Genomic DNA, 52,751 nt, shown 5'->3' with positions numbered 1-52,751 from the left:
AATGAAGAGATGGATCTTATTCAACAATTGATTACTTCTGTATCTGAGGATAAATTAACAACCGAAGAACTTGTTGAATTATTTGATTATAGAGAGAAGAATAAGAGTTAATCTACACTAGTTCTCATTCATTAGGGTGAAAATGAAAAATAGTAGTCCGTTTCTTATTATATGAATGGTCTGCTATTTTTTTGAGGCATAGCAAAACTAAATTGGGTATTGCAATAGAGAGAAGTTTTAAAGTAGTAGTTGTAATACTCTGATATATGGAGCGGAATAAGTGAAAATAAAGATGAAAAGATACCAAATAATTGAATTAATGATTTTTAATAATTTTAAATCAAAACAAATAATGATAAATTATTAATTATTAATCATTATTTGTTTTGATTTAATTTTTAAGCAATTGTATATTTGCTGATAAAAAGGCAATAATAATCATAAGAAAAAGGATAAGGTAAATACCTTATCCTGAGATTTTGGTTAACTAAGGGAGCATATTAATCGGTTCCCTTAGATTCTGCAGAGTTAGATGTTGATACACATCCGTTGATCGAGTGTCGGTATGACCCATAATTTCTGCTAGTGCTTTTTGAGAGATACCACGTTCTGTTAAAAATGTAGCTGCTGTATGACGTAAAAGATGAGGTGTAACTCGCTTTTCAATACCTGCTGTTGCGGTTATTTCATGTAACTTCTTTCGTACAATATCACTGGTGATATGCTCTGTAATATTCTTAGGTGAATGAAAGAGAAAAGACGAAGAGTGTGCTGGATGTTCATTTAAAAATTTTGATAAAATAACAAACAATTTATCATTTATAGGAAGAAACTGATTTCTTCCACCTTTGATATAAGGTAGAAAGATTTTTCTTTCCTCTAAGTTCACATTCTCTTTTTTTAATTCAACAATGGCTGTAATTCTGCTTAAAGTATTGTAAATGGTCGCGATGATTGTGTAATAGTAAGTAGACATTTCTTGAGCAGTATTTAATAAAATAGTAAGCTCATCTTCGGTTAGGATTTTAGGTAATGGTGATTTTACACGTTCATGCTCTATCTTTGTAGGTATATTTTCCTTGTAGCCTTGAGATGATACTAGAAAGCGTGCGAATGATTTTAAAGTTGAAAGGTGTCGATTAGCAGTACTTTGCTTTAATTTTCTATCTAAAACTAGATATCCCAAATAGTCTTCTACATCGCTTTGTGTTAATTGTTCAAATAGAAATTTACCATCATATTCTGTGTATATAAATTGCTTAAATGATTTTAAATCTTTTTTATAAGCAGTAATCGTTGATTCAGGCTTTCCTTTACTTTTTAAATATCGTAGGAATTTAATTTCAAGAGCGGGTAAATCAAAGTTTTCGCTATATAGCATGACAGTATAATGTCCCTTCTAGCCTATTTGAAGTACACTTCATAGGAGTCATTTTCAAAAGTAGACTTGTTGAAGTGTATATTTTTAGTCTTCAATATGTTCTTAACATTACTAACGAATGGCGATGGCTTAAAGATATGTACTGTATTTATTGGACCGCTCGAATAAATATTACCTAGATTTCCATAAGAACGTGTTGTTATTTTAAAACCTGAAATTAAGTTCATATACTCATTAATATGTTCTTTATCTTGCTGGCGCGTTGTTATTAGCAAATAATCCTTTGTGATTTCTAATGCAAAAAATAATCCTGTGTTACTAAGTTGTAGATGGCCAACTACTGAAATATCCTCCAATTCTTCATTACTTTTACCTTCATAACCAATAGGTTTGGTTTCTTTGATCCATTTATTTGAAGTATCTACAAAGTACTTTTTAAACTCTTTGTGAGTAACCTTTTGTACTTTATTACTTATGGAAGATTCTGCGAAGTCATGGATGTGCTCTATTACCTCTCGTTGAATATCATCTGAATACTTAGTGAGATTCAATAAAGGAGTTATTAATTCTGGACGCTCACTTAATTGATTTAGTAGTTTTGTAAGCATCGGATTATCCTGTGTTTGTTCTTCGGATTCCTTATGGATAACAGAGTTATCAATTTCATTACTAGAGCTTGTTTGTGGTTGATCATCTTTTATCTTTTTGACTTCAAGATCCTTTGTCTTTTCTTTTATGGGGTTATCACCTTTCTTCGCTACTTTTTTTGTTTTACTCCTATTAACTAGTTTCTGTAGCTCAGAAAAATTAAGTTCTTCATATTTACTTTCTAGAGCTCTTAGGGAAAGTTCACGTGGTAATCGTCTTCCTTGTTTTAAGTGATTAATCATAGCACCTGAAACGTGCATGATTTCTCCAAGTTCCTTTTGTGTTAACCCTCTTTCCAGCATAAAATCAGTAATAAATTCTGCGAATGTATTGTATTGATTAACATTCATATTTAGATTTTTCCTCCTTAAATTAAGTTATTAATTATGATTAACAATTTTCTGAAAGTTAATACAGTTGATGTGTAATTTAAGGAAAGATTTAGATAACTAATTTATGAAGCTTTGTGTGGATATTAATTGAAGGTAAAATATTATTGTGAAATGGAATTTCCTTAAAAAGATATATCAAACTAAAGAGTGAAACCCAAGAACGTTGATAAAGCAACATTCTTGGGTTCTTCTCTTTCCATATAGTCTCTTTGGATATGAATAATTAGCATTTGGTATAGTAAGTTTAAAGGAATAATTGTCCGGTGATATTCTGATTATTCTAGGAGTTTCTTGGTTTATAAATATCTGTATCATACATATATTTTTCTTCAAACATTAAATAATGAGTTAAGAGAGTGTGTTGTATATTGTCTCTAGAGTTTATGATTATTTTAGTTTCTTCTAATATATCTTCCCATGTAATTAAATGAATGCTCTTATGTATTGTAGGGCTTATTACATTTTTGATTAGATAATCATATTCTTTGTGAAGTTTCGTGTGATCGCGGGGGCTGATGATTATAAACAAATCATTTTTGGAAGTATCTAAATATGCGATATTCCTGAGTAGTTGGTAATTTTTCATTAGTTCTTCATACATATTTATTTCCTGTCTCATCTTTCCGACTAACATATCTTTGTAGATGTTTTGGTATTTGGTTAAGTATTTCTCCGATTGCCAATCTGATTTTTTTACTTTACCAAAAGCTTCCTCAGTGTATTTAATTTCAAAGTATATCCTTTTTCCTGACTGTAATTGAACATAAAAGTCAAAGTTAGTGCCTTCCAATTCGGAAAGTACTTTTTCGAACTCATAAGATACAACATACTCCCCACTTAATTTAAGTGCTTGTAAAAGTATGCTTTCCTGTTTTTCTACAATCATCGGAAAGAAGAAGTTCATACAAAGAGCTTGTGAAGAATTTAAATGATGAAAATCTCTATGAAGGCTTATATTGTTATCTTTAATGTGTTTTAATAAATCAGCTCTGTATGTATCTAAGAAGTTCAATTCGTATTTGTTGATAGGTAAAATATGAGGATATTGCTTTCCATTTGCTTTCCATATGCCATTTTCGAGCACATTTACTTTGTTTACTTTGTAATTAGATAAACGTTCTTTTATTTCATCTTTAAATGCCATTCTAATTTCTCCATTCGAAAAGTTATTTCCCTACTTTTACCAAAAACCGGTATTTAACAATAACATTATCATATGTATGGATTTATGCGTTATTTATTTTTGGAGTAATCATGACATAAATGCAAGGTTATTCGATTAAAAAAGGTACATGAGGAATATATAGTGATTATTCAGCATTATTAACTAGTTAATTCTTAATGGAGGGAATAAAAATGCTTCTAGATCCTGAAGGAAAAGAGTTATTCATGGAGCTTTGTGGACGCTTAAAAAATTTAAAGCTAATCGCTGATAGAAAACCGAAAAAAGTAAAGTGGGAAGAAAGTATTGGTTTCTATTTTCAAAGGGAAATTAATGAGTTCGCTAATAGGAAAATAAATCAAGTTGCTACTGTTCATTTTGCTGGAGATAAATATAAGGTTGGAGAGAATGATGTAAATGGTGTAATTTTGAGACTATATTGTGTTCCTTTTCAAGCCTTTGGTTTAGAAACTATCTTAGAGAAGTATGCTGTAATATTTTGCACGAAAGAGGAAGGAAGAGTCGATTCACCATATTTTGATTTTATCTTTGAGGAGCCTTATTCATGCAGTAATGCTGATATTAATTCCATTTTTAATGATTTAAATGAGGGATTTCGCAATAGTAAGTTTGGTGCAGTTTACGAGAGACTAGAAAGAGAAATTTTACCTAAAAGTATAAAAGGTATACCAAGAAAACTACGTGATTAAATACTTTGATTCAAAATACAACTTCTAGTTTAAACAATAATTTCAATGAAATAGTGCATATATTGGTTTTAATTGCACATTATAATTATTGACAATGACGAATTAGTTAAGTGAGTAAATTTCTTGAGAAGTGCGATTAACGCTACTCAAGTTCAAATTAAATTTAACCAAGCTGTAAAAACTTCAACAGTAATTTCTAATACTACTACGGGAGCACTAAACGGTACTAATATTGCATTTACTTCTCTTGATGGTAAAGAAATTACGGAAAGTAATGCTACAGCTAAATTGAGTGATGATGGAAAAACTCTTGTTGTAACAGCTGGACTAGACTCTAGTTCTATACAAGAGCTTTTTGCAGGTCGTTATCAAGTTGTAATTAAAAATGTTCAAAATACAGAATCTAAAAAAATCGCTGATTATGATGAAGTAGTTAACTTAGGAAAAGATACTACTGCACCAACAGTAGCTTCTGTAGAAAAACAAACATCTAAAGTAAATAAAGTTACGTTTTCTGAGCCAATTGGTACACTAGGTAACTTTACATTTAAATTAGCTAATGGTACAGTGGTTCCTTCTAGTGATGTGACAGTTTCAGCACTTTCTACTGATAAGAAGTCTGTTACGTTAACAGTATCAGCTACAAAATATGCTGGAAAGACTATTACTGCTACATTATTAGGAACTAAGGATTTTGCTGGTAACTTATTAAATCCAAATCCTACTACTTTCAATTTCCAAGTTGGTGATAAAGATGGAGTAGCACCAACGGTTACATCTTTGAAAGCAATTAGTGATAGTGTTCTTGAGGTTGAGTTTTCTGAAGAAGTTCAGAATTTCGAAACTTCAGTAAGTGCTGATGCAGATAATCGCTTCAAAGTAACAGGTGGTGCTCCTGTCACAGCAACAAAAATTGAACAAAATTCAAATGATAAGAAAAAGTACACAGTAACCTTATCTGGAAGTGCAATCAGTTCAGGAAATTCAGTACTTGCTGATGTTAAAATTAATAAAACTATTACACTTGCTTCTACAGGAACAAGCACTGTAACTGATTTATCTGGCGAAGATATGGAAGCAGATTATACTCAAATTCTTTCAATTAAAAAGGACGTTACTGCTCCAACATTAGAATCTTCACAAGTAGTTGAAGTAGCAGGAGTAAAATATTTAGAACTTAAGTTTAATGAGAAGTTAAGTACGACTACTAGTGGAACTCCTGCTTTACCAACAGCAGTAGCATCTTCTGCATCTGCTTATAAAGATTATGTTACTGTATCTGATAAGAACTTTGCATTTGGTACAGCAGCTGGTGATGTTGCGTTAACAACAGATGGTAAAGGCGTTCAAATTAAATTAGCAAATGCTAAATTTGATTCTTCAGCATTAATTGAAGGAACTAAATATAAATTTAAGGTTAATGCTACAGATGTTGCTAGTAATACAACTACAGAACCAATTGAAGTTGTATTCACTTACCAAGCTGATGTAAGCGCTGATGAGCCAAAATTAACTAATTCTGGTGGTATTGTAGCTAATGATAATAACACAGTTACTCTTAAATTTGATAGAGAACTTGATGGTGCAAGTGCAACTAATGTTGCTAACTATAGCATTGCAGGTGTTGAAGTTAAATCTGCTACATTGAAACCAGTAAGTTCTGGAACACAGGAAGTAGTTTTAAAATTAGGTGAAAATACTTTAACTGGTGAAAGAGCTATTAGTATTTCTGGTGTTAAGAGTAAAGCTGGAATAGAAATGAAAGCTTATAATGATTCGGTTAATTTAACTGAGAATGTAAAACCATATGTAGTATCTGCCAAAGTAACAGGTACAAAAACAATTGAAGTAACATTCTCTGAAGAAATTACTGCTGCTGGTATAGCAGATAAAGATGATTTCGTTATTAAAATTGGCAATGCAACTACTGGAGTTGCTTACGGTACTACTGCTAATGCACTTTCAGCTGATAATAAAGTTGTTACAATTACATTGGATAGTGCATTAACAGAAGCTCAAATAGCAGAAACTCTTACACTTGAGGCTAAAGTTGGAGCAACTTCTGCAATTGAAGATAATGCTACAAACATTGTGAAAGTTGGTTCTGTAACAATTGCTAAATAATTTTTGTTAATGTTTCGTATGTAAAAGCTTTGTTGAGAGAAATCTCATCAGAGCTTTTTCTGTATAAAAAACGTTATGCCATTCAAGCCACTAGTAGTACTATGTTTACTCCTCTATTTAATCTTCGCTTTTTTTCTTTTTAAATTAAAATGCATAAAATTTTCATTTCTGAAAAATAATCTTAGCATACCTCTTTCACATTTGAGAGGTATGCTTTTTTAACTATGTGATTAGTTAAATAGTTAGTTATAAAGTTTAGTTAAAGCGAGGTGAAATAGTTAAAGTTTGAGAGTTTAACTTCCATTGGTAAGTTAAACAAGAAAGGAGAGAAATTAGCTGTTTAAAGAATCTGTTGTTGATTACTCTTATCAAACAGATATGCAAATGAGTTTAGCGAATAAAGGTCAAATGAGATGTTGGCCTTATACGCATTTTAACCTTCCAGTTGAGAATGCTTTGGACTTCTCAAGCAAAATAGTAATTGGATACATTAAGTCATTTAAATCTAAGGAGATTGGTGATTTATCTGATTTAGTAGTTGATTTTTGTGAAAATAATCAACTACATCTAGCGAAGATATTTTATGAAACAAGTATTTGTTTAACTAAAGAAGCGCTGGTATTTAAAGCAATGGTCAAACTTCTTCGGCTGAAGGAAATGAAAGTTGATTGCATTATTGTACCTAGTTTAAATCATTTTTCGAAAGATAAATTGCATTTAGTAAATGTTTTTTATCAAATACCTAAAGACGTTTCAGTAGTAGCTTTGGATTCAGTAGGTACTACATTTGTTAATTAAAAATATCTTTGATTGCTTTTATATTGAAATTGGTTAAATGTAAAATCTTAGTTCTGTATTAACCTTAGATTTTACTAAATTACTTGTTGGCTAAAATTCAACTTATCGTTTTTTAACTAGATTAACTAGCTTACCGTTTTGTTATTGTCGAACAGAAAATGGTTCTTCAGTTAATTAGTTTAAAAATGATTCGGATTCATTAGTTGAATTGAAATGGGAAAACATAGTTATAACTAGAAGTCGATTATCAAAATTGAACATCCTCAACCTTCACAGAAATACAGCAGTTAGGAGGTTTATTTGATTATGAAATGAAAGAAAAGAGAAAGAACTAGACGTGGTATTTCTTATTGTCGAAAGTCAATCAAACCAAAAGGTATAGAAGATGAACTGGATAGTATTCTTTATCAAGAAAAGGTTATCGCTGAATACTGCGAATATGACAACATAAAGCTAATGACATTGGTTATTCAGGAAGAACGCAGTTACGCCCTGAATTAGTTGAAATGTTAGAGTTTCTGGAGACTAGTGGTATTTTAGTGGATGTCATACTTTTATATACATTGATCGATTAAGATGGTTGCATTATTAGTAGTTTATTTTACAAGACTTATAACTATAGCATTTATAATTCTTGTTGTGAAATATGTTTTCTTATAATCCGCTTTTGTACTTAGTATAAAGGGGATTTTTTTAGTGATTTAGATTTTAATAAAGAATTCATCAATTTAATGGTTCTGTTTTAAATCCGCTTAATAGTGAATGGTGGTTTTAAGAAGAGGGAACTATAAAAAAAATGTTTGTGGTATTTACATTAATTACCTATTGATGCATTGCGTTACTAGTTGTATATTAATTAAGGTTATTTAAGCGGAATTGGATTGTTTTTAAGCGGGATAGATTTGGTTGCTAAGCGGAATTGGGTTGGGTTTCGAGCGGAATCAATTTGATTACCGAGCGGAATTGAGCGGTTTGAAAGGAGATGAAAACTTATGAAAAACGCGTATTACTTTTTAAATGATGATGTCGTTGCTGTATGTGTAGGGAATGAAAACAATATACATAATTCATTTGTTATAGATGCAGAGGATTTAGATAAGATCGATAATTTCACACAAAATTTCTGGTCCTATTATAATAGAAAAAATAATCCCGGAATACTTTGTAAAAATGGGTCTAGAGAGTTTAAATTATCGAGACTTTTAATGAACGTTATTGATAAAAAAGAAAGAGGTAAGTTTGTTAAACATGTAAATGGCAATATTTTTGATTTGAGGAAAAAAAATCTTGTTTTAGTTCCTAATCGTAAGAATGATTTGGAAGAGGAGAATGATTTTATAGAATGTTTAGTCCCAATGAAAGAACTAATAACACTTTATTTAGAAAAAGAAAGTGTTAAAGAAAATGAAAAAGAGATCCTAGAGGCTAGTCTAGAATCTCAAAAATCTACTACCGTAACAATCGATAATATAGAGACATTTAGGAAGATGTCTATTACTATTGGTAGTACAAACTTGGTTTCTGAACCATTAATGGATTCGGAAATTGAAAAAGTAAACGAGTTGTTTAAAATTCTAAATACCAAGTTCCTGGTTAAATCATAAAAATTTATTATTAATTTGTCAAATTCGCTCTTAAATAACTAATTAATTTGAATCTATATAAAGGCAGCTCGGTAGTATCTTTTATTATGATATTATCGGGTTGTTTTATTTATTATATTTATAATAAAATTCATTCCAAATTTAAATGTTTTAATGCATATTTGTTTTGATTTATTTTAACTCTATCATTAACTCCAGCAATAGTAGTTTCAAATTGACGGTGAGTAATAGTAGTAGAGGGTCCTATAACAATTAGAAAAATTACCTTGTTAATCATCATTGTTAAACAGATATAAAAACAAAATGTGCTTATTAACATTTTTGTATAAAAAAGGTTAATGCGGTTTAAATAGTTAGAAAATTATGTATAATTATATCGGGTCTAATTTCCTTTTGTTTGGAATTAAAGGGAAGAATAATAGGTTATTAGTCCAATAATTTAATAGAGAAGTGAGGAATGGATGAGTGATTAGAGGATTAAGATTAGCGTTAGCATTTTTGTTGGTGTTCTCTCTTGTAACACCTTCATTAGCTAATGCGGAACAAAGAACGGCTCCAGATGGTTTTTATGATGTAACATCTCTATCGTATAAGTCGGTAGGTGAGTTTCAAGCATCGTCCAACAAAGCTAGTTTTTTCATAGGAAATTGGTATTTATTAATTGGTGGTCAAGTTATTAAAGCTAGTGATGTTGTAACGTTAACAGATGCTCAATTAGCCAGTCGTATTATGACATTAGCACAATTTGAAGCATCGAAACAGGTAAGTATATCTTCAACAGGTGAGATTAAGAAAGTAGATGGGAATTCATCTCCGAGTGTAATTGAGCATGCAGGTACATATGGTGGTACTCAAGATGCTCCACATGTATATGATGGAGATGTAACGGTGAAAGCGGCAGATGTAACACTAAAGAATGCTATTATTAAAGGTGATTTAACGATTGCTTCTTCAGTTGGGGAAGGAAATGTTCACTTTGATAATATAAAAGTAGAAGGTCAAACCTATGTAAAAGGTGGAGGAGAGAATAGTATTCATTTCAATGACTCTACTTTAGTAACCATTATTGTAAATAAAAATAATGGTTCAGTTCGAGTAGTAGCTCAGGGACAAACAAGAGTGGACGAAGTGAAAATAGAGTCTCCTACTATTCTTTTTGAAGAGAATTTAACAGGTGATTTTGATGGGTTTACAAATGTATTTTTATCAGAAGCATTACAGAACACATCTGGTAATGTGACATTAGAGGGACGTTTTGATACAGTCAATTCAATTGCGACAAACGTGAGAATTAATCTTCCAGCGAATTCTAGTATTGATTCGTTAGCACTATCTGCTATTGCTTCTGTTCTAGGAGAAGGTGCAATTCGTCTTCTTGAAGCTTCTGGAAGTTCAGCAGGGTCATCAATTGAAACGAAACCACAAAATGTTGTTCTAGACATTAATGGGCGTGATATAACTGTTGGTGGGGAGAGTATTACAGAAGGATACACAGGTACTTCTTCAACAACGCTACAATCTATAGCAGTAAGCCCGTCATATATAGCGGTTCATCTAGAAGATCCTCTAACGAATTTAACAGCAAATGATTTTGATGTTAAAGCAACAATTGATGGTGAAATTATTCAACTAGATGATTTACAGTACGTTCCGACGTATAGAATGTTCTTTTTTAAACCTATTAAAATTACAAGTAGTAATATTGGTAAAACTGTGACGGTTACTGTAACACCTAAGCCAGTTTCTATCGATGGAACAAATGTAACCCGTGTTATAGGTCATAGTGTTCAAGGATCGTTTAAGGTGGCAACAGGATTTAGTGGAAGAATTACAGATATTTATGGTAAAGGCATTTCAAATTTACGCTTAAGCTTTACAAGTAATTCAGATCAAGCTGATGCTGTTACTGACGCAAATGGTTATTATTTCGTTTATACTGCTCCAGGTGTATATAATGGTACGATAAAAGGTAGTGGATACGTTGATACACCAATTACTACAGCAGTTGCAAGCTCTACTTTTGAAACACAACAAAATGGAACAATAATTCGAGCGGCAGCTAGTTCTGAGTGGAAAATCATGCTTGAGTGGAATGGCTTAGAGAGTGATGTAGATTCCCACTTTACAGGTCCAGGGAATAATGGAGACGGGTTCCATGTGTATTATGCGAATCGTGATTATTCAGAAGGGAATATTGAGTTAGTTGATTTGGACTGGGATGATGTGGATTATTATGGTCCAGAAACTACTACTGTTCGTCAATGGAAAGATGGAAGATATGTGTTTTATGTACACAGATTTTCTCGTGATACAGCCTTATCAAATTCAGAAGCAACGGTAAAAATATTCAAGGGTAATGCCACGCATCCTGAATTTACATTCAAAGTTCCTCAAAATTCTGGTGATCGTACTATTTGGGGAGTATTTGAATTAGAAGTATCAAATGGCGGCGAACAATTTGATTTGAAAACACTTGATATGTTTGGATCAAAAGCGATGTGGTTTACTAAACCAAAAGAGTCAGTAGAGTATTATATTGAATTTATGAATTCATTGCTAGTAAATCCAGCTACTTCACTTAACGCAAGAGCAAAACTTCCAGCGATAATTGCAGAGGCAGAAGCAGCTCGTTCATTAACAAAGACTACAGATATTGTTGAGTCATTGCAGAAAGTTTTTGATCAATTGACTGAGTTGGGGTATTTTTATAGAGATGATTATGAATGGGGTTATCTGGATACTAATAGAGATTATTATAGTGAATTAAATTAATTAGTCATAGTATGTTGATGCGCAGATGAGAATGAATGAAGATCATTTTCATCTGCGTTTTTTTATTCAGTTACCCAGTAAATCGCTCCTAAATCTTGTATCATTAGCGAGTTTGTTAAGTAGACTGTGATTAAATCACGACCTAACGATTCTTGCGTATAAGTGTATTGAGCTATACCTTCTGCATTGGTTAGTATTTCAACTATTATATCTTTATTAGAGCTCCCAGTGGGTGCATCGATGTTGAATGTTATAGGTATACCAGCTGTTTTTTGACCAATATCAGCTTTTAGTGTTATCGACTTTCCTACTTGGGCTTGAACTGGATGTAGTAATGTTATGGATGTAGGTGCTGAAGGTATAGTTTTGAATTTACCGATTATCGTATTATTAAGTCTAACGATGTATTCTCTTCCATCCTGTTGTAAAGCTGTTGTAAGGATAACGGTTTTATTATCAGTGTTTTTCGTGCTTGTTTGTACTACATTAAGACCTTCGATAGCAAAGTATAAGGATGATAGGCTATTTATTGTTTCAGAAAACGTTACCTCTACGGTTGTTTTATTGAGAGATTTTATATTGATTACTTTAGATGCTAATGTCGTATTGGCGATTACTGATAGATCAATGTTATTGATAGTTTCAAAACTATATAAAGGTATAATAGAGCGATTAATTGTAGCATCAGTTGAGAATAACAAGTGTTTCGCTTGTAATACATTAGTACCTACTAAGACATAAGTATCATTATGAAGAAGTAATGATATTTTTTCTTGTGTAGATAGTAGTTGAAACAAATTCATACTCGTATATTTCTTAGTTGAAATGTTGTAGAAGCCAGGTGGAGTATCTGCGCTTGAAGCCTGGACTTGTATTTGAGGTGCAACGGCTACCGCTGCAATTGTTACAGTGGCTGCGGTGAATAATAATTCTTTTTTCATTTCAATAGATTTCCCTTCATATATACTAATAATAAAATACCATAAAATAGATATTTTGTATTGTATTTACATATTGTGTGCCTGTATATAACAGTTCTAATTATTGCTAACTAGATTAGTTAGGAGTAGTTTAGGAGATTTATATTCTAATTGCTAAATAACTAAGAATGTAAATTTTATTATTTTGACCTATAGCTAATTTATTTCTGGTGTATTTTACATATAATGTTTATTTTTAAAGGTTGAAGTAGGGAGGTTAAATAATGAAGAAAAAGTGCTAGCCATTCACGAAATCGTATAGATTGAGTATGGTAGTGCTTTTTTATTATGTAGTAAGTTGTATAGAGTGTTTGTGATATATCGAAAATTATTGATGAATTTTGAATAATAAATGAATAACATTCGAATGCATAGGAACTTTAGGGATAAATGGCTAAACTTTTGGTAATCGAGGACGATAAAAGACAATATATGGGCTTTTTGTAGTACTTCATAATGTTAAAGATAAGGAGGATATAACAATGAAAAAGAAAAAATACATAATGTCTTTAGCTCTTGCATGTGTTCTAACCTCTTCTACTATTTTAAGTGGAACTGGTATTTTTCATTCAGAAGCAATCGCTGCAACAAGCGGAGACTATGAAGCACCAAAACTAGTAACACCAATCGGAATTGTTGGTGACTCAAGAGATTACACTATTAAAGGAGCATTAGATAGAGAGGCAATAGTTAGGGTAGTTATTTATAATAATAATAATATAACTAATGGTATAGAACTTACGTCGACTGAAACACCAAGTAAAGAATTTGAAGTTAAAATTCCAAAACAGAAAGCAAATACAAAAATAACTTTCGAATTTATTGGTACGGATGAGGATAAAAGTACCTCTTGTGAAATAGTCACTGTTCAAGATACTACACCTCCAGAAATCAAAAGAATCGATCAAATATCTGATACTTCCAAATATGCTACAGGAAATGTTAGTGAACCAGGGGTTATGACGGCTACTTATGGTAACAAAACAATAGGAACAGTTATGATAACAGAGGCAAATAGAATTTCGGATAATAAATACGAATTTAGTTTAGAATTAGATTCTTTTTATAAAAAAGGGGATGTATTAGCCTTTCAAATGAAAGATAATGCTACACCTTCTTTAGAAAGTAAAGTTGTAAATGTAACCGTCAAGAGTGATGGAGATGAACCTTCTTTAGTTACTACACCTATAGTTACAAATAATTCGACGATAGTGGAAGGAAAAGTTAACAAAATAGCTTATGTACAGTTATTTGTTGATGAAAAACCATTAAATGCTAACCCGTTTTTAACAGATAAGGATGGGAATTTTAAAATGCCTATTGCTAAACAACCAAGCGGGACGGATATTAAAATTGTTATTAAGGATGCAGCAGGAAACTTTAATACGGATGAAATTATAGTAACAGTAACAGATGTAATAGCCCCTATTATTACTAAAGTTGATGAAATTTATGACACTACTTCAATTATTACTGGTGAGTCGGATAAAGAAATAGAATCTGTAAATGTAGAAATGTATAACTCAACCTCTAATGAGTGGAAAGTAGTAACTACAACTTTCACAAATGAATTAAAGGATGACATTTATAAGTTGGCTATTACTTTAGGGGGAAAATTACCAATAGGTACAAAAATAAAAATAGTTGCAGAGGATAGTAGTAGCAACAAAAGTAAAGAATATATAGCTATTGTTAAGGATGATCTTAGAGCACCGAAGTTAGAAACTACACTTAGTTTAGTAGAAGGTCAAACGGTGATAAATGGTAAATTGAATAAGAAAGGAACAATAGAAGCGGTAATTGATAAGGAGACTATTCTTGATTCAGGTATTTCTGAACCATTGCCTACTAAAAAAGATGGTTCATTTTCGATAAATGTAAAATCACTGATTGCTAATAAGAAAGTAACTTTTATTTTTAAAGATACAAAAAGACCTACTCCTAACCAAACGAAGCTGGTTGTCACTGTAAATTCTAAAGCAGATAATGAACCACCAGTGGTTGTGGTGAAGGACATTTTTAATTCAAGTAAAGTTATTAGTGGGACTGTCAATAAGCCGGGGGTTGTAACAGCTACATTAGGCAATCGAGTGCTTGGTAAAGTCACAGTAAAGGAATCTGCTCGTGATAAAAATGGTTTATATCCTTTTACAGTTTCATTGAAAAATGTTTTGAACCAAAATGATATTGTTACTATTCAAGCAGTAGATAATTTGAAACCTCAGCAAGAGAGTGAGGTTGTGCATGTTACAGTTAAAAAAGACACAACACAACCTACATTAGAAGTAACACCAAAAATTACGGATCAAACAACTAGTATAGTAGGAAAAAGTAGTAAAGAAGCTACTGTTCAATTGTACGCAAATGATAAACCACTACTAAAGAATTCTGCGAAAACAGATGCATTAGGAAATTTTAAATTTACTATTAAAAAACAAACTATTGGAACAAAAATTAGTTTTGAATTAATAGATTTAGTTGGTAATAAAACGAAAAGTGATGATGTAATAGTTAAAGATGGTGTACCTCCTGTTATTAAAAAAGTTAATGCTGTTTATGACACATCTACAGTTATTGAAGGTGAGCTAAGTGAAGCTGGAGAAGTTACTATGGATATTGGTCAATCAAAAGTAACAAAAACAACTGATAAAAATAGAAAATTTACATTCTCACTAGAGAAACTATTGCCGAAGGATACCCCAATAACCCTTACCGCTATGGATAGTGCTGGAAATGTAACGAAAAAAGCGACAGTTATTAAAGTAAAAGCTGATACTACTCCTCCGAAATTATTGGAACCAAAAACAATAGTTATTGATGATACGGGAGATAGTGAAGTTACTGGAAAAATAGATGAAGCAGGTACAGTAGATGTGCTTGTGAATGGTGAATCTATTTTACAAGATAAAAAGCCCGTAAAGATTGGAAATAAAGGTTTGTTTACTGTAAAAGTACCAAAACAACCAGCTAATACAAAGCTTATTTTCCTTTTTAAAGATAAGAGTGCAAAAGGGAATGTATCTAAGAAAACAGTTGTGGTGAAAGATGCTACGCCACCAGTATTAGAAGAGCCAACCCTCACTAAATCAGCAGATGAAAAGTATTATATTGTTAGTGGGAAAGTAAATGAGAAAGCTTCCATTAAAGCTACAGATGAAAATGGAAAATCCTTAGGTAGTGCGACTGCTAAATTAGATAATGATGGAAAATACCAATATTCTATCAAAATTAGTATACCTAAAAGTCCAAAACCACCGATAACAAAAATCACCATTACAGCTAAGGACTCTGTTAAAACAAATGCTCCAGCTGTAAAGACCATTAATGTAAATTAAATGTTTTACATAACACACCTGTATCTGAAATTTTTGCAGGTGTGTTTTTTAATAGTACATTGTACAGTATCAAGAATTTATGCCGATAAAAATAAGAGGAAGAAAGATGGTCTTGAGAAGGATTTGTTTTTGTTACTTAGGACATTTTCTGAAAATATGAATAAAAGTCCTTATTAACTATTAGGAAGTGAAGGGAGAGAAATTTTGAATGGCTAAACAATCTAAAAGAGTATATAAATTCATGGCATCATCTGTTAGTGCTACTCTAGTAGCAACTGCGGTTGCACCAATCGGAGCAATGGCTGCATTCACAGATGTCGGTCCTTCATATAAAGAAGCGGTTAATTATCTAGCTGAGAGAGGAATACAAGGTTTTTCACCTAAAACATTTGGTGTTTATAAAGATATAAAGCGTGTTGATGCAGCTGTGATGTTTGCAAAAGCTTTAAATTTAAATCCTTATGGAGCTCCACCATCTGGATTTACGGATGTACCTGCGAGAGCAATACCGTATGTAAATGTACTTAAAGCAGTTGGAATTATAAAAGGGGTATCGCCAACTCAGTTTAATTCGCACAGTCTAATTTCGCGTGGAGAAATGGCTTTAATGATTCAAAGAGCATATAATTTGAAAGGTTCGGCTAATATGCCATTTACGGATGTTCCAAGTTACTTTAGTAGTGCCGTTTCAGCTTTATATGACTATCAGATTACTTATGGAGTTTCTTCTACATTGTTTGGAACTAGCCATCCAGTGAAACGTGGGGATTTTGCTAATTTTTTATATAGAGCTAGTAAGGTAGGTAAGTATGATCCTAATAATCCATATGAACCTGATAAACCAACTAAATTTGGAATAGCTAATGCCAAATATATATCAAGAACGGAAGTTGAAGTAACCTTCTCGACAATGATTGATTCTGTAAAGGTGTATAACTTTGTTATTGATGGTGCGAAGGTATCCAGTGTAAAACTAGCAAATGATAAGAGAACTGTTACATTAAAGGTGGATAGTTTAGATTTTGATGAAACTTATACGGTAAAAGCAGAAGGAATTTCAGTTAATAAAGAATTACAACCAGCTACCTCTGCAACATTTGAGTCTGAACCAACTCCTCCAGCATTGGCAATATCAACGGCTAAGTTTGTAAGTTTAACAGAAGTAGAAGTTACCCTTTCTAAGGCAGTTGATAGTGTTAAGACAGAACACTTTAAAATAGATGGAGTCAAAATTAAGAGTGTTAAATTAGGTCCTGACAAGAGAAAGGTTACATTAACTGTAGATAAGCTTGAATATGGTAAGAACTATGAAATTAGTGGAGAAGGTATTACGATTGATAAAGAGATACAACCACCATTTTCAGCAACCTTCTCAAGTCCGGCAGCTCCTCCAGGACCAAAAATTACTGAAATTAAATATGTAAGTTTAACAGAAATTGAAGTGAATTTTTCGAAGGCGCTTGATAGTGTTAAAGCGGATAATTTTATAATAGCTGGGGTTAAAGTAAAAGGTGCGAAATTAAGTGCGGATAAGAAAAAGGTTATTTTAACGCTTGATACGTTAGCCCATAGTAAGATTTATGAAATAAAAGTAGAAGGTATTACAGTTAATAAAGAAGTGCAGACTATCACTCCATCCTTTTTCACAACGCCAGCTGCCCCAGCGGGAGCAATGATAACAGGTGTGAAGTTTGAGACATTAACATCAATTGAAGTCTCATTTGCTAATCCAATTGATAGTGTGAAACCAACAAATTTTAGCATTGATGGCGTAACAATCAAGAGTGCGAAATTAAGTAGTGACAAAAAGAAAGTGACGTTAACACTTGATGTATTACAACATAGTAAGACCTATACTGTGAAAGCTAATGGGCTTACTATAAATAAAGTGAAACAAGGGGCTTCTTCTTATACATTTACAACACCAGCTGTTCCACCAGGAGCGACTATTTTAAAAGTGAACCCATTAAATATACAAGAAGTAGAAGTGACATTTACAAAAGAGATTGATGCTGTGAAAGTAACGAATTTTAGCATCGAGGGATTGAAAATTAAATCAGCTAAACTGAAAGAAGATAAGCGTACTGTTTCTTTAGTAATTGAAGGAATGAATTATGATACTTCATATTTGATAAAGGCAGAAGGAATCACAGTAAATAAAGTTAAACAACCGTTATCATCTGATAGCTTTACAAGTATAAAGCCACCAGCTAATGCCAAATTAACAATTGCTGAAGCAACGATGGTTAGATCGAATGAAGTGGAACTGAGATTCAATAAGTCAGTGGATTCCGTTAAACCAACTAATTTTTATATTGAAAAAATGGGAGCTGATGGGAATGAAGAAATACCAGTTAAGGCTGCCAAAGTACAAAGTGATAAGAGAAAAGTAACTATTACTACAACAGACCCATTAGAATATGGTAAAAAAAATTATAAAATTAAGGCTTTAGGGATTACGGCTAATAAAGTATTGCAATCAACAGCAGAGACGGATTTTTCATCACCGATGAACCCTGATGGTGGTTTTTTGGATATTAAAGGTGTTAAATTTTTAGGGCAAACTACCCTTGAAGTTACATTATCTACTGAAGTTGATAGTGTGAAGGCAACGAACTTTAGGGTGGAAGGAAAGAAAGTAACGGCAGCTAAATTAGCCAAAGATAAACGAACAGTGACACTTACAGTAACAACTTTAGACTTCGATACAGAATATAATCTGATAGTAGAAGATGTTAAAGTGAATAAAGACACTCATCCACCTGCTTCTAAGTCGTTCAAAACTCTTCCTATGAATGAGGTTTGGGGAATTAAGACAAGTGTAAGTGAATATGTTACAAAGCCTGATAAATCTACAGAAAGACAAATTACATTCCAATTAATAAATAAAATTACTAAAACGGTGGAAACAAAGGTAAGTGGATTTGTAATAGAGCTTTCGACAAGTGAGGGGCAATTTGATAAACGTCAAATAACGCTTACTAAGGGGACAGCTAGTGCAATATTAAAGGTACCTCCGGTTTCGGAAGATAAGGTGGCAAGGGTAACAGCTAAAGTTGTAGATACACCTTTAGCATATGATTTCTTGGAGAATTATTCTGAAGTCATGGATGTTCCTTTATATAGTACGTTTAATGGTTCATTTAATATTATTGGAGTAGTTGGTGTCAAAGATGCTCTTGTAGAGAAAGATAATGATGGAAACATTATTGAAGTATATGACAAAATCATTGTCACTTTTTCAAAAAGCTATAAGTATGAACTTGCTAATAATTTGGCCAACTTCAAGTTAAATAATAAACCTTTTGTGAAGGCGACGGAAGATTCTCCTGAGGGCAGTTATATTGCAGGTGCTAAGTTAGATTTTAAGGATAATGATAATAATTTAGATAACGGATTGGAAATTATTGAAATTTATTTAAAAACTAAAGGCGTTAGTGAAGATTTAAAGTTGAAAAAAGGCGAGAATTTATTGGTGATTAACGACAGTCTGTTATCAAATGATAATGTTATTTTATCTGGTGATACAATCAAGTATTTTTCTACGGAATTTGATATATCGAATAAGTTAAATGAAGTAGGTGTACACACTTTCCAAGATCCTTTATATGTTTATACAACTGGTCAGTTCGTAACATATGGTCCTTCAACAGGTGGTTTGAGTGAAATTGAAGGAGAAAGAGTATATATTAGAAACCCAAAAAATGAAGATAACCCTGAAAATGAAAAACTTAAACGGATTGATCTAAGAAATCTTGTATTCTATAAAGGTTTGACTGTAGAAGCGAAAGCAGAAACTTTTAATATAAATGAACAAGTAAGTGTTTATAATACGTTAGTTTTTGATAAATCTACTGTTAATTTTACAAGTACTATAAATAATAAGAGTAAGTTGAATGATGTTGAAATAAAAGATGCTAAAGAGGGGGTAACATTTAGTAATATAGCAAATGGCTCTGTTGAAAATATGATCATTAACACGGAAGCTCCGGTCACATTAGAAGGCAACTTTAAAAATGTGAAAATTATTAACAAGAAAGCGCATGTTATAATAAGAGGAACTGTAGATAATTTAGAAAATAATGTTAGTAATTCGGTGGTTGAAGTCAATGGAACTGTTAGTAATATTAATGTGAATAAGAATACTGAATTAGATGGAAGAGGAAGCATTGATAATGTAAATATTAATGCCAAGGCAGTGGTAACGGTTCATACTAAAATTAAGAACTTTATTACTAATGCTGAATCTACAATTAAAATTGATGCAGTTGGGCGTATTAATGAATTAATTGCAAATGAACCAACTACATTAATGGGGATTAGAGGTTCTTATGGAACCATTGATGTAATTAAAGAAAAAGTTCTTGGATATGTAATAGATGTAGATGATAAGTTTATTGATGCGGTATTAGTTGATTCAACAACACCATAAATTAAAAACCAAAAGAGTTATAGCTCATGTTACTAAATTGCTATAGCTCTTTTGGTTTTATTCTGTTAATACCTTATCCTTATACCATCACCTGACAAATATCATTCGTAAATTGAACAGGGGTCTGAGTTGGTAAACCTACAATCAATAATGCTTGATTGTACAGTATAGGTGTATACAGTTTAACTTTTTCCTTATCCTCTTGTGTAAAGGCAGTTTTAATTGATTGGAATACACTATGGTCCATATTGATTTCCAATACTTTATTCGCTTTTACTTGCTGGTTATTCGGCATCGCATTTAACACTTTTTCCATTTCAATTGAAACGTTACCTTCTGCAGTTAAACAGACTGGATATGATTTCAAACGGTTTGGTGCTTTTACAGCACCAACTTCATCATCTAGCACTTCTTTCATGAAGATAAATAGTTCTTTGTCTTCTACCTTTTGGGTATCTTCAATACCAAGATTTCCACACTTGAAACGGATTTAATGTCTTTTTCATCGTATTTCATTAACATTTTTACTACAAACTCATGAATGCCTTCTGATATATACAGATTTTTGGTATCTACTAATAATATTCTAGAATAATTCATTTTAATTATTAAATATACAATATGTAAAATATCATGATAAAATAACAAGTGGCTTTATTTTGAAAAAAGCCAATATTATTAGTTTGTATTCGATATTTAGAAAGGTGAAGTTATGAAGGGAAGTACAAGAATAATTGTCCCGTTATTAATAGTTTTAGCTGCATTCATTCTTAGAATTACTATTTTAATAAAGTATGGTTTGGATTATACGCTTGATAGTGACGATGTTGGGTACGTTGGTAGTGCACAAAGGTTACTAGAAAGTGGTATGCTCACGTATCATTTTGAAGATATTCCAACTGTTCATTTGATGCCAGGTGAACCTTTTATGTTAGCAGTGATTTTTAAAATATTTGGTCTGGAATATGGCATATGGGCAGCGAGAGTTGTACATATTGTAATAGGTTGTATGACTATAGTCGTTGCTATGAAACTGGCAGCTCATTGGGTTGGAGAAAGATGGAGTTGGATTGTCGGTATTTTGGCAGCAGTATTTCCTCCTTTTATTCAAGTAGATAATTTATTACTTACAGAAGGACCGTATACTTTAGCGACGTTAATGCTGATTTACGGGACGATTAAACTGGCGGAGAAGCAAAATAATCGTTGGTTCTTTTTTGTGATGATTACATATTTTGTTGCGTTGTATTTCCGTGTGAATATTGCGTTATATCCATTGGTCTTATTTCTATATCTCTTAATTAAGAAATATCCATGGAAAGTGTTTAAAAGGCAAATCATTATTAGTATTGTAGCTTTGCTTGTTGTTATGGGGCCATGGTGGATTCGCAATTATATGGTTTTTGATAAATTTATACCGATGACTGGCGGCTCAGGTGATCCGTTGCTGCTAGGTACTTTCCAAGGAGAAGGCTATCCAGGTGGTAGTTATCAAACATCGGTTGCTGAAGCAGAGTCTAGGTCTGAAGAGACAGATATACTTGGAAGAATGCATGAGCGAAAAGTAGAAGCGCAAGAGCGTATGAAGGAATGGTGGGAAACAAATCCTCAAAGTATGCTCAAAAGCTACTTATATTTAAAGCCAATCGAATATATGAAGGGAATCTTCTATTGGAAGCCTGTTTTTGATATTCCTCTCGACACGGTGGTGAAATGTTATCAAGTAATATTGATAACAGGTATTGCTGGATGGTTAAGTGTGGGACTCATAAAGAAATACCGTGCTGAAATGATTTTAATAATGGGGTATGTTTTTATCAATGTCGCTTTGAATAGCTATTATTTTGCGTATCCGCGATATAACTATCCGTTAGTTATTCTTTGGATGATTGGTGCTGTCTTTCTTATATATTGGCTCAAGAAACTGCTGTTATCTAGAAGGGTGAGTGAATAGGATGGAAAGAGAAGTTCTACTAATCATACCTGCTTATAATGAAGAAGAAGCAATTGAAGAAACGTTAGAACAAGTACTTGCTTATCAAAAGCAGGAGCCCTTTTTTGATGTAATAGTTATAAATGATGGCTCTACTGATCGTACGGAAGAAATACTAGAACAGTATAGTCGTAGAATTCATGTTGTTAATCTTCCTCATAATCTTGGGATTGGAGGGGCGGTTCAAACGGGCTATCAATATGCTGAACAGCATCGTTATGAGTGCGCGGTTCAATTTGATGCGGATGGCCAACATGTAATTAGCGAACTGAAGAAAATGTATGAAGTAATGAAATCGAGTCATGCCGATATGATTATTGGTTCTCGTTTTAAAGAGAAGACATATTACAAAGGAACTGTGGCGAGAAGAGTAGGAATTGGATTTTTCACGTACTTTATTTATTTGTTTACACATGTGAAAATTATGGATCCAACAAGCGGTTTTCGTATTAAAAGTCGTCGCGTCATTGAACACTTTGCAAAGGATTACCCGAGTGATTACCCTGAACCGGAAGTAATTGTAACAGGCTGTCGGAAAGGCTGGAATATTCAAGAGATTAGTGTTGAGATGAGACCAAGACAAGGGGGGTTTTCATCCATTCATTCCTGGAAAACCATATATTATATGATGAAAGTAAGCTTTTCTGTGCTCAAAGAATGGCGTAAATAAGGAGGATGATTACATGAATATATATATCCTTTCCATCATTATTATGTTTTTTGTTTACGTGATTATTTGGAAGAGTGTAAAACGTGGAAGATTAGGAGTTAGGGATTCAATATTATGGATTCTTCTAAGTCTTGGAATGGGATTATTAGTATGGCAATATAAATGGCTAGATTGGATTGCGGACAAGTTTCATGTAGGTTACGCCCCGTCATTGCTATTCTTATTAGCAATTATATTATGCCTCATGTTTATTCTAGACTTAACGATGCGTTTAAATAAATTACAAAAAGAACATGTGATATTAGTGCAAAAAATCGCATTAATGGAAAGTGAATGGAAGGAGAAAGAATGATGCTTCCATATGTATTATTATTTATGAATATTTTGCTGCTGGTAGGCGGACAATGGTGCTGGAAGCTAGCACTAGAGGGGAAAGTAATCAGTGGCTTACAGGATATATTGGGATTATTATTAAATCCGATGTTTATTAGCGGTATTGGGATGTACGGTATTGGAACGATTATTTATGTACTTGTACTAAGTAAACTGCCTTTAAGTGTTGCTTATCCGCTACAAAGCATTGCCTATGTATTAGGAATGTTCTTGGCTTGGATGGTTTTTAAGGAGAATATTACATCATATCAGTGGATTGGTATTGTATTGATTGTATGTGGTGCGATTTTTATCGCGAAAGGTGCACCGATACAATAAAGTATTATAGAAAAAGCGAAGATAGAGAGTGATTCACTCTTTATCTTCGCTTTTATTTTTTACACCATTACCTGACAAATATCATTTGTAAATTGAACAGGATCTTGGATTGGTAATCCTTCAATCAATAATGCTTGGTTGTACAGTAGGTGTGTATACAATTTAACTTTTTCTTTATCATCTTGTGCATAAGCTGACTTAATAGATTGGAATACACTATGGTCCATATTAATTTCCAATACTTTATTCGCTTTTACTTGTTGATTGTTTGGCATCGCATTTAACACTTTTTCCATTTCAATTGAAACGTCACCTTCTGCCGTTAAGCAAACTGGGTGTGATTTCAAACGGTTCGATGCTTTAACAGCCCCAACTTTACCATCTAGCACGTCTTTCATGAAGGCAAATAGCTCTTTGTCTTCTTCTTTTTCTTCTGTTTTGTTTGTATCTTCAATGCCAAGATCTCCGCTTGAAACGGATTTGAATTCTTTTTCATCATATGTCATGAGCATTTTCACTACAAATTCATCAATATCTTCTGTTAAGTATAAGATTTCGTAGCCTTTGTCCGATACTAATTCTGTTTGTGGAAGCTTTTCGATACGCTCAACAGATTCGCCTGTCGCATAGTAAATATACTTTTGATCTTCAGGCATACGAGATACATATTCTTGTAATGTAACGTGCTTCTTCTCTTTAGAAGAATAGAACATAATTAAGTCTTTTAGTACGTCTTTTTCTTGACCGAAGTTATCATACGCACCAAACTTTAATTGACGACCGAAAGATTTGTAGAAAGCTTCATATTGCTCGCGGTCATTTTTCAGCATGCTTTCTAGTTCTTTTTTGATTTTCGTTTTAATGTTTTTCGCGATGAATTTTAACTGCTTGTCCTGTTGCAGGATTTCACGCGAAATATTTAAGGATAGGTCTTCTGAGTCGACCATTCCTTTAACGAAGCTGAAGTAGTCTGGTAGTAAGTCTGCGCATTTTTCCATGATTAGTACGCCATTTGAGTAGAGCTCTAAGCCTTTTTCGAATTCTTTTGAGTAATAATCAAATGGAATGCTTTCTGGAATGTACAGAATTGCATTGTAGCGAATGCTTCCATCTACTTTTACATGAACGTGTCGAATAGGTTTATCGAATCCGTAGCGTTTCTCTTGGTAGAATTGCTCGTAATCCGCATCTGTTAGTTCGTTTTTATTCTTCTTCCAGATAGGAACCATACTGTTGATTACACGTTCTTCTGTTACTTGTTCATATTCATCTTCGCTGCCTTCTTTTAGACGGCTTTCTGTTACATCCATTTTAATTGGGTAGCGGATGAAATCAGAGTACTTCTTAATGATTGATTGAAGACGATAAGATTCTAGGTATGCATCATAGTTTTCATCTTCTGTGTTTTCTTTTAGTTTTAAAGTGATGGTTGTACCAACAGAATCCTTTTCACAAGGTTCGATTGTATAGCCATCTGCACCTGCAGACTCCCATTTGAATGCTTCTTCGCTATCAACTGCTTTACTGATAACAGTTACTACATCAGCAATCATGAAGGATGAGTAGAATCCTACACCAAATTGACCGATAATATCATAGCCATCTTTCAATTCGTTTTCACTCTTGAATGCAAGCGATCCACTCTTGGCAATAGTACCTAGATGCTGTTCAAGCTCGTCCTTTGTCATCCCGATACCTGTATCTGTAATTGTTAATGTGCGATTTTCTTTATCAGCACTTACTTTAATATAGTAATCATTTTGGTTAAACGAAATGGATTGATCTGTTAGTGCCTTGTAATACATTTTATCAATGGCATCACTAGCATTTGAAATCAATTCACGTAAGAAAATTTCCTTCTGAGAATAAATAGAATGAATCATCATATCCAATAAACGTTTTGATTCAGCTTGAAATTGTTTCTTCTCCATGTTCATTTCTCCTTCCAAAGACAGGTTATTTGTTTTATTTTAGCACTCTCTTTAGTGGAGTGCTAATGTTTAATTAACATATTTTAGGGAAGGTTGTCAATGAGAATGATATATAATTTGAGCTATGGAATCTTTGTGGTATCGGTTGCAGAAAGGACACTTTTATGGGATAAATGAGAGTATGGAGGTGATAACTTGATAAGAAAAGAAAGAAAATTGCCGATTATGATACGGAAATTGGAGGCGCTACAACGAAGATTACCTATTAGCCATCCGGCAAGGAAAAAAGTAGATGAAGAACTAGCAAAGTGCTATGCAGGCTTTCGAGGCGAGTTATCAATTGACTACCAGCTATCTTTTTTAGAAGGAGAGTATGAAATATTTCATGATATCAGGATTCCATTTAGAGAAAGCTCCTTCTTTCAAATGGATATTTTGTTTGTTACCACTCGATTTCTACTTATCATTGAAGTAAAGAATATAGCTGGAATACTATTCTTCGAACCAAACTTTCATCAGTTGATTCGTACAATGAATGAGAAAGAAGACATTTTCCCCGATCCAATCCTTCAAGTAAAGAAACATATGTTTCAACTCCAAGCATGGCTAAAACATCATCAACTTCCACTTCTACCTATTGAGGCGCTCGTCGTTATTAGTAATCCCTCAACTCTCATTAGAACAAATCCTCATTACGAAAATATTTATCGAATAGTAACACACGCTGCTAATCTCCCTACGAAAGTTTCTACTATTAATAGCAATTTCCAAAATGAATTATGGACGAAGAAGGATCTCTGTAAAATGCTGCGTCTTGTGCAAAAAGAACATACGGAAGCTGATTATGATATCCTAAACCGCTTTCAGATTGCCTCATCTGTGCTTCTAACAGGGATACTGTGTTTAGACTGTCATGATGCTGTTTTAATGAGAAAGAGAGAACGTTGGTTATGTCCGAGGTGTGGAAAATCATTTAAGAATGCACACATACAAGCCCTTATGGATTACCGGCTGTTGATTGGACCAACCATTACGAATGAACAATTGCGGAGTTTTCTTGGTATATCATCAGTGAATAAAGCTTCAAAATTGTTAGTTTCATTAAATTTACATTCATCTGGGGCTAAGAGAAACAGAGTTTATCATCTATCTTTGGATGAATTAATGCGTTATTTGAGTTAAGGAGAATAAATCACGGGATAGGGCGAATAAATTGGTAGTTAAGGAGAATAAATCACGGGATAGAGCGAATAAATCGGCTGTTAAGGCGAATAAATTACAAGATAGGGCGAATAACAGCTACGAGTAGAGGAATCGCAGTTGGATAAACTGCGATTTCTTCTTTATTGCAAGCGACTTTCAACTTCTTGACATACTTGGTCAGCTGTTAGACCGTCTGCATTGATGACAGGACCTTGCATGGATGTGTCCTGCATTCCCATCACGTTTTGATCCAATCCAGAAATGACACAACAATCACAGTTTTGAGTGTCATGCTCTTGTTTTAATTCTATTACATCGTGTCCTTTATCGCGTAAAGCTTGTTGTACAGATGATAATGATTGTTCAACACCGATTTTTGCCATGTAATCCACCTCCTCTTAATAAATTGTCCAGAAATAGTAGAAAATATTATTTGTTAATTTAACCAATAATGGATAAATTTATGATAATGTTAAAAGGACAATTAATTTATTCATAGTAGGGGGGAATATTTTCATGGCTTATCAAACGAAGAGATTCCATAAATTTATATCAACTGCAGTAACTGCAGGATTAGTAGCTTCTGCAGTAGCTCCAATTGGTGCAGCGGCTGCTTTTAAAGATGTTCAACCACAATATAAAGAAGCAGTGGATTATGTAACTTCTAAAGGAGTTCAAGGTTTTTCAAATACGGAATTTGGTGTGTACCAATCTATTAAGCGTGTAGATGCAGCAGTCATGTTAGTGAAAGTATTAGGTTTAAATATAAATAATGCACCTGCATCTGGATTCAAAGATGTTCCGCAGCGAGCGGTGAAATATATCAATGCTCTTAAAGCTGCAGGAATTACAAATGGGACAGGCCCAACCACCTTTAATTCTGACGGCCTTATTACAAGGGGAGAGTTAGCGGTTTGGATTCAACGAGGGTATAAATTGAAGGGTTCTTCATCTATTGCATTTAATGATGTACCTTCTTATTTAAAAGGTCCAGTATCGGCACTAGTAGAAAACAATGTGACGAAAGGACTTAATAGCACGACATTTGGTACACAGCAAAATGCAAAACGAGGTGACTTTGCTAACTTCCTATTAAGAGCGAGTAAAGCAGATCCGAATAATCCAACTGTCCCTCCGACTCCCGCTCCTGAGCCAGTAGTTCTGCAAGAAGTGAAAGCGACTTCAAGTAATAAGGTGGAACTAACATTTTCACAGCCAGTCGATTGGGTAGATAAAAGTCAATTTAAAGTTCAAGGTGCAACGGTCACTTCAGTCAAGTTAAGTAGTACTAGCTATAATAAGGTGATTTTGACAGTAAGCGGATTAGAATATGATAAGAGCTACAAAGTTACAACTAGTGGGTTAAAGTCCAATGGAGCAGAGCAATACGGTTTAACTGGTACTTTCCAATCAGTAAAGGCAAGTGAAGCCTTATCCTTATCAATTACATCTAAGTCAGGAGTTGTTCAGAGTAACAACTCAACACAAACGGAAATAAAGTTTCAATTAAAAGACAAAACGACAAATGATATAGATACAGATGCGGATAATATCGTATTAGATTTAAGTGCTTCTTATGGTTCATTAGGAAGTAGTAAAGTTACGATGCAAGATGGTGAAGCGACTGTTATATTAACAACTCCGGCGAGTAATTCGGATGTAAGTTCGACCATTACAGCTAAGGTTGTTGATACGCCAAGTAATTATAAAACCTTAATTAATGATATGTCTAATTCACATTCCTTATCAATTAAAGCTACTGCTGACCGCACTCCTTTCACTATTAATAGTGTGAAAGGGTATTTAAATGGCAATAGTCCGGATACAATTGAAATTACGTTCTCAGAAGGTGTGCAATATAATGGCGGAAGTAATGATGCGACTAATATTTCTCAGTATACCCTGAATGGTTATTCTTTACCGTCTTCATCTTCTATTAAGGTTAGGGACGGTAACAACAATCTGAATGATGGCTATGAAATAGTAGTTATTACACTACCAGATGGTACTTTATCTCGTTACAATTATTCATCGAATACAATCACAGTTAATAAAAACCTATTATCTTATGATAATACACTCATTTCTGGAACAACTGAAAGAACCTTTTATTCAGATGATTATGGGTATAGTGATGACCTTAGCTATGCAGGAACATCTAATGGAAGCATTACAGTAAGACCGACTGGTTCCTCTTATATTACATATGGTCCAACAACAGGAACGAGGACTATTAAAGGTGATTTAACGATTGATGGAAGTGCTTCTAGCTCTATTAATCTGAGAAATATTACGGTAGAGGGTAATCTAATTATTGATACACCGAATGCATCGGTGTCATTGGACTCGTCTGTTAGAGTAACAGGAACTACAACGATTAAAAATTTATCATCTTATAGTTCTTACGGGTTTACGAATAATGGTCAGTTAGGAACAGTATCGATTGACACATATGGATCCGTAACATTAGGTGGTTATATACCTACAGTTTATATTAATCGATCCTCTACTGTAACAGTGACAGGTTCTATTACCAAGATGTATGTGAATGCTAATCTTACTTTAAATGGAACAGGTACTGTTTATTCCTTTGAGGGAGCTTATGTAGGTTCTATTACTGGTACGAATCCATCCATCCCTAATAATAATGATCGAACAAGGGCAATTGCAGCTTTTCAAGCAGAGGTTAAGAAAGTAAATGACAAACAGCTAAATACTAATCTCTATACAGTAGAATCTTGGAATGCTTTGCGAATAGCTCTTGATTATTATGTATATGATAAAACAGCATGGGAAATCAATCAGGCAACGATAGCTATACAGACGGCTTTTAATGGTTTGAAATTGAAGGTTGATGATAGAGTATTATTAGATGCATTATATAGAGCAGCTTTTAATAACGATGGAACCGAAGTACTCGCAACGTTAGAAAAGTTAGGTATTAGTGGAATAGTATCTGCAAATGTAGGAGCATATGTTTTGAAACTGAATATGTACCTTCCTTCTAAGGAGTACGTTCAAACAATCGTTACGGATGTGAATAATCAGGTAAGTGAAACAATTAGAACTGAATTACGTTTAGAGGCTTTAAAATATGAGAGTTCAAGAGTCATTCCGAATATAGTAATTCAAAGCAATCTGATTACAGACTATGTTAAGCCATTAGTAATAGGGCAGACTCCAAATAATGATATATCCGTTACTATTAGTGGAAAAGTAGATCCAGGTAATTATATTTCTATTGATAGCACAGGGAAACAAGCTACGTTAAATAGACAAGCACCTGTTAATGCTACAGATAATACTGCGTTAATTACATTAACTTTTGCAAAGGGAAATGAAACGTTCACTAAAGAAGTAACGGTGACAGTTCAGCCTGTATCTGCACAGTAATAGAGTAGTAGAAATGCCGATATTATGTTGGCATTTCTTTTTTTTGTTAGATAAGAAAGTATATAAATTTGTGCGGTGTCTAGCTCCAGAGCCCAGCGACTAGTAGATTTCGCCCATCTCCCTACGATAAGTCAACATCGAATCGGCTACCGGCTCTTCGTGTTTCCTTTATCTCAGTCGAAGTGCTCCAATCTATACGTCGCAAAACAGGCGCTTGCGCTTTTTTTGTTTAGTTGTAATATTTTTACTACTTATGCTAACATTAACATGTATAAATTTGGGGGTGCGTATGTTGAAACAGCTGAAAGCTTTAACGTTGACTGTCGGTTTGGCATTAGTCTTGTCTGCTTGCGGTGGCGGTGAAGAAGAGAAGAAAGAAACAACACCGAAGCAGGAAAATGTAAAAGAGACTGCTAATATGACGGACAAGTTGGATGTGACAAAGTCTGATGAAGACATGAAGAAAGAGATTGCGAAAGAAAAAGGGGTTTCACAAATTAGTTTAATCGTGACAGAAGATAGCGGGAAAATGGTTCTACTAGATTTCGAAGTGAGCGCTGATATGAAGAAAGAACAAGCGAAAGCGATTGCGGAGAAATATGGTAAGAAGCTAAAAGAGAAATATAAAGAGTATAAAATCGATATTCAAGTAAAACAAGGTGGAACAAAGTTAGAACAGGTAAAACTGTAAAAAGTGGATTAAGATAAATGATTGGATAGAAGTTTATATATTTCTAGAAAGATAAGAAGCACTAAGCTCATCATGAGCTTAGTGCTTCTTTCGTTATCTTCCTCACATTAACCGTAGAAATCATATCCTCATCAACCATTTCCGTCAGAACGTGCTCAAGGAAATAATCAACGCACTTCAAGTCTATATCTTTAATCGCAATAACAGAATCACGATATATATCGACAAAAGCAGGTTCTGCATTACCACGCTGAATTTCAGTAAATGCCTCATAAATCTGATCGACCTTATCGGCAACAGCTAAAATCTTACCTTCAACCGTATCATCTTTACCTTCTTTCAGCTTCTCATGGTAGATGGCTTGAAATTCCTCTGGAAACTCTGTTTCGATAAACTTGGCTGTCATGCCTTCTTCTACTTTTTGTAGCATGGTACGAAGTTCAGGTGTCCAATATTTAACGGGGCTTTTAATATCACCGATGAATATTTCTGGATAATCGTGATTTAAAGCTTTCTCGTATAATAACTTCCAATCAATGGTTGTACCATTTAGTTCTTCCACTGTTCCAAGAAACTGAGCATATTGTGCCACCTTGAAAGAATGACTTGCAACAGTATGTCTTTCAAACATAAACTCTCCTGGACAACGTTCGATTCGCTCTAACTTTGTTAAGCTCTTAAAATATGTGTGAATTCCCATTGCAAACACTCCTTCTTTCTATATTAATAGTTTCCATATATAAAAGTTTCTTGTTATCATATCGTATTTTTATAAAAAATGACATCCCTTAAATCGTTGATTTTGTTTATATAGCTAAATTGATATGAGAATAGTGGTACGTATATTTAATTTCCATATTATATGAATAATAGGAGCTACTTGTAAATTTGAAAAATGAATTAAGTGAATTTTATATTTATTTCATATTTATTTCACAATTCAACTTGTGATTTCTTGAATAATTTTTAAATAATGTTATTTTCTCTCTTTTTAATGGGATTTTTCGTCTGATTTTGGTTTGTTTTAGTGAATTATTATGAAGAAATTTCCCTTTTTTAATTTTATTTCAATATAGTGTATAAAAAGGATTTCACTTAAATGTAACAAATGTTAGAAAAATAGATTTAATATAAACATTTAATTTTTTTAGTATAGTGTGTATAATGGGGTTGTATTTGAAAAACGCCTATAAACAAGGGTTGTTATCTAAAAACTACAAAATAATAAAAAATTTAGATAGTAATTAAAATCCGAAACAATAGGCTGTAACTAAGTTAGTTATAGTTCTTTTTCTCTTTGACTTACCTATATATTAATTATATTAAAATGGTATTTTCGAGGGAATAAGAGCTATCAGATCTATCAAATATAGTATTTGATAGAAATAAAAAGATTTTACATATCGGGGAGGATTTACTCAATGGCTTACCAACCAAAATCGTATCGCAAATTCGTAGCAACTGCTGCTACCGCAACTCTTGTTGCTGGTGCTATCGCTCCATTAGCATCTGCTGCTGTAACTAATGTGAAAGACTTCACTGACGTTGCGCCACAATATAAAGATGCAGTTCAATTCTTATTAGACAAAGAAGCTACTCAAGGTAAAACTGATACACAATTTGGTGTAGCAGATAACATCACTCGTCAAGACGCTGCTGCACAATTAGTAAAAGTATTAGGTCTTGAAGTAGATGACACTATTAAAACAACTAAATTCACAGACGTTCCAGAACGTACTGCTAAGTATGTAGATGCACTTGTTAAAGCTGGCATCACTCAAGGTAAAACTGAAACTACTTTTGGCGCAACTGAAGAAATCACTCGTGGTCAATTAGCTATTTGGATTGCAAAAGGTTTCAAATTAGAAGGCAAATCAGATGTGAAATTCACTGACGTTGCTGAACAATATAAATCAGCTGTTTCAGCTTTAGTTGAAAATAAAGTAACAAGCGGTAAATCAGAAACACAATTCGGTACTGCTGAGCAAGCAACTCGTGGTCAATTTGCAATCTTCTTATATAAAGCAGATCTTGCAATTCACCCAATCGCAGTTGTAGATGCAGTGAAAGCTGAAAATGGTAAAGTAACTGTTACTCTTGATAAAGAAGTAGAAGCTGTGAAAGCTGAAGACTTCAAATTAACTCAAGCTATCGACGGTAAAGATGCTACTGAAGTTGTAGCAACTGAAGCTAAACTAGCTGAAGACAAGAAAACAGTTGAACTTACAATTCCTGCTATCGAAGCAGCTGAAAAAGAGCAAAGCGTAGTTATCACTGCTGCATATAAATCAGGTGAAGCTAAGGCTGCTGAAGCGTTTAAAGTAGCTTCTACTGAAGTAGCTGTTGAGGGTGTAAGTGCAATTGGCGCTAAACAAATCGAAGTTAAGTTCACTGCACCAGTAGATAGCAAAACTACTTTTGAAGTGAAAAAAGGTTCTTCTAAAGTAAACACTGAAAAAGTTACTTTAAGTGCAGACAACAAAACAGCTGTAATTGAAATGGCTGGTAAAATGACTGAAGGCACTTACACTGTAAATGCAACTTCAGGTGAAAAAACATTAACAGGATCAGTAACAGTGACAAACGAAAAAGTTGACTCTGTTGAAATCCTTTCTGAAAATGCAGTATTAAATGCAGACTCTACTGCAGTAACTGTTGGATACCAAGTGAAAAACCAATATGGTGAAGATATTACAAAAACAACTTCAATCATTGCAAATGCAGCTGGAGCAGTAGTTAAAGGTCAAGCTTCACCGACACAATCTAAAGGGATTGTAACAATTAATGTGGATTCTGAGAAGGCAAAAGAAGGGGACGCAATTACTTTAACTTTAGTACACGGTGAAACAGGAAAATCAGCAACTAAAATGTTGAAAGTATCTGCAAAATCACAAGTAGCTGATGTTACACTTGGATCTTTATACAACAAAGATGGTAAAACATTATCCGAAACAACTGATTTAAAGAAAGATAAATTCTACGTATTAGTGGATGCAGTTGACCAATATGGTAAAGCTTTAACAGCTTCTGATTTGCATACATCTGGTACTAACCAAAACGTTGTATTGAATCAAACAAATCCATTAGTTACAAAAGTTTCTACTGAATTTACTACAGTAACTGTAAAAGGTGAAGAGAAAGTAGCTCTTGCATTAGATTCAACTTCATCATTGGTAGTTGGAGAAAATACTGTAATGGCTATTGCAACTTCAACTGGTAACCATTCTACATTAAAGATTACAGTAGCTGAAGGACAACGTGCAGATTCTGCTGTAATTAACACTCCTGATTTAGTAGTAGCTGGTGAGAAAACATTCGTACCTGTTGAAGTTACAGATAAAGAAGGAAATGTTATTACAGATGTTAAAATCTTAAAAGATACAAAACGTGGTGTAACATTATCTGGTTCAGTTAAAACTGATGATTGGACAACAAAAGACGGTAAGACAGGTGTATATTTAGATTTACAAGATGAAACTGCATCTTCTTACAAGTCAATTGTAGCAATCTCAGCTACTAACAAAACAGCAATTCAGAACATCCAAGTAAAAGAAGCTGCTAAACCAGTACGTGTTGATGGTGTTTCTAGCGATGTGAAAACTACATTATTAGCAAAAGATAATGCTACTACTACTATCAGCTTAGCTGGTACAAAGGTAATCGATCAGTATGAGCGTGAATTAACAACTGAACAGAAAACTAAATTATTCACAGATGGTGATTATAAACTTGTTTTCGCTGAAGAAAAACCAGCAGTTGTAGAAGAAAAGCCAGCAACTGATAAAGGTGTTATTCAAGTTACTGATAAGGGTGTAGTAACACTTGAAGCTAAAAAAGATGATAAGTATGTAATTGGTACAGAAAAAGTAACAGTTTCAATTGAGAAAGCTGATGGAACTAAAGTTTCAGGAAGTGAGAAAACAATTACTTTCCGTGTAACTGATGGAACTGAGTATGTATCATATGAAGTTGAAAAAATCGGTAACATCCTTGACGAAGTTGGAGCAGGCTTAGTTGATGATAATGATACTACTAAAGCATATACAAAAGATGTTGTAGTTTACGGTGTACTTGATAATGGTTCAAAAATTAAGTTAGATGCTGGAACTGATTATTCAGTAGACGCACCTAAGTGGTTGCAACCAACTGAAGGTACACTTAACCCATCTAATGTTCCATATGCGACAGATGCTAAAGAAGTAAAAACAACTGTAACAGTTGCTATTAACGCGACTGGTGATAAATTTGCTGAGGAAGTAACTGTTTCTAAAGTGAAACCTACAATTACTTCATTAAAAGTAGTTTCTGAAGATACAGTAGATGCAGATACTGTATACACAGCAGATGAAAAAGCTGATTTCGAAGATTTAAAAGAAGTTACAGGTGCTAACTTTACAAGCTCTACAGTTGCTAAAAATGTTGACTTTGCTGTTGTAGATAGCTATGGTGTAATGCGTGTGTTAAATAATGCAGAACTTGCAACTGCTGCAGTTGATAATCTAGCATATTTACCATCAATTAAGTTATTAGTACAACCAAATACTGCTAACTCAATTACTATTACTCATAACAATAGTGCAGCAGCTACTATTGATGGATTCAAGGATACTGACTTTGTTAATGTAACAGCGTCTGTAGATGGTTTAGAAAAATCATTCAAAATTAACGGAGATAAAGTGTCACAAGGAACTGTTCAAGAAAAGGAAGCTGCAATTGTAACTGCTAATGAAGAGTTAGCTAAATTAACATTAAGTGTAGCTAATTCAATTCTTGACGATGCAGCTTTAGATACAGCAAAAGCACAATATGATGCAGCAAAAGCTAAAGTAGATGCAGCAATAGCTAAAGGTGCAAAAGCAATTGATTTTAGTGCTGATTTCGCTAAATTAGAAGCTCAAAAAACTGAAATTGATCGCTATGAAGCAGTAGCAGCGAAATTAAAAGCTGACTTTGAAGCAGCATTTTTGAATCAACCTACTGAAGGTGTGAATAATGGTGATCCATTTAATTTTGATAGTGATTTAACTCATTTTGGCCTTACACCTTCTATTGAAGTAAAAGATGGTAAAGTAACATTGAAGATTACAGGTGAAGTTAGTGCTGATGAAGTAATTTTAGGTGATGGCTCATTACCAACTTCGCCAGATACATGGGGTAATCTTTGGGTAGAGAATGGCGAAAATAAACTAGCATTCGCATTCTATGAAAAAACTGCTGAAAACACATATAAAGTATATGCTAAGAATGTTGCAACTGTGGAATTAGACCCTGCAAATGATACAGTAACAGACTTAAAACCAGTGGCATTGGAAAACCAAAAAGTTGATATGAAGTCTGATATTCTTGGTGATTTCACTCTTGATATTTCAGAAATTACATTTGATGCAACTCCTGCTAAATAATAAACGAAACGTTATTTAGTAAGCTAGTTCACTAGCGAAATAAGTGGATGAAATACCCCATACAATTAATGATGTTATTCATGGTTGTTATGGGGTATTTTTCTTAACTGTTGTTTTCTGAATAATGTAATAAGTGTTATTCTTATTCAATATCCAACAAACAAACGCTTAATCCTCCTGCATCTATTGATGTTGTAACAGACATAAGGGGTGAAGTCAGGTGAAGTGTCGTACATAAAGAAGATTGAGGCGGGGGCTCTATAAAAGGTAGCTATGGTTAGGAGGCGGATCCATGTTTAGGCAGGATGAGGTAGTGAATGTTACGAATAGCTAGGAGTTAGCATTCATCCTTATACATGTGATGGTGTAATGGAAATCAGCATAATTGGCTATTAAACTGGCCTTTCTCATTCCTGAATAGTGGAAACCTAAGAATATCAAATGTAGAGATAGAAACAATGGAAAGTTTGAAGTTTTGCTAAAAGAGGTGTGTTAGTACCAATGAGGTTAGTGAGATGGTGGCAGGTTTATAGTAGTGATGACCATCAGCCGTTTGTATTCATAGAAAGAGGATAAAACTGATAAGAGCGAAGGAACCTAGTCGGTGGTTATGGTAATTGCAGATGGCACACCGTATATGGTGAAGGCTTGGAACGAAAATCATAATGCTATTTTATGGTATAAGCAGAGAATAGCGATGCTGCTAAGGAGGACGTTGCAACTGCTATTCAAGCTATTTTAGATTTAAATATTAAGTGGGATATTAGCCACCTTAGTAATATAATAGCTTATGCAAAGCAGATTTTGTTGGAGTATCGTTACCTTATGGTAAAGTTGCTGAATGAAGGTAAAGATACTAACGAAGGTAAATGTGTAATTATGATTACTAAAAATGGACAATCGGATCCTATTATAATTGCCGAACCCCAAAATAGGGATTGATGTCTGTTATCATCTTAAATATGTCGAACATTAGTTGACTAGAAGAAAGGCTCTATGGAGAATATCTCCGTAGGGCTTTTTCTTACTTATAAAATGTAATAAAGATAAACTTCATATATTATAAATTCGATAAGACTCAACAAAGCCTAATTGAGTATTTTGTTGTTCTCTTCAATAATTATCGCATCGATTATTAAATGTACCTGTTGTGCATTTAAGAGAGAGGTAATGAAGTGGACCATTGCGACTAGTTGTACAAAAGACTTATTGGATATTGGTTGAAAGAAATTTTTATGGAGCTTTTTCTGTTTGCGATGAGAAGATTTTAAAAAAAGAATTTGTTTTATCAATATATTGATAATTTATGGTAGTGGAAATATATTTTGGTTTAATATGGTATAACTACCTTTATGTTCAAAATTATTCCAAAATATAATAAGGTGACATTATAAATACTGGAATTATAAACAATTAAAAACCTTTAAAGTTTAATTTTACCAAGTTTTACAAAGGGTTCTAGTTATATAAGGATACTTAAAACGAATAATCTAAAATTTTATTAAATTATTATTTTTTGCATTTATTTATTTATTATGTATAATATAAAACGTATCTTTCCCTTGTATGTAAAACATGGATTTGAAGATATGTTTTACCATACATAAGACAAAGTTACTATTTTAATAAAATAGAAGTTTGTCAGGGATTGTAGTTAAGGTATTTTTCTATGTCTTTTCTATTAAGAAGAATTTCCAATGGAATTTATCAATTGGGGAAATAGAAATAATTGAAAATCAGGGGATTTTTGAACAAAAACGGGAGGTTTTTTTACATGGCTTATAAATCAAAAGATTATCGCAAATTCGTAGCAACTGCTGCTACTGCAACTCTTGTTGCTGGTGCTATTGCTCCATTAGCATCTGCGGCGTCAGTTTCTGACTTCACAGATGTTAAAAAAGATGGACTTTATTACGATGCAGTTAAATTTCTATTAGATAAAGGTGCAACAAATGGTAAATCAGCTACTCAATTTGGTGTAACTGATAATATCACTCGTTTAGATGCTGCTATTCAATTAGTAACAGTATTAGGATTAGAAGTTGATAATTCGGTTACTAAAACACAATTCTCAGACGTTAAATCAGAAAAGGCTAAATACGTAGATGCTTTAGTAAAAGCGGGTATTACAACTGGTAAATCAGATACTCAATTTGGCGCATATGAAGAAATAACTCGTGGACAATTAGCTATTTGGATTGCTAAAGGATTCAAATTAGAAGGAACTTCTGATAAGCAGTTTACAGATGTTTCTAAAACAGGACGATATTATGATGCGGTTCAAGCTCTTATTGCTAATGATGTTACAACTGGTAAGAACGGTACTCAATTTGGAACAGAAGATAAAGCAACACGTGGACAATTCGCAATCTTCTTATATAGAGCTGATGCTGCTAAGAACCCTGCTGCTTCAGATGCAAAAGTAGAAGCTGTAAAAGCTGAAAACGGCAATGTAACAGTTACTCTTGATAAAGAAGTAGAAGCAGTAACTGCTGCAGATTTCAAATTAACTCAATCAATCGATGGAAAAGAAGCTACAGATGTAACTCCTTCTGCTGTTAAACTTGCTGATGATAAGAAAACAGTTGAAATTACAGTTCCAGCTGTTGAGCAAGCTGCTGCTGAGCAAAGTGTAGTAGTATCTGTTGCTTACAAAGCAGGAGAAGCTAAAACTGCTGAAGCATTTAAAGTAGCTCAAAAAGCTTTAGCTGTTGAGAGTGTGAATGCTATTGGTGCTAAGAAAATCGAAGTGAAATTTACTTCTGCAGTAGATAGTAAAGCTACAATTGAAGTGAAAAAAGGTTCAGCTAAAATCAATACTGAATCAGTAACTTTAAGTGCTGATAACAAAACAGCTGTTATCGAATTATCTGGAAAAATGACTGAAGGAACATATTCTGTAAATGCAACATCAGGTGAGCAAAAATTAACTGGATCAGTAACAGTAACTAACGAAAAGGTAGGATCTGTTGAGATTTTATCTGAAAATGCTGTATTAAATGCTGACGCTTCTTCAGTAACTGTGGGATATCAAGTGAAAAACCAATATGGTGAAGATATCACGAAAACAACTTCACTAATTGCAAATGCTGCTGGTACTGTAGTAACTGGTACGCCTACTATTACTCAATCAAAATCAATCGTTACTATTAACGTTACAAAAGATAAAGTAAAAGAAGGCGATACACTTACTTTAACTTTAGTACATGGTGAAACAGGAAAATCAGCTACTAAAACAGTGAAAGTTTCGGCAAAATCACAAGTAGCGGATGTTACACTAGCTTCTTTATACAATAAAGATGGTAAAACATTAACAGAAACTACAGATTTAACAAAAGATAAATTTTATGTATTAGTAGATGCAGTTGACCAATATGGTAAAGTTTTATCAGCTGATGAATTAAAAGCATCAGGTGAGAAACAAAATATCGTATTAAATGAAACAAATCCTTTAGTTGCAGATGTTGCAAACACTTTCGAAACAATTACTGTTGATGGAAAAGATCGCGTAGCACTTAGAGTTGAGAAACCAACTACTGGTTTAGTAGTAGGAGAAACAACTGTAATGGCAATCGCAACATCTACTGGTAAAAACTCTAGCCTGAAGATTACTGTTGCAGAAGGAAAACGTGCGGAAACAGCAGTAATTAATACACCAGAATTAGTGGTAGCGGGAGAAAAAACATTCTTACCTATCGAAGTAACAGATAAAGACGGCAATGCTATTACAGATGTAAATGTATTAAAAGATACAAAACGCGGTGTAGCATTATCTGGTGGTTCTGTTACAACATCTGATTGGACAACAAAAGATGGCAAAACAGGCGTATATTTAGACTTATCAAATGATACTCAGTCTTCATATAAAACAATTGTAGCTGTTACAGCTGCGAACAAAACAGCTATCCAAAATATCCAAGTGAAAGAAGCTGCTAAACCAGTTCGTATCGATGGTTTAACTAGTGATGTGAAAACAACCCTATTGGCAGGACCAAGCGCTACTACTACTATTAGTTTAGCGGGAGTTAAAGTAATTGATCAATATGAGCGTGAATTAACAAATGCTCAAAAAGCAAAAATATTTGCAGATGATGCATATAAATTAGTTTTCACTGAAGAAAAAGCAACAGATGCTGATAAAGGTGTTATTCAAGTTTCAAATAATGGTGTAGTAACACTTGTACCTCAAGTTGAAGGTAAATATGTAATTGGATCTGAAAAAGTAACAGTTGCTATCCAAAAGAAAGATGAAACATCTCCTATTTCTGGTAGCGAAAAAACAGTTGCATTCCGCGTAACAGATGGAACTGAATATGTATCATATGAAGTTGAAAAAATCGGCAACATCTTTGATGAAGTTGGAGCAGATTTAGCTGATAGAGCTTCAAATGGATATACAAAAGATATTACAGTTTACGGTGTTCTTGATAATGGATCTAAAGTTAAATTAGTTGCAGGACAAGATTATTCAGTTGATGCACCAGCATGGTTGAAAGTATCAGGACAAGTAGATCAATTGAATCCAGGTACTGTTCCTTATGCAACAGATGCTAAAGAAGCAAAGGCTGATATAACTGTAACAATTAATGCAACTGGTGATGTATTTAAGCAAGAGGTAAATGTATCGAAAGTTAAACCAACTATTACATCATTAAAAGTTGTTGCTGAAGATACAACATCAGCAGATGCTATTTATGCAAATAAAACAACGTTCGATGATATTAAAGAATTATCTGCTGTTAAATTTACAAGCTCTAAAGTAGCTGAAAACGTTGACTTTGCAGTGGTAGATAGCTATGGTGTTATGCATGTATTAGATAATGCAACAAGTGAATATTTACCTGAAATTAAATTACTTGTAAAACCAAATACTGCAAATTCACTAACAATAACTAATAACAATAGTGCGCTAGCTACAATTGATGGATTCAAAGCTGAAGATTTCGTAAATGTTACTGTATCAGTAGGTGATGTATCTAAATCATTCAAAATTAATGGCGATAAAGATGCGCAAGGTGATGTAGATGCAGCGAAAGCTTTAGCGGAAGCTATTGAGAAATTCAATGCAGAAAAATCTAAAACTGAAGCTGAAATGAAAACTAAAACTGAAGCTGATTATACAGTAGCAAGCTGGAAAGCAGTAACTGATGCATTGGCAATTGATGTAAAAGGTAAAACTGTTGAACAAGTAAATCTTGCAACTGCTGCAATTAAAACAGCTTTTGAAGGATTAACTCCTCAACAAAAATAAACGAAACGTTACTTTATAAGCTAATTTATTAGCGAAATAAGTGGTTGAACTGCCTCATAATGTTTCCGTTATTTTATGAGGCAGTGCTTCTAACTGTTGTTTACTGAAAATAGATTAAATTCCTATTATTGCGAAATAGTCATACTGCAATAGCCTAATCCTCCTGCATCCAGAGATGTTCTAACAAACAGAAGGGGTGAAGTCAGGTGAAGTCGTACTCATGAAGTTGAGGCGGGGCTCCATAAAAGGTAGCTATGGCTAGGAGACGAATCCATGTTAGGCAGGGTGAGGTAGTGAATGCTACGAATAGCTAGGGGTTTAGCATTCATCCTTACATTTGAAATCATGTAATGGAGATTAGAACAATTGACTATTAAACTGGTCTTTCTCATTCCTGAATAGTGGAAGCCTAAGGTTATCAAAAAGAGGGACAGAAACAATGGAACGTTTGAAGTCTTGCTAGAAGAGGTGTGTTAGCACCATTGAAACTAGTAAGATGGCAGCAGGTTCGTAGTAGTGATGACAATCAGCCGTTTGTATTTCTATGGAAACATAGAAAGAGGGGAAAACTGATAGGAGCGAAGGAATCTAGTCAGTGGTTAAATAACTGCTGATGGCACGCCGTATGCGGTGAAAGCCGCCTGTACGGTGTAGGCTCGAAACGAAAGCCCATATACGAAATGTGGTATAAGTCGAGAATAGCTTAGCACCAGTAATTTTAGATGCAGCTTTAAGACATAATGCAACTCCGCAATTATTTGTAGATTTCAAACTTAATAAAGAAATTGATTTATCTGCAGAGAACGTAGAGATTATTTACTATGTAGATGGAGAACCAGTTTATCAAAAAGATAATACTTGGAGCGGCTATCTAAACACATATGATGAAAATGGTGAAGAAATTAAGTACGGTCCTGGAGCTGAAGGTAGTACAGAATTTAAAACTACTCTTCCTAAGGATACAATTATTAGTACGTCAGTAAAAGGAAAAGATTGGTTGACTGATCTTTCTAAATTAAAAGTCATTGTGAAGGTTACTGATGAAAATGGTAAAGTTACTCAAACAGAAGATTTAACAGTAAGTGAGTAAAATACCTTTTTAAAGTGAATTAAATGAAAAATAGCAAAAGCTCTATGGAGAAATCTCCATAGAGCTTTTTTAATTTATAATTAGGTCTATCTTACTGAACTTTTATGTATCTATATTAAGTTGAATCAATTATGAAAATGTTAGATTAAAATACTAAAAACATAAGAGATTCACCTCATATCTAATTATGTCATCAAATTAAGATTAGAAATCTTGAATTAATGTTCTTCAGATAAATATAGACTCTCTTTTAAATAGAAAACCTCTTTTTATGAACAAAAAATGAATTAAATATGTACAAAAATAAAACATATCTAAACATATTTTATTTTTTTAATATAACAATTATAATAGAAGTTGCTGAAAAAATAGTATATTTACTATTTTTCTAGTATTTATAGTTGTTAATTTTATTTTATTAGAATATTATTAACGCCTTGGTTTGCATGCAATTATAGAATAGAAAGAGAGAGATTTATTTTATGACTTTTCAAGCAAAATCGTTTAATAAGTTTATTGCAACAGCAGCGACTGCAACGGTTGTAGCTACAGCAATAGCTCCAGCAGCAATGGCAGCATCTTTCACAGATGTAGAAACAAAGTATAAAGACGCGGTAGACTTCGTGGTAGAAATGGGTGCCAATGGTTTAAGTGACAAGAAGTTTGGTGTTCATGAGAATATTATTCGTCAAGATGCGGCTGTTCTTTTAGTTAAAGTTCTAGGATTAGATGTAGACTTAACAGAAAAAACATCTGTTTTCACAGATGTTCCTGCACGTACTGCTCCATATATTAACGCGCTTAAAAAAGCCGGAATCACTTCAGGAAAAACCCCAACTAAATTTGGTGTAAGTGATAAAATCACACGTGGTGAACTAGCTATTTGGATTCAAAGAGGCTTTGAATTGGAAGCGATTTCAAACACTAAGTTTACTGATGTAGCCCCTCAATATAAAGAAGCTGTTTCAGCGCTTGTGGATTTCGAAATTACAAATGGTATTTCAAAAACACAGTTTGGGACAAACCAAAATGCAAAGCGTGGAGATTACGCTATTTTCCTTATGAGAGCATTTGACGTTGTTTATGATCAAATCGAAGCTTCTGAAATTACGTTACATAACGTACTTCCTTTAGAAGGTACGACAGCTATTAAGACAGGGGATAAAGGTGTTGAATTAGAGTATACATTACTTGATCAATTCGACGAAGAAATTATCTTCGGTGCTCATAAAGCGAACGAAGATAAAGTAAAAGGTATCGAAACAATTGCTGATGTAGAATTTACTTCTTCTAATTCAAATGTCATCGATATTGATACACTTTCTGTTGATGAGGACGGAGTTGCTACATTAAATGTAGGAACAAAAGCTGGTACAACTGAAATTATCGCGAAAATTCCTGGAACAGGACATGTTTCAAAAGTAAAAGTTACAGTTGTGAAGTAATAACAAAGGGCAGTTCAAGTGTGAACTGCCTTTTGTTATGGCAAATAAAGTAGTCACTGAGGCGAATAAACTCTGGGATAAGGCGAATAAACAGCAAGATGTGGCGAATAAAACGTAGCTCACAGCAAACAACCTCTGTTCGGTCCCACTTTTCTATCCCTTTTTTGTATACGCTTCCAATGCATTGGTCTTTTTCTGTCTATAGATGATAGAATAGTAGAAATACATATTGCATTTGCTTTAAAGCACCTTCTTTTTGAAAGTGGTGAAAGAAATGGATCAATTGGATATTAAATTATTGGAGCTTCTCCAAATGGATAGTCGAATTACGGTTAGTGATTTATCGAAAAAACTAGCTCTTAGCCGGCCAAGTATATCTGAGCGTTTGTATCGTCTGCGTGAAAAAGGCATTATTGAAGAGTTTAGTGCTAGAGTGTCCCTGCCGGCTGTTGGTTTAGATGTTCTGATGTTTATTCAAGTGAGTGAACTAAAAATTAAACCCTCTGAATTTGAAGAAATTATTAAGAATGATAGTGACGTTATAGAAGGGCATCGTGTAACAGGTACGATTGGTTATATTTTAAAGGCAGCAGTTGAGAATATGACTAGTATGAGAATGTTAATTGATCGTCTTATTCCTTATGGACATGTTAATACTTCAATTGTTTTATCCTCACCCGTTCCATATCGACGCATTCTTCCAAAGAGTAAACCCCAAGATTAATACTTCTATTTTTGAACAATATGAATAGCGTGCCCTAAAGCGGCTTCGGCTGCTTCCAACCACCCTTCAGCGAGTGTCGGATGTGGATGTATGGTCAGGGCAATATCTTCTACACGAGCTGCTAATTCTAAAGCAAGTACACCTTCGCCAATTAAATTCGAGGCATCATTTCCAACTATATGCATACCGAGCAAGAGGTGAGTTTCTGCATCAACAATGACTTCTGCGAATCCTTGTGTTTCGTTTGTTGCCACAGCTCGACCGTTGGCACGAAAAGGGAAGGTTCCCGTTTTAATAGAAAAGCCTTGTTGCTCAGCTTCTTCTCGGGTTAAGCCAACACCCGCGATTTGTGGATTAGAGAAAATGACGTAAGGAACAAGAGTTGAATCCATAGCACTTGGTAAGCCTCCTATAACTTCAGCGGCGACTTTTCCTTGTTTAGCTGCTTTGTGCGCTAAAGCAGGACCAGGTGTAATGTCTCCAATCGCAAATATATGCGGTATATTCGTGCGACACTGTTCATCAACAGTGATGTATTGATGTTCGTCGGTTTGAATACCTGCTTGTTCTAAGCCGATTGAATCTGTATTTGGTATTCTACCAATTGTAACTAGTGCTCTGTCGCTAATAAGAATTTTAGATTGCTGTAGTTCTGAGAAAACACGCAGGTGAACTTGGTTATTTTCAATAGCGACTTTTTCTACTTTTGTCGCTGTTTCGAATGTGATACCGAGCTTTTTAGCAGTGAACATAACTTCTTGGGTGAGATGCTTCGAAATATTAGGTAGAATTCGGTTTGCCATTTCAATGATGGTTACTCTTGTACCTAACTTTGCGAAAGCCATTCCTAGTTCGATTCCTATATAACCTCCTCCAATGATGGCTAAAGAAGAGGGGATGGATTGCATTTGTAATGCTGCTGTTGAATCAAGAATATACGTGCCATCCATTTGAATAAAGGATGGAATGAATGGTCTAGAACCTGTAGCGATAATGGCGTTCTCGAAGCGATATGTTTCAGCATCATTGCTTGTTTCTACTCGTATTCGGTCTTCCGATAAGAATGTGGCAGTACCTTTGACGATTGTTACATCATTTTCGATACATAAATGAGTAATGCCTTGGTTCAATTGAGAAATAATGTTGTTTTTCCAGTTTTGCCAAGCTTCCATCTGAAATAGAGCTTGTTCTGCTGGAATATGAATCCCCATTTTCTCTAGCTGAGGTAAGTTATGAAATTGTTCGGCGGAATGGATGAGTGTTTTGGAAGGGATGCACCCATGATGTAAGCACACTCCTCCTAGCTGGTCTTTCTCGATGAGAACGACAGATTTTCCTAATTGACCAAGGCGTATGGCAGCGGCATATCCACCCGGGCCTCCACCTATGACAACAACATCTGTTTCAATGACTATTTCTCCTACTACCATCTAGTTCATCTCCATAAATAATAAATTAGGATTCTCAAGTAATTCTTTTATACGGTTCGTAAATCGTACAGCTGTAACGCCATCGATGACACGATGATCAAAGGAGAGTGACATATTCATCATGTAACGAATGACGCCTTCCCAATCACGAATGACCATACGTGGTTCCATTTTATGCAACGCTAAGATGGCTACTTCAGGATGATTAATAATCGGCGTTGCATGCAATCCACCAATTGCACCTACATTACTAATTGTGAAGGTACTACCTGTAATTTGCTCAAGCGTTAATGTTCCTTCACGAGCTTGTGCTGCTAGCTGTTTAATTTCTTCAGCAAGCTGGAAAATGCTTTTTTGATTGGCGTTTTTTATAACAGGAACAATGAGCCCAGCAGGAGTGTCTGTGGCTATGCCGATATGATAATAATTCTTTACGATGATTTCGTTTGTGTGGTCATCTACAGAAGCATTTAGCATTTTAAACTCTTGTAAAGCGGTAACTATTGCTTTTATAAAGAACGGTAAAAAGGTTAGTTTAATATTTTTTTGCTCTGCATACGTTTTGAATTGGTCTCTCATTGTTTTTAATGCATCCATTTCTAGCTCATCTACATGGGTAACATGAGGGATGATAGTAGATGATTTCACCATATGCTCTGCTATTTTTTTACGAATCGCTTTAAGAGGAATTCGCTCTTCCTGTGTATGGCATGGATGTTGAACGGATAGAATAGGTTCTACTTCTTGAATGGGTTGTGGTTTCTGATAGTTTTGTAGATCATGTTCAGTGATTCTGCCTGCGGGTCCCGTTCCGTTTACAAGCTGAAGATCAATATTTAATTCACGTGCTAATTGTCGTACATATGGAGTAGCTAAAGGGCGATTTATAGTAACTTCTTGAGTGTTTGTAATCGGTTTCATTTCTTTTTCTTCATTATTAGAAGGTGGTTCCACGACGATGGGCGGTGCTGGAATGAAAGTCTCGTTCTCTTCTAGAATTTGAAATAATGTATTTCCAACTTCTACGACTTCACCTTCATTAAAGAAGAGTTTAATAATTTTCCCTGTTGCTGGTGCTGTTAATTCGGCATTTACTTTATCCGTTTGGATTTCTAATATAGGTTGATCTTGCTTCACGAGTTCTCCTTCTTGTATAAACCATTGAAGAATTTCTCCTTCATGCATTCCTTCTCCTATATCAGGGAGTTTAAATTCAATCATCTTTTTCCCTCCTTTTTCTTAAAATGAAATAGTTTCTATAATACCTTGTTTCATTCGTTCAACAGTAGGCATAAAATCATTTTCAACACTAAACGGTGGTACAGGAACATCAAATCCAGCTATGCGCTTAATCGGTGCTTTCAAGTAAATGAGCGCTTCGTCATTGATAAGTGAAATAATTTCCGCACCTAATCCAGCTGTTTTATGAGCTTCATGAATAACTACGGCTCTTCCTGTTTTCTTAATAGATTGAAGGATGGTTTCTTTATCTAACGGATATAGTGTCCGTAAATCAACAACCTCACATTTCCAGCCTTTCTCGGTTTCGATTTTTTTAGCCGCTTGTAACGCTTCTCGCAGCATGGTACCCCAAGCAAAGATGGTTAAATCACTTCCTTCTTGAACAACTTTAGCCTGACCGATTGGTACACGGTACAATTCTTCGGGAACATCTTCCTTGAATGCTCGGTATAATTTTGTTGGTTCCATAAAGATAACGGGATCAGGATCTTCAATAGCGGAAATGAGTAGCCCTTTAGCGTCATATGGATTACTTGGTACAACGACTTTTAAACCAGGTGTATGTGCGAAGAAGGTTTCAACACTTTCGGAATGTAGCTCGGGCCCTCTAATACCAGCGCCATAAGGAGTTCGAATGGTGAGTGGAATGGTAAATTGCCCTCTTGTGCGATATCTCATGCGAGCAGCATGTGTAACAAGCTGTTCAAATCCAGGATAAATAAAAGCAAGAAATTGAATCTCTACTAATGGAAGCATGCCGTTAAGAGCTAAGCCAATACTCGAACCGATAATACCTGATTCAGCTAAAGGTGTATCGATGACACGGTTGGCTCCATATTTAGCCTGTAAGCCTTCTGTTGCTCGAAAGACACCTCCATTTACACCGATATCTTCTCCCATTAGCATAACGCGTTCATCTTGTTGGAGTTTTTGGTCCATTGCTTCTGTAATAGCTTGAAGGATATTTAGCTTTCTAGTCATTTAGATTTCACATCCTTTTGTAGAGCTTGCCGTAATTCATTTTGTTGTTCTTGGATATGCCAAGGTTGTGTTGCGTACACATGATTAAACATATCTAGTGGGTCTGCTTTTGGATAGCTTTCGGCTTTTTGGACATGCATATTGATTTTTTCTTCAATTTGTTGGACTAACTTTTCTTCTTTTTCTTCGTTCCAAAGACCTTTTCGATATAAAAACTTTTGCAGGCGGGTAATAGGGTCGTAATTGTCTCGCCAATGAGAAGATAAATGTTCTTGGTCGCGATATTTTTTCGGATCATCTGCGGTTGTGTGGGCGCCGTATCGGAATGTTACCGCTTCAATTAAAGTTGGTCCTTCACCTCTTAGAGCTCGTTCAATCGCTTCTTTAACAGTTAACCAAACGGCAAAGATGTCATTTCCATCCACACGAACTCCGGGAATGTCATATGCGATAGCGCGTTGGGCGATGGTTTTAGAAGCTGATTGTTTTTTGAACGGAACACTAATGGCGTATCCGTTATTTTGACAGAAGAAAATAGTAGGGGTTTTATATACACCAGCAAAGTTTAACGCTTCATGAAAGTCTCCTTCTGATGTGGCACCGTCCCCAAAGTAGGCGATGCTAATATTATTTTCTCCTCTCAGTTTACTAGCCCAAGCGGTTCCCACAGCATGAAGCATTTGAGTAGCGATTGGAACAGTTGGAGGAATGAGCCGTTTACCATCTGGACAAATCGAGCCATCTAGATGGGCGTTCCAATAGAGCAATACACGGTATAAATCTTGACCGTGTACGATTGCTGCTGCGTGATCACGGTAAGTTGGAAACATCCAATCATCAGGAGATAGTGCTAAAGCGCTTCCAACTTGAGCAGCTTCTTGTCCTTCAAATGGTGCGTATGTTCCGAGCCGTCCTTGTCGTTGTAAATGAATGGCTTTTCGATCAAAAGCTCTAACTAACATCATATTCTCGTACATTTTCTTCATTAAAGGTTCAGTTATAATTTCTTCAATCGAATCAAGTAGTTCGCCACTCGGCGCTAAGACTTGATAAAACTCTTCTTTTGTAAATGGTTGATACATTTTATTTATCATTGTTATACTCTCCCTCTGTATCTAATTAAATAGTTAAAGTGAGAAAATTTAGAGATTAACTGTATATAGATAGTATAAAAGAGAAAAGAAATCATCGACATAAAAAAAGAATCAATATTAGCTGTTTACTTGTTGTTTTGCATGAATTTTTCCTTTTTTATTTTCATTTTGTAAATCACTTTTGTGTGCATGTACTTCGTGCTTATTTTCTTTTTTTGGTGGTGTTAAATAAAAAATAAAATGAACAATTGTTTTTTATTTCATAAAAATGAATAGGAGTGGTCTTTTTGCTGTCTAGCTTCAGCGCCCAGCTCCTAGTGAACTTCGCCAACCTCCCTACGATAAGTCAACATCTAATCGCCTAACGGCTCTTAGTGTTTCCTTTATCTCAGTCGGAGGGCTCCAGTTCATACGGAGCTAAACGGACGCTTACGCTTTTCTTATTAGAAATACATGGTTCGTGAAAAATTCGCAAAATTTAATATTTATAGATAGAATAGAAATGTACAATTATTTTTGAATAACAAGATTATATTTTCTAATATTCATATTTTAGAAGGAAGGTACTTTGCAATGAAGAAACTATCGATTTTATTAGCATTAATGCTAGCGATTAGTCCAATAACGGGTTACGCTGCTCCTGAAACAAATAATCAAGCGAATGAACAACCATCACAAGAGCAGTCGAATACTGTTGAGAATATAGAGAATAGTAATCAGCCAAATGCTGCAGTTCAACCACCAGTTTCTAAGAAACAAGTAAAGCAAATTTTCTCTGAGGCAGAGGAATATGAACCAGGAGAATTAGTTATTTCTTTTGCTAGTACAGCATCTGAAGAGAAGAAGCAAGAAATCTTAAAGCAATATGATTTGACAGTCGAATCAACATTGCTTAATGGTAACTACATACTTGCTTCAACACCTAGAGGAGATTCTATTCAAGAAATAGCAAAGGAATTAGTACAATATAAAGAAATTGCCTATGTACAACCTAATACAAAAGTGAAGAAGTCATTTGTTTCACAAGAGCCTTATTATTATAAGCAATGGTATTTACCAAAAATCGAAGCACCAAAGGCTTGGGATGTTACGAAAGGATCTTCCGACGTTGTCGTTGCTGTTGTTGATGGAGGAGCTCAAAAAGATCATCCAGATTTAAAGAACAGCATCGTATCGCCAATAGATATGGTCACTGGTTCAAGTGATTATATTGCAGACAATCACGGTACTCATGTAGCGGGCATCATTGCGGCTGCTTTTAATAAGTATGGAACAGCAGGAATTGCTCCAAATACAAAGATTATGCCGATTAATGTATTCGATGGCGAATATGCAGAAACGTTTACAATTGCTGCAGCAATTGAATACGCAGTCAAAAACGGTGCCGATATTATTAATTTAAGCTTTGGTGACTATGCTTATGATTACGTGGAAGATAATATTATTCAATATGCAGTAAAGAATGGAGTCGTAGTTATTGCGGCTGCGGGAAATGAAGATACAGATCTGGAATTCTATCCAGCTGCCTACGCGAATGTTATTGCTGTAAGTGCAACGGATCGTTATGACAATGTTACGTATTTCTCGAATTATGGAAAGTATGTGGATGTTTCAGCACCAGGTGAGGGAATTATGTCAACCATTGCGGGAAGCAGATATGCTGTGATGGATGGAACATCGATGGCAGCACCTGTTGTATCAGGCATAGCCGCTCTTATTCTTGCAAAAAATCCATTTACTACAGTTGGTGAAGTGCAGACCATTCTTAAGAAATCATCTGTAGATTATGGAAATCGTGGCTGGGATATGTTTTATGGAAGTGGACGAGTATCAGCTTATAAAGCTTTAACATTAACTGGATCACCAATATCTAATTTCAAATCACCATCTAGTTTTACAATAACAGGAAAAAATAGAATAAGTGTTTCATTTACTGCACCAAAAAACACAAACCTATCAGTGCAGATCCAAAATGCAAATGGTAAGGTTGTTAAAACATTATTAAGCAATAAAGCGTGGAATGGTGGACAAGCTACTGTTTATTGGAACGGTTCATTAGATAATGGTTCATATGCTACTAATGGTCAATATAAATTTGTCGTTTCATTTACTAGCAATAAAGGAAACTTCCGAACATATAAAACAATACCTGTAAAGAATACAATGCCGGCAACTGTTTCAGCACCAGCAGTGACTTATTACTCACCAGTTGCACAAAGTAAGTTAAGTTTGCCAATCAATGTTAGCAAACCTGCTAAACTTACAGCACAAGTAGTAAACGCACAAAACAAATTAGTGAAATCTATTTGGAGTAATGCATCTGTTAGTGCAGGAAGTCGTACATTTACTTGGGACGGTAAAAATGGAAATGGCAAATACATGGTAGATGGAACATATAAAGTTATTTTCACTGCAGTAGATGCTAATAAAGCTAAATCTACAACGTCAGCTAGTATTGTTGTCGATCGCGAGGCTCCTGCTTTATCAGTAGCGGCTGAACCAGCTGTTTTTGTTGCAGATGGAACAAATACTAGCATTGCGAGATTTAATGTGAGAGAGCCTGCATATGTAACGGTAAAAGTTGTCTCCAATCAAGGAGAGAATGTCCGAACACTAGCAAACAATCAACTGTTCTCTCCTTCTACTTATTCTTTAAAGTGGGATGGCAAGAATAGTAGTAATGTCGACGTAGCAGTAGGAAACTATCAGTATGTAGTTGAATGTAAAGATCGTGCTGGAAACATAACAACGAAAGCAACATCCTTTTTTGCATTGCAAAGATAAAATAATGAAACTACTCATCTAGTTATCTTTTGATAATTAGGTGAGTAGTTTTTTTGTCTATAAAAATATACATATTATGAAACATTTTCCATAAATAACTAGTATAATGTAATTGGAGCTACTGTCTCTTTTTGGAAAAAAGAGATTAGTACATACATAATCTATTGTTCGATTTGAAAAAGGAGGATGTACATGAAGAAAGGTTTGAAAGTTTTTGCAGCAATTGGATTAAGCTCGATGCTATTGGCATCAATGGCTATTCCTTCTGCATCTCTAGCATCGACGAAAACGGCGCTAGAAAATGTAAAAAAATCATCAGTGAAAAAATCTTTAAAAGGAAATCAAGAAAAGAAAGTTCCAATGAGTGAAGACAGTTTT

At 34.2% G+C, this 52,751-nt stretch carries 31 protein-coding genes and 1 pseudogene (1 of these 32 cut by a window edge); 20 read left to right on the top strand and 12 right to left on the bottom strand.

Annotation, left to right across the window (positions count from 1 at the left end):
* Positions 1-487: 487 nt before the first annotated feature.
* From TX86_RS17550 to TX86_RS17540, 3 genes are all read right to left on the bottom strand, one after another.
* Positions 488-1,381 carry a tyrosine-type recombinase/integrase gene (locus tag TX86_RS17550; RefSeq protein ID WP_042350906.1) on the bottom strand — a complete coding sequence of 298 codons (894 nt, stop codon included), beginning with the start codon at positions 1,379-1,381 and terminating at the stop codon, positions 488-490.
* A gap of 23 nt (positions 1,382-1,404) precedes the next feature.
* The gene (locus TX86_RS17545; RefSeq protein WP_042350905.1) at positions 1,405-2,379 is read right to left on the bottom strand and encodes a helix-turn-helix domain-containing protein; all 975 of its coding nucleotides are present in this window, start codon (positions 2,377-2,379) and stop codon (positions 1,405-1,407) included.
* A gap of 322 nt (positions 2,380-2,701) precedes the next feature.
* Entirely contained in the window at positions 2,702-3,565 is an 864-nt protein-coding gene (locus TX86_RS17540; protein WP_042350904.1) for a PGN_0703 family putative restriction endonuclease, read from the bottom strand.
* Positions 3,566-3,777: 212 nt separating this feature from the next.
* Here TX86_RS17540 and TX86_RS17535 point away from each other — a divergent pair, with 212 nt between their 5' ends.
* From TX86_RS17535 to TX86_RS17515, 5 genes are all read left to right on the top strand, one after another.
* On the top strand, positions 3,778-4,293 hold the full coding sequence (locus TX86_RS17535) for a hypothetical protein (protein ID WP_042350902.1): 516 nt from the start codon (positions 3,778-3,780) through the stop codon (positions 4,291-4,293).
* 123 nt (positions 4,294-4,416) lie between these two features.
* Complete coding sequence (locus tag TX86_RS17530) at positions 4,417-6,417, top strand: hypothetical protein (RefSeq protein ID WP_042350900.1); 2,001 nt, start codon at positions 4,417-4,419, stop codon at positions 6,415-6,417.
* Positions 6,418-6,801: 384 nt separating this feature from the next.
* A complete protein-coding gene (locus TX86_RS17525; protein WP_154663154.1) occupies positions 6,802-7,215 on the top strand; it encodes a recombinase family protein in 414 nt (137 codons plus the stop codon).
* 992 nt (positions 7,216-8,207) lie between these two features.
* Positions 8,208-8,819 carry a hypothetical protein gene (locus TX86_RS17520; RefSeq protein WP_042350898.1) on the top strand — a complete coding sequence of 204 codons (612 nt, stop codon included), beginning with the start codon at positions 8,208-8,210 and terminating at the stop codon, positions 8,817-8,819.
* A gap of 465 nt (positions 8,820-9,284) precedes the next feature.
* Complete coding sequence (locus tag TX86_RS17515; RefSeq protein ID WP_042350897.1) at positions 9,285-11,591, top strand: DUF2135 domain-containing protein; 2,307 nt, start codon at positions 9,285-9,287, stop codon at positions 11,589-11,591.
* 62 nt (positions 11,592-11,653) lie between these two features.
* Here the strand turns inward: TX86_RS17515 and TX86_RS17510 are convergent, their stop codons facing one another.
* Entirely contained in the window at positions 11,654-12,532 is an 879-nt protein-coding gene (locus TX86_RS17510; RefSeq protein WP_042350896.1) for a hypothetical protein, read from the bottom strand.
* Positions 12,533-13,053: 521 nt separating this feature from the next.
* On the opposite strand from TX86_RS17510, the gene TX86_RS17505 reads away from it, so the two are divergent.
* Together TX86_RS17505 and TX86_RS25880 are read left to right on the top strand one after the other, a co-directional pair.
* A complete protein-coding gene (locus TX86_RS17505) occupies positions 13,054-15,906 on the top strand; it encodes an Ig-like domain-containing protein (protein ID WP_042350894.1) in 2,853 nt (950 codons plus the stop codon).
* 208 nt (positions 15,907-16,114) lie between these two features.
* Entirely contained in the window at positions 16,115-20,338 is a 4,224-nt protein-coding gene (locus tag TX86_RS25880; protein ID WP_052343728.1) for an S-layer homology domain-containing protein, read from the top strand.
* Between the two features lie 79 nt (positions 20,339-20,417).
* Here the strand turns inward: TX86_RS25880 and TX86_RS17495 are convergent.
* Positions 20,418-20,899 (bottom strand): annotated as a pseudogene (locus TX86_RS17495) (molecular chaperone HtpG); the annotation flags it as partial.
* A 151-nt stretch (positions 20,900-21,050) separates the two neighbouring features.
* Here TX86_RS17495 and TX86_RS17490 point away from each other — a divergent pair.
* Genes TX86_RS17490 through TX86_RS17475 form a run of 4 tightly spaced genes read left to right on the top strand, consistent with a single transcriptional unit; the run spans position 21,051 to position 23,712 of the window.
* Positions 21,051-22,292, top strand: a complete 1,242-nt coding sequence (locus tag TX86_RS17490; RefSeq protein WP_042350891.1) for an ArnT family glycosyltransferase — start codon at positions 21,051-21,053, stop codon at positions 22,290-22,292.
* 1 nt (position 22,293) lies between these two features.
* Positions 22,294-23,001 carry a glycosyltransferase family 2 protein gene (locus TX86_RS17485; protein WP_042350889.1) on the top strand — a complete coding sequence of 236 codons (708 nt, stop codon included), beginning with the start codon at positions 22,294-22,296 and terminating at the stop codon, positions 22,999-23,001.
* Between the two features lie 13 nt (positions 23,002-23,014).
* A complete protein-coding gene (locus TX86_RS17480; RefSeq protein WP_042350888.1) occupies positions 23,015-23,353 on the top strand; it encodes a DUF2304 domain-containing protein in 339 nt (112 codons plus the stop codon).
* Positions 23,350-23,712, top strand: coding sequence for an EamA family transporter (locus TX86_RS17475; protein ID WP_042350886.1), 363 nt, complete (start codon positions 23,350-23,352; stop codon positions 23,710-23,712). The genes TX86_RS17480 and TX86_RS17475 overlap by 4 nt, the downstream gene beginning before the upstream one ends.
* Before the next feature lie 59 nt (positions 23,713-23,771).
* Here TX86_RS17475 and htpG read toward each other — a convergent pair whose 3' ends face one another.
* Positions 23,772-25,643, bottom strand: a complete 1,872-nt coding sequence (gene htpG / locus TX86_RS17470) for a molecular chaperone HtpG (protein ID WP_042350884.1) — start codon at positions 25,641-25,643, stop codon at positions 23,772-23,774.
* 195 nt (positions 25,644-25,838) lie between these two features.
* Between htpG and TX86_RS17465 the strand changes: the two genes are divergently transcribed.
* A complete protein-coding gene (locus TX86_RS17465) occupies positions 25,839-26,825 on the top strand; it encodes a nuclease-related domain-containing protein (protein ID WP_042350883.1) in 987 nt (328 codons plus the stop codon).
* Positions 26,826-26,986: 161 nt separating this feature from the next.
* Here TX86_RS17465 and TX86_RS17460 read toward each other — a convergent pair whose 3' ends face one another.
* A complete protein-coding gene (locus tag TX86_RS17460; protein ID WP_042350882.1) occupies positions 26,987-27,229 on the bottom strand; it encodes a YkuS family protein in 243 nt (80 codons plus the stop codon).
* A 133-nt stretch (positions 27,230-27,362) separates the two neighbouring features.
* Between TX86_RS17460 and TX86_RS17455 the strand changes: the two genes are divergently transcribed.
* A complete protein-coding gene (locus TX86_RS17455) occupies positions 27,363-30,239 on the top strand; it encodes an S-layer homology domain-containing protein (RefSeq protein WP_042350880.1) in 2,877 nt (958 codons plus the stop codon).
* A 289-nt stretch (positions 30,240-30,528) separates the two neighbouring features.
* Complete coding sequence (locus TX86_RS17450) at positions 30,529-30,930, top strand: cation transporter dimerization domain-containing protein (RefSeq protein ID WP_042350879.1); 402 nt, start codon at positions 30,529-30,531, stop codon at positions 30,928-30,930.
* A 70-nt stretch (positions 30,931-31,000) separates the two neighbouring features.
* Here TX86_RS17450 and TX86_RS17445 read toward each other — a convergent pair whose 3' ends face one another.
* Positions 31,001-31,630 (bottom strand): HD domain-containing protein, encoded by a 630-nt coding sequence (locus TX86_RS17445; protein WP_042350877.1) that lies wholly within the window; start codon positions 31,628-31,630, stop codon positions 31,001-31,003.
* A gap of 721 nt (positions 31,631-32,351) precedes the next feature.
* Between TX86_RS17445 and TX86_RS17440 the strand changes: the two genes are divergently transcribed.
* The 4 genes from TX86_RS17440 to TX86_RS17425 all read left to right on the top strand — a co-directional run bounded on the left by TX86_RS17440 (position 32,352) and on the right by TX86_RS17425 (position 44,842).
* Entirely contained in the window at positions 32,352-36,332 is a 3,981-nt protein-coding gene (locus TX86_RS17440) for an S-layer homology domain-containing protein (RefSeq protein ID WP_042350875.1), read from the top strand.
* Positions 36,333-38,106: 1,774 nt separating this feature from the next.
* Positions 38,107-41,583, top strand: coding sequence for an S-layer homology domain-containing protein (locus TX86_RS17435; RefSeq protein WP_042350874.1), 3,477 nt, complete (start codon positions 38,107-38,109; stop codon positions 41,581-41,583).
* Positions 41,584-43,155: 1,572 nt separating this feature from the next.
* Entirely contained in the window at positions 43,156-44,118 is a 963-nt protein-coding gene (locus tag TX86_RS25875) for an S-layer homology domain-containing protein (protein ID WP_052343723.1), read from the top strand.
* A 274-nt stretch (positions 44,119-44,392) separates the two neighbouring features.
* The gene (locus TX86_RS17425; RefSeq protein WP_042350872.1) at positions 44,393-44,842 is read left to right on the top strand and encodes an Lrp/AsnC family transcriptional regulator; all 450 of its coding nucleotides are present in this window, start codon (positions 44,393-44,395) and stop codon (positions 44,840-44,842) included.
* 5 nt (positions 44,843-44,847) lie between these two features.
* On the opposite strand, the gene lpdA is transcribed toward TX86_RS17425, so the two are convergent.
* From lpdA to pdhA, 4 genes are read right to left on the bottom strand one after another with little or no spacing between them, the layout of a single operon-like run.
* Positions 44,848-46,272, bottom strand: coding sequence for a dihydrolipoyl dehydrogenase (gene lpdA, locus TX86_RS17420; protein ID WP_042350870.1), 1,425 nt, complete (start codon positions 46,270-46,272; stop codon positions 44,848-44,850).
* On the bottom strand, positions 46,273-47,493 hold the full coding sequence (locus tag TX86_RS17415) for a dihydrolipoamide acetyltransferase family protein (RefSeq protein WP_042350869.1): 1,221 nt from the start codon (positions 47,491-47,493) through the stop codon (positions 46,273-46,275).
* A gap of 18 nt (positions 47,494-47,511) precedes the next feature.
* The gene (locus TX86_RS17410) at positions 47,512-48,495 is read right to left on the bottom strand and encodes an alpha-ketoacid dehydrogenase subunit beta (protein WP_042350867.1); all 984 of its coding nucleotides are present in this window, start codon (positions 48,493-48,495) and stop codon (positions 47,512-47,514) included.
* On the bottom strand, positions 48,492-49,589 hold the full coding sequence (gene pdhA / locus TX86_RS17405) for a pyruvate dehydrogenase (acetyl-transferring) E1 component subunit alpha (protein WP_042350866.1): 1,098 nt from the start codon (positions 49,587-49,589) through the stop codon (positions 48,492-48,494). Before pdhA ends, TX86_RS17410 begins: the two co-directional genes overlap by 4 nt.
* 573 nt (positions 49,590-50,162) lie before the next feature.
* Here pdhA and TX86_RS25870 point away from each other — a divergent pair.
* Both TX86_RS25870 and TX86_RS17395 read left to right on the top strand, forming a co-directional pair.
* Entirely contained in the window at positions 50,163-52,373 is a 2,211-nt protein-coding gene (locus TX86_RS25870; protein ID WP_052343721.1) for a S8 family serine peptidase, read from the top strand.
* A gap of 192 nt (positions 52,374-52,565) precedes the next feature.
* A protein-coding gene (locus tag TX86_RS17395) for a S8 family peptidase (protein ID WP_042350864.1) crosses the window boundary here: on the top strand, positions 52,566-52,751 show its 5' end (the start). Its footprint extends 3,306 nt past the window's final position; 186 of the gene's 3,492 nt are visible here — the first part of the coding sequence; it begins with the start codon at positions 52,566-52,568; its stop codon lies off the right edge, out of view.

Origin of the sequence: Bacillus massiliigorillae (assembly GCF_000380245.2) — a bacterium.
GTDB classification, from domain to species: Bacteria; Bacillota; Bacilli; order Bacillales; family DSM-1321; genus Bacillus_AD; species Bacillus_AD massiliigorillae.
The sequence above is the reverse complement of the archived record's forward strand: the minus strand, read 5'-3'. Positions and strand labels throughout refer to the sequence as shown.

What these genes read in the sequence shown, in the direction of transcription:
- TX86_RS17535 (WP_042350902.1), top strand. Translation starts at nt 3,778, where the DNA reads ATGCTTCTAGATCCTGAAGGAAAAGAGTTATTCATGGAGCTTTGTGGA.
- TX86_RS17540 (WP_042350904.1), bottom strand. Translation starts at nt 3,565, where the DNA reads ATGGCATTTAAAGATGAAATAAAAGAACGTTTATCTAATTACAAAGTA.
- TX86_RS17435 (WP_042350874.1), top strand. Translation starts at nt 38,107, where the DNA reads ATGGCTTATAAATCAAAAGATTATCGCAAATTCGTAGCAACTGCTGCT.
- TX86_RS17520 (WP_042350898.1), top strand. Translation starts at nt 8,208, where the DNA reads ATGAAAAACGCGTATTACTTTTTAAATGATGATGTCGTTGCTGTATGT.
- pdhA (WP_042350866.1), bottom strand. Translation starts at nt 49,589, where the DNA reads ATGATAAATAAAATGTATCAACCATTTACAAAAGAAGAGTTTTATCAA.
- TX86_RS17415 (WP_042350869.1), bottom strand. Translation starts at nt 47,493, where the DNA reads ATGATTGAATTTAAACTCCCTGATATAGGAGAAGGAATGCATGAAGGA.
- TX86_RS17510 (WP_042350896.1), bottom strand. Translation starts at nt 12,532, where the DNA reads ATGAAAAAAGAATTATTATTCACCGCAGCCACTGTAACAATTGCAGCG.
- TX86_RS25875 (WP_052343723.1), top strand. Translation starts at nt 43,156, where the DNA reads ATGACTTTTCAAGCAAAATCGTTTAATAAGTTTATTGCAACAGCAGCG.
- TX86_RS17505 (WP_042350894.1), top strand. Translation starts at nt 13,054, where the DNA reads ATGAAAAAGAAAAAATACATAATGTCTTTAGCTCTTGCATGTGTTCTA.
- TX86_RS17425 (WP_042350872.1), top strand. Translation starts at nt 44,393, where the DNA reads ATGGATCAATTGGATATTAAATTATTGGAGCTTCTCCAAATGGATAGT.
- TX86_RS17475 (WP_042350886.1), top strand. Translation starts at nt 23,350, where the DNA reads ATGATGCTTCCATATGTATTATTATTTATGAATATTTTGCTGCTGGTA.
- htpG (WP_042350884.1), bottom strand. Translation starts at nt 25,643, where the DNA reads ATGGAGAAGAAACAATTTCAAGCTGAATCAAAACGTTTATTGGATATG.
- TX86_RS17480 (WP_042350888.1), top strand. Translation starts at nt 23,015, where the DNA reads ATGAATATATATATCCTTTCCATCATTATTATGTTTTTTGTTTACGTG.
- TX86_RS17460 (WP_042350882.1), bottom strand. Translation starts at nt 27,229, where the DNA reads ATGGCAAAAATCGGTGTTGAACAATCATTATCATCTGTACAACAAGCT.
- TX86_RS17455 (WP_042350880.1), top strand. Translation starts at nt 27,363, where the DNA reads ATGGCTTATCAAACGAAGAGATTCCATAAATTTATATCAACTGCAGTA.
- TX86_RS17550 (WP_042350906.1), bottom strand. Translation starts at nt 1,381, where the DNA reads ATGCTATATAGCGAAAACTTTGATTTACCCGCTCTTGAAATTAAATTC.
- TX86_RS17545 (WP_042350905.1), bottom strand. Translation starts at nt 2,379, where the DNA reads ATGAATGTTAATCAATACAATACATTCGCAGAATTTATTACTGATTTT.
- TX86_RS17445 (WP_042350877.1), bottom strand. Translation starts at nt 31,630, where the DNA reads ATGGGAATTCACACATATTTTAAGAGCTTAACAAAGTTAGAGCGAATC.
- lpdA (WP_042350870.1), bottom strand. Translation starts at nt 46,272, where the DNA reads ATGGTAGTAGGAGAAATAGTCATTGAAACAGATGTTGTTGTCATAGGT.
- TX86_RS17450 (WP_042350879.1), top strand. Translation starts at nt 30,529, where the DNA reads ATGTTGAAACAGCTGAAAGCTTTAACGTTGACTGTCGGTTTGGCATTA.
- TX86_RS17525 (WP_154663154.1), top strand. Translation starts at nt 6,802, where the DNA reads ATGAGTTTAGCGAATAAAGGTCAAATGAGATGTTGGCCTTATACGCAT.
- TX86_RS17485 (WP_042350889.1), top strand. Translation starts at nt 22,294, where the DNA reads ATGGAAAGAGAAGTTCTACTAATCATACCTGCTTATAATGAAGAAGAA.
- TX86_RS25880 (WP_052343728.1), top strand. Translation starts at nt 16,115, where the DNA reads ATGGCTAAACAATCTAAAAGAGTATATAAATTCATGGCATCATCTGTT.
- TX86_RS25870 (WP_052343721.1), top strand. Translation starts at nt 50,163, where the DNA reads ATGAAGAAACTATCGATTTTATTAGCATTAATGCTAGCGATTAGTCCA.
- TX86_RS17490 (WP_042350891.1), top strand. Translation starts at nt 21,051, where the DNA reads ATGAAGGGAAGTACAAGAATAATTGTCCCGTTATTAATAGTTTTAGCT.
- TX86_RS17440 (WP_042350875.1), top strand. Translation starts at nt 32,352, where the DNA reads ATGGCTTACCAACCAAAATCGTATCGCAAATTCGTAGCAACTGCTGCT.
- TX86_RS17410 (WP_042350867.1), bottom strand. Translation starts at nt 48,495, where the DNA reads ATGACTAGAAAGCTAAATATCCTTCAAGCTATTACAGAAGCAATGGAC.